The 56,718-nt window shown below is 70.2% G+C and carries 46 protein-coding genes (1 of these 46 running past the window's edge); 23 read left to right on the top strand and 23 right to left on the bottom strand.

Annotated elements, in window-relative coordinates; translation table 11 throughout:
- The 5 genes from dxs to dut form a co-directional block, all read left to right on the top strand.
- Positions 1–1,192, top strand: the 3' portion of a protein-coding gene (gene dxs / locus WDZ95_RS02875; protein ID WP_425776111.1) for a 1-deoxy-D-xylulose-5-phosphate synthase. 740 nt of this gene lie to the left of the window's left edge; 1,192 of the gene's 1,932 nt are visible here — the last part of the coding sequence; its start codon lies beyond the left edge, outside the window; it ends in the stop codon at positions 1,190–1,192.
- Positions 1,193–1,340: 148 nt separating this feature from the next.
- A complete protein-coding gene (locus WDZ95_RS02870; protein WP_287468901.1) occupies positions 1,341–2,420 on the top strand; it encodes a TRAP transporter substrate-binding protein in 1,080 nt (359 codons plus the stop codon).
- A gap of 157 nt (positions 2,421–2,577) precedes the next feature.
- Positions 2,578–3,174: a TRAP transporter small permease subunit gene (locus tag WDZ95_RS02865; protein ID WP_425776110.1), complete on the top strand. Its 597-nt coding sequence runs from the start codon at positions 2,578–2,580 to the stop codon at positions 3,172–3,174.
- An 11-nt stretch (positions 3,175–3,185) separates the two neighbouring features.
- A complete protein-coding gene (locus WDZ95_RS02860) occupies positions 3,186–4,964 on the top strand; it encodes a TRAP transporter large permease (RefSeq protein ID WP_425776109.1) in 1,779 nt (592 codons plus the stop codon).
- A 10-nt stretch (positions 4,965–4,974) separates the two neighbouring features.
- Complete coding sequence (gene dut / locus WDZ95_RS02855) at positions 4,975–5,424, top strand: dUTP diphosphatase (RefSeq protein ID WP_166227168.1); 450 nt, start codon at positions 4,975–4,977, stop codon at positions 5,422–5,424.
- Between the two features lie 29 nt (positions 5,425–5,453).
- Here dut and WDZ95_RS02850 read toward each other — a convergent pair whose 3' ends face one another.
- A complete protein-coding gene (locus WDZ95_RS02850) occupies positions 5,454–5,996 on the bottom strand; it encodes an FKBP-type peptidyl-prolyl cis-trans isomerase (RefSeq protein ID WP_166231183.1) in 543 nt (180 codons plus the stop codon).
- A 38-nt stretch (positions 5,997–6,034) separates the two neighbouring features.
- Between WDZ95_RS02850 and WDZ95_RS02845 the strand changes: the two genes are divergently transcribed.
- Together WDZ95_RS02845 and WDZ95_RS02840 are read left to right on the top strand one after the other, a co-directional pair.
- Positions 6,035–7,165, top strand: a complete 1,131-nt coding sequence (locus tag WDZ95_RS02845) for a JmjC domain-containing protein (RefSeq protein ID WP_425776108.1) — start codon at positions 6,035–6,037, stop codon at positions 7,163–7,165.
- A gap of 13 nt (positions 7,166–7,178) precedes the next feature.
- Positions 7,179–7,712, top strand: a complete 534-nt coding sequence (locus WDZ95_RS02840; protein ID WP_166227166.1) for a hypothetical protein — start codon at positions 7,179–7,181, stop codon at positions 7,710–7,712.
- A gap of 27 nt (positions 7,713–7,739) precedes the next feature.
- Here WDZ95_RS02840 and bamC read toward each other — a convergent pair whose 3' ends face one another.
- The 7 genes from bamC to WDZ95_RS02805 form a co-directional block, all read right to left on the bottom strand.
- On the bottom strand, positions 7,740–8,858 hold the full coding sequence (bamC, locus tag WDZ95_RS02835; RefSeq protein WP_425776107.1) for an outer membrane protein assembly factor BamC: 1,119 nt from the start codon (positions 8,856–8,858) through the stop codon (positions 7,740–7,742).
- Positions 8,859–8,874: 16 nt separating this feature from the next.
- On the bottom strand, positions 8,875–9,762 hold the full coding sequence (gene dapA / locus WDZ95_RS02830) for a 4-hydroxy-tetrahydrodipicolinate synthase (RefSeq protein ID WP_425776106.1): 888 nt from the start codon (positions 9,760–9,762) through the stop codon (positions 8,875–8,877).
- An 83-nt stretch (positions 9,763–9,845) separates the two neighbouring features.
- Positions 9,846–10,409 carry a class I SAM-dependent methyltransferase gene (locus WDZ95_RS02825; RefSeq protein ID WP_425776105.1) on the bottom strand — a complete coding sequence of 188 codons (564 nt, stop codon included), beginning with the start codon at positions 10,407–10,409 and terminating at the stop codon, positions 9,846–9,848.
- Positions 10,409–10,534, bottom strand: a complete 126-nt coding sequence (locus WDZ95_RS02820) for a hypothetical protein (RefSeq protein ID WP_425776104.1) — start codon at positions 10,532–10,534, stop codon at positions 10,409–10,411. Before WDZ95_RS02820 ends, WDZ95_RS02825 begins: the two co-directional genes overlap by 1 nt.
- Positions 10,531–11,754, bottom strand: a complete 1,224-nt coding sequence (locus tag WDZ95_RS02815) for an MFS transporter (RefSeq protein ID WP_425776103.1) — start codon at positions 11,752–11,754, stop codon at positions 10,531–10,533. The genes WDZ95_RS02820 and WDZ95_RS02815 overlap by 4 nt, the downstream gene beginning before the upstream one ends.
- A gap of 148 nt (positions 11,755–11,902) precedes the next feature.
- Positions 11,903–12,994: a hypothetical protein gene (locus tag WDZ95_RS02810; RefSeq protein WP_425776102.1), complete on the bottom strand. Its 1,092-nt coding sequence runs from the start codon at positions 12,992–12,994 to the stop codon at positions 11,903–11,905.
- A gap of 72 nt (positions 12,995–13,066) precedes the next feature.
- On the bottom strand, positions 13,067–14,161 hold the full coding sequence (locus WDZ95_RS02805; protein ID WP_425776101.1) for a hypothetical protein: 1,095 nt from the start codon (positions 14,159–14,161) through the stop codon (positions 13,067–13,069).
- Between the two features lie 146 nt (positions 14,162–14,307).
- Between WDZ95_RS02805 and WDZ95_RS02800 the strand changes: the two genes are divergently transcribed.
- The 3 genes from WDZ95_RS02800 to WDZ95_RS02790 all read left to right on the top strand — a co-directional run bounded on the left by WDZ95_RS02800 (position 14,308) and on the right by WDZ95_RS02790 (position 19,836).
- Positions 14,308–16,275, top strand: coding sequence for a DNA topoisomerase IV subunit B (locus WDZ95_RS02800; protein WP_166227160.1), 1,968 nt, complete (start codon positions 14,308–14,310; stop codon positions 16,273–16,275).
- Complete coding sequence (parC, locus tag WDZ95_RS02795) at positions 16,275–18,626, top strand: DNA topoisomerase IV subunit A (RefSeq protein WP_425776100.1); 2,352 nt, start codon at positions 16,275–16,277, stop codon at positions 18,624–18,626. The genes WDZ95_RS02800 and parC overlap by 1 nt, the downstream gene beginning before the upstream one ends.
- Before the next feature lie 76 nt (positions 18,627–18,702).
- Positions 18,703–19,836, top strand: coding sequence for an ATP-binding protein (locus WDZ95_RS02790; RefSeq protein ID WP_425776099.1), 1,134 nt, complete (start codon positions 18,703–18,705; stop codon positions 19,834–19,836).
- A 10-nt stretch (positions 19,837–19,846) separates the two neighbouring features.
- On the opposite strand, the gene WDZ95_RS02785 is transcribed toward WDZ95_RS02790, so the two are convergent.
- Genes WDZ95_RS02785 through WDZ95_RS02770 form a run of 4 tightly spaced genes read right to left on the bottom strand, consistent with a single transcriptional unit; the run spans position 19,847 to position 27,397 of the window.
- Complete coding sequence (locus WDZ95_RS02785; RefSeq protein ID WP_425776098.1) at positions 19,847–20,308, bottom strand: RidA family protein; 462 nt, start codon at positions 20,306–20,308, stop codon at positions 19,847–19,849.
- A gap of 54 nt (positions 20,309–20,362) precedes the next feature.
- The gene (locus WDZ95_RS02780) at positions 20,363–21,313 is read right to left on the bottom strand and encodes a transglutaminase family protein (protein ID WP_425776097.1); all 951 of its coding nucleotides are present in this window, start codon (positions 21,311–21,313) and stop codon (positions 20,363–20,365) included.
- Between the two features lie 11 nt (positions 21,314–21,324).
- Positions 21,325–23,913 (bottom strand): circularly permuted type 2 ATP-grasp protein, encoded by a 2,589-nt coding sequence (locus tag WDZ95_RS02775; protein WP_425776096.1) that lies wholly within the window; start codon positions 23,911–23,913, stop codon positions 21,325–21,327.
- A gap of 34 nt (positions 23,914–23,947) precedes the next feature.
- On the bottom strand, positions 23,948–27,397 hold the full coding sequence (locus WDZ95_RS02770) for a DUF2126 domain-containing protein (protein WP_425776095.1): 3,450 nt from the start codon (positions 27,395–27,397) through the stop codon (positions 23,948–23,950).
- 212 nt (positions 27,398–27,609) lie between these two features.
- Here WDZ95_RS02770 and WDZ95_RS02765 point away from each other — a divergent pair, with 212 nt between their 5' ends.
- Genes WDZ95_RS02765 through WDZ95_RS02755 form a run of 3 tightly spaced genes read left to right on the top strand, consistent with a single transcriptional unit; the run spans position 27,610 to position 32,455 of the window.
- Positions 27,610–30,039, top strand: coding sequence for a DNA internalization-related competence protein ComEC/Rec2 (locus tag WDZ95_RS02765; protein WP_425776094.1), 2,430 nt, complete (start codon positions 27,610–27,612; stop codon positions 30,037–30,039).
- Positions 30,036–31,478, top strand: a complete 1,443-nt coding sequence (locus WDZ95_RS02760) for a circularly permuted type 2 ATP-grasp protein (RefSeq protein ID WP_425776093.1) — start codon at positions 30,036–30,038, stop codon at positions 31,476–31,478. The genes WDZ95_RS02765 and WDZ95_RS02760 overlap by 4 nt, the downstream gene beginning before the upstream one ends.
- 17 nt (positions 31,479–31,495) lie before the next feature.
- On the top strand, positions 31,496–32,455 hold the full coding sequence (locus WDZ95_RS02755) for an alpha-E domain-containing protein (protein ID WP_166227150.1): 960 nt from the start codon (positions 31,496–31,498) through the stop codon (positions 32,453–32,455).
- 33 nt (positions 32,456–32,488) lie between these two features.
- Here WDZ95_RS02755 and WDZ95_RS02750 read toward each other — a convergent pair whose 3' ends face one another.
- The 6 genes from WDZ95_RS02750 to WDZ95_RS02725 form a co-directional block, all read right to left on the bottom strand.
- A complete protein-coding gene (locus WDZ95_RS02750; RefSeq protein ID WP_425776092.1) occupies positions 32,489–33,802 on the bottom strand; it encodes a hypothetical protein in 1,314 nt (437 codons plus the stop codon).
- Between the two features lie 99 nt (positions 33,803–33,901).
- On the bottom strand, positions 33,902–34,360 hold the full coding sequence (locus WDZ95_RS02745) for a type III secretion system chaperone (protein ID WP_425776091.1): 459 nt from the start codon (positions 34,358–34,360) through the stop codon (positions 33,902–33,904).
- A gap of 92 nt (positions 34,361–34,452) precedes the next feature.
- Positions 34,453–35,526, bottom strand: coding sequence for a lytic murein transglycosylase B (gene mltB / locus WDZ95_RS02740; RefSeq protein ID WP_425776090.1), 1,074 nt, complete (start codon positions 35,524–35,526; stop codon positions 34,453–34,455).
- 13 nt (positions 35,527–35,539) lie between these two features.
- Positions 35,540–37,561, bottom strand: coding sequence for a transglutaminaseTgpA domain-containing protein (locus WDZ95_RS02735; RefSeq protein ID WP_425776253.1), 2,022 nt, complete (start codon positions 37,559–37,561; stop codon positions 35,540–35,542).
- Between the two features lie 2 nt (positions 37,562–37,563).
- Complete coding sequence (locus tag WDZ95_RS02730) at positions 37,564–38,544, bottom strand: DUF58 domain-containing protein (protein WP_425776089.1); 981 nt, start codon at positions 38,542–38,544, stop codon at positions 37,564–37,566.
- Positions 38,544–39,488, bottom strand: a complete 945-nt coding sequence (locus WDZ95_RS02725; RefSeq protein WP_425776088.1) for an AAA family ATPase — start codon at positions 39,486–39,488, stop codon at positions 38,544–38,546. The genes WDZ95_RS02730 and WDZ95_RS02725 overlap by 1 nt, the downstream gene beginning before the upstream one ends.
- Positions 39,489–39,518: 30 nt before the next feature.
- Here WDZ95_RS02725 and WDZ95_RS02720 point away from each other — a divergent pair, with 30 nt between their 5' ends.
- Entirely contained in the window at positions 39,519–40,472 is a 954-nt protein-coding gene (locus WDZ95_RS02720) for a histone deacetylase family protein (protein ID WP_425776087.1), read from the top strand.
- 48 nt (positions 40,473–40,520) lie between these two features.
- A complete protein-coding gene (locus WDZ95_RS02715) occupies positions 40,521–41,840 on the top strand; it encodes a mechanosensitive ion channel family protein (RefSeq protein WP_425776086.1) in 1,320 nt (439 codons plus the stop codon).
- On the opposite strand, the gene WDZ95_RS02710 is transcribed toward WDZ95_RS02715, so the two are convergent.
- The 3 genes from WDZ95_RS02710 to WDZ95_RS02700 form a co-directional block, all read right to left on the bottom strand.
- Positions 41,827–43,122, bottom strand: a complete 1,296-nt coding sequence (locus WDZ95_RS02710) for a TRAP transporter large permease (protein ID WP_425776085.1) — start codon at positions 43,120–43,122, stop codon at positions 41,827–41,829. The genes WDZ95_RS02715 and WDZ95_RS02710 overlap by 14 nt on opposite strands.
- Positions 43,119–43,622: a TRAP transporter small permease gene (locus WDZ95_RS02705; protein WP_425776084.1), complete on the bottom strand. Its 504-nt coding sequence runs from the start codon at positions 43,620–43,622 to the stop codon at positions 43,119–43,121. The genes WDZ95_RS02710 and WDZ95_RS02705 overlap by 4 nt, the downstream gene beginning before the upstream one ends.
- 82 nt (positions 43,623–43,704) lie before the next feature.
- On the bottom strand, positions 43,705–44,709 hold the full coding sequence (locus tag WDZ95_RS02700; protein ID WP_425776083.1) for a TRAP transporter substrate-binding protein: 1,005 nt from the start codon (positions 44,707–44,709) through the stop codon (positions 43,705–43,707).
- A gap of 317 nt (positions 44,710–45,026) precedes the next feature.
- Between WDZ95_RS02700 and WDZ95_RS02695 the strand changes: the two genes are divergently transcribed.
- The 4 genes from WDZ95_RS02695 (at position 45,027) to WDZ95_RS02680 (ending at position 49,586) form a co-directional block, all read left to right on the top strand.
- Positions 45,027–45,776: an electron transfer flavoprotein subunit beta/FixA family protein gene (locus WDZ95_RS02695; RefSeq protein WP_425776082.1), complete on the top strand. Its 750-nt coding sequence runs from the start codon at positions 45,027–45,029 to the stop codon at positions 45,774–45,776.
- A gap of 13 nt (positions 45,777–45,789) precedes the next feature.
- Positions 45,790–46,722: an electron transfer flavoprotein subunit alpha/FixB family protein gene (locus WDZ95_RS02690; protein WP_425776081.1), complete on the top strand. Its 933-nt coding sequence runs from the start codon at positions 45,790–45,792 to the stop codon at positions 46,720–46,722.
- 73 nt (positions 46,723–46,795) lie between these two features.
- Positions 46,796–48,586, top strand: coding sequence for an acyl-CoA dehydrogenase (locus WDZ95_RS02685; protein ID WP_425776080.1), 1,791 nt, complete (start codon positions 46,796–46,798; stop codon positions 48,584–48,586).
- Between the two features lie 19 nt (positions 48,587–48,605).
- Positions 48,606–49,586 (top strand): NAD(P)H-dependent flavin oxidoreductase, encoded by a 981-nt coding sequence (locus tag WDZ95_RS02680; protein ID WP_166227137.1) that lies wholly within the window; start codon positions 48,606–48,608, stop codon positions 49,584–49,586.
- A 44-nt stretch (positions 49,587–49,630) separates the two neighbouring features.
- Here WDZ95_RS02680 and WDZ95_RS02675 read toward each other — a convergent pair whose 3' ends face one another.
- A complete protein-coding gene (locus tag WDZ95_RS02675; protein WP_425776079.1) occupies positions 49,631–51,973 on the bottom strand; it encodes a penicillin-binding protein 1A in 2,343 nt (780 codons plus the stop codon).
- A gap of 108 nt (positions 51,974–52,081) precedes the next feature.
- Complete coding sequence (locus WDZ95_RS02670; RefSeq protein WP_425776078.1) at positions 52,082–53,116, bottom strand: LacI family DNA-binding transcriptional regulator; 1,035 nt, start codon at positions 53,114–53,116, stop codon at positions 52,082–52,084.
- A gap of 181 nt (positions 53,117–53,297) precedes the next feature.
- Between WDZ95_RS02670 and WDZ95_RS02665 the strand changes: the two genes are divergently transcribed.
- The 4 genes from WDZ95_RS02665 to WDZ95_RS02650 are packed head-to-tail and all read left to right on the top strand — an operon-like array spanning position 53,298 to position 56,656.
- Entirely contained in the window at positions 53,298–53,834 is a 537-nt protein-coding gene (locus tag WDZ95_RS02665; RefSeq protein ID WP_166227134.1) for a gluconokinase, read from the top strand.
- A complete protein-coding gene (locus WDZ95_RS02660) occupies positions 53,831–54,310 on the top strand; it encodes a TRAP transporter small permease (RefSeq protein ID WP_166227133.1) in 480 nt (159 codons plus the stop codon). The genes WDZ95_RS02665 and WDZ95_RS02660 overlap by 4 nt, the downstream gene beginning before the upstream one ends.
- Positions 54,307–55,584 (top strand): TRAP transporter large permease, encoded by a 1,278-nt coding sequence (locus WDZ95_RS02655; RefSeq protein WP_425776077.1) that lies wholly within the window; start codon positions 54,307–54,309, stop codon positions 55,582–55,584. Before WDZ95_RS02660 ends, WDZ95_RS02655 begins: the two co-directional genes overlap by 4 nt.
- A 55-nt stretch (positions 55,585–55,639) precedes the next feature.
- A complete protein-coding gene (locus WDZ95_RS02650; protein WP_425776076.1) occupies positions 55,640–56,656 on the top strand; it encodes a TRAP transporter substrate-binding protein in 1,017 nt (338 codons plus the stop codon).
- The last annotated feature ends 62 nt before the right edge of the window (positions 56,657–56,718 follow it).

The raw sequence follows: 56,718 nt of genomic DNA, 5'->3' as shown, positions 1-56,718 counted from the left end.
GCTGTTCGAGAAGTTCGGCTTCAACTACATCGGCCCCATCGACGGCCACGACCTCGATTCGCTGGTGCCCACGCTGGAGAACATCCGCCAGCTGCTCGACAACGACGAAGGCCCCCAGTTCCTGCACGTGGTCACGAAGAAGGGCCAGGGCTACAAGCTCGCCGAGGCCGATCCCGTGGCCTACCACGGCCCGGGCAAGTTCGACCCCGCCGTGGGCCTGACCAAACCCGCCACGCCGCCCAAGCCCACCTTCACCCAGGTGTTCGGCCAATGGCTGTGCGACATGGCCGCGGCCGACCAGCGCCTGGTGGGCATCACGCCCGCGATGCGCGAGGGCTCGGGCATGGTGGAGTTCGAGCGCCGCTTCCCCGGCCGCTACTTCGACGTCGGCATCGCCGAGCAGCACGCCGTGACCTTCGCCGCGGGCCTGGCCTGCGAGGGCCTGAAGCCGGTGGTGGCGATCTACTCCACCTTCCTGCAACGCGCCTACGACCAACTGATCCACGACGTGGCGCTGCAGAACCTGCCGGTGGTGTTCGCGCTCGACCGCGCGGGCCTGGTGGGCGCCGACGGCGCGACCCACGCGGGCGCCTACGACATCGCCTACCTGCGCTGCATCCCCAACGTCTCGGTGGCCTGCCCGGCCGACGAGGCCGAGTGCCGCCAGCTCTTGTCCAGCGCGTTTGCGCAGGACCACCCGGTGGCCGTGCGCTACCCGCGCGGCGCCGGCGTGGGCGCGGCCCAGCCCGCGGGCCTGGAGCCGCTGCCCTTCGGCAAGGGCGAGCTGCGCCGCCAGGGCCGCGGCATCGCCATCCTGGCCTTCGGCACCTTGCTCTACCCCGCGCTCGCCGCGGGCGAGAAGCTGCATGCGAGCGTGGCCAACATGCGCTGGGCCAAGCCGCTCGACCTCGATCTGCTGCGCGATCTCGCGCGCACGCACGCCGCCATCGTCACGGTGGAAGAGGGCTGCGTCATGGGCGGCGCGGGCAGCGCCGTGATGGAGGCCCTGCAGGCCGAAGGCTTCACGCTGCCGGTGCTGACGCTGGGCCTGGCCGACGTGTTCACCGAACACGGCGACCCGGGCAAGCTGCTGGCGCAGCAGGGCCTGGACGCGGCCGGCATCGAGGCCTCGGTGCGCGCGCGCTTCGGTGCGCTCCTCGATGGTGCATCGGGCCTGAAGGTCGTGGCCTGAGGCCTGCCCCATTGGGGTAAGTCCTCGCTGCCCGGCGAGGGAAAACCCGTGCGGAACGCCTGCGGGCGCTTCCTAGAATGGCCCAGCCCACAGGGGGCACCCGCTGCACGACGGCGGGCCCAGCCATACAAACCACGGAGTTGAAACAATGGATCGTCGTTCTCTCATCCGGCATGCCGGAATCGCCGGCGTGCTCGCCGCCGGCGCGGCACCCGCCGTTCACGCCCAGGCCGCCATCCGCTGGCGCCTGACCTCCAGCTTCCCCAAGGCCCTGGACACCATCCACGGCGCGGCCGACGTGTTCGCGCAGTCGGTCAAGGCCATGTCGGGCGGCAAGTTCGAGGTCACGGTGCACGCGCCCGGCGAACTGGTGCCGGCCTTCGGCGTGGTGGACGCGGTGCAGGCCGGGACGGTGGAGGCGGGCCACACGGCGCCGTACTACTTCTTCGGCAAGGACGACACCTTCGCGCTCGCCACGGCGATCCCCTTCGGCCTCAACAGCCGCCAGCTCACGGCCTGGATGTACGACGGCAACGGCCTGAAGCTGTTCCGCGAGTTCTACGACCAGTACAACATCGTGAACTTTCCCGGCGGCAACACCGGCTCGCAGATGGGCGGCTGGTACCGCAAGGAAATCAAGACGGCGGCCGATCTCAAGGGCCTGAAGATGCGCATCGGCGGCTTCGCCGGCAAGGTGCTCACGCGCATGGGCGGCGTGCCGCAGAACATTCCCGGCGGCGAGATCTACCAGGCGCTCGAGAAGGGCACCATCGACGCCACCGAATGGATCGGCCCCTACGACGACGAGAAGCTGGGCTTCCAGAAGGTCGCCAAGAACTACTACTACCCCGGCTGGTGGGAAGGCGGCGCGCAGCTCGAGTTCTACATCAACAAGGCCGCCTACAACGCGCTGTCGCCCGAGAACAAGGCCATCGTCGAGAACGCCACGGCGCACGCCCACACGGTCATGCAGGCCCGCTACGACGCGCGCAACCCCGCGGCGCTCAAGCGGCTGGTGGCGGCCGGCGCCAAGGTGCTGGCCTTCCCCAAGCCGGTGATGGACCTGGCCTTCAAGGAATCGATGGCGCTGTACAGCGAGCTCAGCGCCTCGAACCCCAACTGGAAGAAGATCTACACCGACTACGCGAACTTCCGGCGCGACCAGAACCTCTGGTTCCGCTTCGCCGAGGCGCAGTTCGACCGCTACATGCAGTCGGCCAAGCTCTGAGCCCTGGCCGGTCGGTCGCGGGCCCCGCAGCAGCGGGGCCCTTTTTCGTTCGGTGGCGCCGCGCGGCGGCGGCCGGTCGGGCTTTGGCTGATGCTCAGGTTCGGCTTGCTAGACTGTCGGGTTTTCCCGTCGGCGCTCCCTTTCCCCCGGGTTTCCCATGCAAGCCTTGCTCAAGCTCTCCGCCCTCATCGACCGCATCAACGACCTGATCGGCCGCGCGATGATGTGGTTCGTCCTCGCCGCCACGCTCATCAGCGCCGGCAACGCCATCGTGCGCAAGGTGGCCGGCACCAGCTCCAACGCCTGGCTCGAGGTGCAGTGGTACCTCTTCGCGGCCGTGTTCATGCTCGGCGGCGGCTACGCCTTCCTGCGCAACGCCCACGTGCGCATCGACTTCCTGTCGTCCAAGTTCAGCGCGCGCACCCGCAACTGGGTCGACATCGTCGGCATCGTGGTGTGCCTGGTGCCGCTGTGCCTCATGCTCATCGTCGAAGGCTGGCCCGTGTTCGCGCGCGCCTGGGTGTCGGGCGAGATGTCGTCCAACGCGGGCGGCCTGATCCGCTGGCCGGTGTACCTGCTCATTCCCGTGGGCTTCGCGGTGCTGCTCGCGCAGGGCGTGTCCGAGATCATCAAGCGCGCGGCCTTCCTGAGCGGCGCCGGCCCTGACGTGCTGGCCCACAAGGAGCCCGACGAAACCGAGGTCCTGCTCAAGGAACTCTCCGCCGCCGACGGCGCGGCCCAGAACAAAGCCTGAGCGAGCCCACCATGACCGCCTTCATCACCGCCAACTTCGTGCCGCTGCTGTTCTGCGGCCTGCTGATCTTCCTGCTGTCGGGCTTTCCGGTGGCCTTCTCTCTGGCCGCCACCGGCCTGTTCTTCGGCTACATCGGCATGGAGGTCGGGCTGTTCCCGTCCAACCTGTTCCAGGCCCTGCCGCTGCGCGTGTTCGGCATCATGCAGAACGACACGCTGCTCGCCATTCCCTTCTTCACGCTGATGGGCATCATCCTCGAGCGCAGCCGCATGGCCGAGGACCTGCTCTCCACCATCGCGCAGGTGTTCGGTCCGGTGCGTGGCGGCCTGGCCGTGGCCGTGGTGCTGGTGGGCGCGCTGCTCGCGGCCACCACCGGCGTGGTCGCGGCCGCGGTGATCTCCATGGGCCTGATCTCGCTGCCCATCATGCTGCGCTACGGCTACAACCGCACCATCGCCATGGGCACCATCACCGCGTCGGGCACGCTGGCGCAGGCCATCCCGCCCTCGCTGGTGCTGATCGTGCTGGCCGACCAGCTCGGCCGCTCGGTGGGCGACATGTACGCGGGCGCGCTGGTCCCGGGCCTGATGCTCGTGGGCCTCTACCTGCTCTTCATCGCAGGCGTGGCCATCGTGCTGCCCAAGTGGGTGCCCGCCCTGCCGCCCGAGGCGCGCATCTACACCGAACCCAACGGCGCCTCGGGCCACCGCTCGCTGCTGGTGCTGCTGGCCGTGTGCGCGGCCGCGAGCTGGTACTGGTCCACGCAGCACGAGGCCATCATCAATCCCATGATCGGGCGCGAAATGGCGGCCGGCGGCGACGAGGTGGTGATCATGTCCATCACCGTGGGCTCGGTGCTCGCGCTGGCGATTGCGCTGCTCAACCGCCTGTTGCGCCTGGGCCTGCTCTCGCGCCTGGCCGAGCAGGTCACCTTCGTGCTCATCCCGCCGCTGGTGCTGATCTTCCTGGTGCTGGGCACCATCTTTCTGGGTGTGGCCACGCCCACCGAAGGCGGCGCCATGGGCGCGCTGGGCGCGCTCATCATGGCGGCCGGCCGCCGCACGCTCAGCATGAAGCTGCTGCGCGAAGCCATGGAGAACACCACCAAGCTGTCGATCTTCGTGCTGTTCATCCTGATCGGCTCCACCGTCTTCAGCTTCACCTTCAACGCCGCCGACGGCCACATCTGGGTCGAGCACCTGTTCGACAAACTGCCCGGCGGCCAGCTCGGCTTCCTGATCTTCGTGAACTTCCTGGTCTTCGTGCTGGGCATGTTCATCGACTTCTTCGAGATCGCCTTCATCGTGGTGCCGCTGCTGGCGCCGGTGGCGCAGAGCCTGGACATCGACCTGATCTGGTTCGGCGTGATCCTCGCGATGAACCTGCAGACCTCGTTCCTCACGCCGCCCTTCGGCTTCGCGCTGTTCTATCTGCGCAGCGTGGCCGCGCGGCAGGACTACACCGACAAGGTCACGGGCAAGCTGATCCCGGCGGTGACCACGGCGCAGATCTACAAGGGTTCGATCGCCTTCATCATCCTGCAGCTCATCATGGTGGTGGTGGTCATCGCCTACCCGAACCTCGTCACGGGCCACATCGGCCAGGCCGTGAAGGTCGACAACGAGACCGTGCAGGAGATGCTGCAGGACATGGCGCCGCCGGCGGAAGACGAAGAACCGGCCGCCGAGGGCGAGGCCGACCCGCTCAAGCCCGCAGAGGAGCCGGCGGCGTCGACCGAGGAAGACCCGATGAAGGCTTTGCAGGAAAGCCTCAAGAACGAGAAGAAGTGAGGGGCCGGCCGTGCTGATCGATGTGAAGGTGCTGGACCCGCGCATGGCGGACCAGCTTCCCGCCTACGCCACGCCCGGCAGCGCCGGCCTCGACCTGCGCGCCTGCCTGGACGCGCCGCTCACGCTCGAACCCAATGCCTGGCAGCTCGTGCCCACGGGGCTGGCGGTGCACCTGGCCGACCCGGGCTATGCGGCGCTGATCCTGCCGCGCTCGGGGCTGGGCCACAAGCACGGCATCGTGCTCGGCAACCTCGTGGGCCTGATCGACAGCGATTACCAGGGCCAGCTCATGGTGAGCGCCTGGAACCGCAGCGACGTGGCCTTCACGCTCCAGCCCATGGAGCGCCTGGCGCAGATGGTGATCGTGCCCGTGGTGCAGGCGCGCTTCAACGTGGTCAACGACTTCAGCGCCGAAAGCGCGCGCGGCGCGGGCGGCTACGGCTCGACCGGGCGCGGCTGAGCCGCGCCGGGGGCAGGGCCCCGCGGCCCTCAGTGCAGGGTGTGCGGCGCGCTGTCGTCGTCGCCGTCGCTGTCTGGCGCATCGATCTGCGTGCGGAAGAAGCCCGTGCCCAGCGTGCCCGCGCCGATCTCTTCCTCGGTGGCCTCGCGCACCGCGTGCAGCTTGAGGTGGATGCGCAGCGCGATGCCCGCGAGCGGGTGGTTGCCGTCGAGCACCACGTGGTCGGGGTAGATGTCGCTCACGAAGAACAGGCGGTCGCGCGGCGCGGTGGGGTTGCAGCCCGGGGGCAGGCCCTCGAAGCCCATGCCCACCTCGAGTTCGGCGGGAAAGCGCTCGCGCGGTTCGAGGAACAGCAGCCGGTCGTCGTAGTCGCCGAAGGCGTCCACGGGCTCCAGGTGCAGTTGCAGCGCATCGCCGGCCTGGTGGCCCTGCAGCGCTTCTTCGATCTTGCCCAGCAGGTCGTTGCCCCCCACCAGGAACTCCACCGGGTCGTCGAGCGTGTCGAGTTCTTCGCCCAGCGTGTCCTTGAGCGTCCAGGTGAGCGCCACCACGCACTGCGGCGTGACGGTCATCGGGTCTTGGTCCTTGGATTTCATCCGACAATTCTCCCATGAGCCTTTCCCCCGACACCGCCTTGCCGCTGCTGGGCGGCCTCACGCCCGCGCGCTTCATGCGCCGCCACTGGCAGAAAAAGCCCTTGTTGATCCGCCAGGCCGTGCCCGGCATGCGGCCGCCGATCGAGCGCAGCGCGCTGTTCGATCTCGCGGGCCGCGAGGGCGTGGAATCGCGCCTGATCGCGCGCCGCGACGACACCTGGACCCTGCGCCACGGCCCCTTCGCGCGCCGCGCGCTGCCGCCCGTGGGGCGCGCTGGCTGGACGCTGCTGGTGCAGGGCGTGGACCTGCACGTGCCGGCGGCGCATGAACTGCTGCAGCGCTTTCGCTTCGTGCCCGACGCGCGGCTCGACGACCTCATGATCTCCTGGGCCAGCGACGGCGGCGGCGTGGGCCCGCACTTCGACAGCTACGACGTGTTCCTGCTGCAGGCCTCGGGCCGGCGCCGCTGGCGCGTCGGCCGCCAGCGCGACCTGAGCCTGCGCGGCGACGTGCCGCTCAAGATCCTCGCGAATTTCGAGCCCGAGGAAGAGTTCGTGCTCGAGGCCGGCGACATGCTCTACCTGCCGCCGCGCTGGGCCCACGACGGCGATGCCGTGGGCGGTGACTGCATGACCTGCTCGATCGGCTTCCGCGCCCCGCAGCGCGGCGGCCTGGCCGAAGAACTGTTGCAGCGCCTGGCCGACGAGATCGAAGACCCGGTGCTCTACCGCGACCCGCAGCAGGCCGCCACCGACACGCCGGCCCGCCTGCCCGCCGACCTGCTGGCCTTCGCGCTCGACGCGGTGCAGCGCGCGCTCGCGCGGCCCGAGGCGCTCGCGCTCTCGCTGGGCGAAGTCATGACCGAGCCCAAGCCCCACACCTGGTTCGACGAGCCCGCCCAGCCCTGGACGCCCGGCGCCTTGTCGCTCGACCGGCGCACGCGCATGATGTACGACGACCGCTTCGTCTTCATCAACGGCGAAGGCCTGCGCGCCGCGGGCGCCGATGCGCGCCTGATGCGCCGCCTGGCCGACCGCCGCGCCCTGAGCGCGCGCGAGGTGCAGCGCGCGAGCCCCGAGGCGCAGGCGCTGCTGGGTGACTGGCACGACGCGGGCTGGCTGCACCGCGACACCGACACCCCCTGAGCCCGGAGACCCGATGAACCCCGACGCCCCCAGCCCCGCGAACCCGCCCGGTCCACACGTCCCGGCCGCGCTGCCCGAAGGCCGCCTCGTCGGCCGTGTGGCCTTCGGCGATGCGGTGCGCGCGGCCATGGCCGCGGCGGCGGCCGAAGGCTGGTCGGGCATCGTGCTGGCCGACGACAACTTCGACGGCTGGCCGCTCGGTGAGCGCGCGGTGGTGGAGGGCCTGAACGCCTGGGCCCGTCAGGGCCGCCGGCTGCGCCTGCTGGCGCGCGACTTCGCGCTGTTGCGCCAGCAGCACCCGCGCTTCGTGCAGTGGCGCACCACCTGGTCGCACCTGGTGGAGGCGCACGGCGTGCCGCAGGCCTCGCCGCACGAAATACCCGGGGTCATCTGGACCCCGACATGGACCCTGGAACGGCTCGACCCGGTGCGCTGCACGCTCGTGGCCGAGCGCAGCGCCGAACGCCGCGTGGCGCTCGCCGAGCGCCTGGACGACTGGTGGGCCAAAGGCCGTCCGGCCTTCGCGGCCACGACCCTGGGCCTGTGATACGCCGCGCGCAGCGCGGCGGGGGGGTTAGTTGAGGTCCCCGGCGAGCAGCTGCACGATGCGCTGCGCGTTCTGCGACGCGTCGGGCTTGCCCTGGGCGTCGAGCACCGACACGGTGGTGAGGTCGTCCGCGCTCTTGACGAGGATGCGGTAGCGTTGCGGCGTGGGCTGCTTGTCGTCCGACCCGAACAGGCGGCTGAAGAAGCCGGGCTTGCCCGTGGGCTGCACGGGTTCGACATAGCGCACGAAGTAGGTGCCTTCGCTGCGGTTGCGGTCTTCCACGGTGAAGCCGCTGCGGTCGAGCGACAGGCCCACACGGCGCCAGGCGCGGTCGAAGTTGTCGTTGAACTGCAGCACCGGCTGGTTGCCCACCGTGGTCACGCGCGCGGTCTGGCGCGCCGCGGGCGCGGTGGCCACCACCGATTGCGCCTGGGCTTCGGCCACGCCGAGCTTAACCATCAGGCGGCGCAGGAATTCGGCCTCGAGCTCGGGGTCGGCCGGGCGCGGCTGCCACACGGTCTGGTCTTTCTCGCGCGTGGAATACACCTCGGCCATGCCGCGGTGCGACACGTAGATTTCGGTGCCGCCGCTGGCGTTGCGTTCCAGGCGGGTGCGGAACTTGTCGCGCTCGCCGGTGGAGTAGAGGCTGTCGAACAGGCGGCCGATGGTGTTGCGGATGATGTCCTGCGGAATCTTCGCGCGGTTCTCGGCCCAGTCGGTTTCCATGATGCCCAGGGTTTCCTGGTCGACATCGAGCAGGAAGCCGTTTTCCTGCCAGAAGTCGCGGATGGGGCCCCAGAGCTGCGCGGGCGGGCGGTTGACCACGAGCCAGCGCTGGCTGCCCGAGCGCTCGATGCGCACGTCGCCCACCTGCAGCGGCGCGGTGCCGGCGCCCGGCGCGCTCGCGCCGCTGGTCTGGCTGGTCTGGTAGCCGCTGGCCGTGACGGCCGCGCCGGGCACCACGTAGCGCGTGTCGCGGCTGAGCTGGGTCAGGTCGGGCGGCACGTCGAGCGAGCTGCCGCGCTGCGCGCTCTTGTAGTCGATCTTGTCCTCTTTGAGGATCGAGCAACCCGACACCAGCAGGGCGGCGCAGGCAATGAGGCCCAGCCGGTGGAGCGGGCGGGTGGAGCGGGCAAGTTGGCGCATCGGCTAGACGGGTGGGTTATTTCAACAGGCCGGCATCGCGCAGCGCGGCTTCGACCTGCGGCACCAGGTGGCGCGACATGGGGGTGAGCGGCAGGCGCATGGTTTCGCCGCACAGGCCCATGCGCGACATGGCCCATTTGAGCGGGATGGGGTTGGCTTCGCAGAACAGCTGCTTGTGCACGGGCATGAGGCGCTTCTGGATCGCCATGGCCTTCTTCGAGTCGCCCGCGATGGCGGCCACGCAGAGCTCGTGCATGTCGCGCGGGGCCACGTTGGCGGTGACGCTCACGTTGCCGTGGCCGCCGCAGAGCATGAGCGCCACGGCGGTGGGGTCGTCGCCCGAGTACACGGCGAAGCCCGCGGGCACGTCGCGGATCAGCCATTGCGCGCGCTCGATGTTGCCGGTGGCTTCCTTGATGCCCACGATGCCCTGGACCTGGGTCAGGCGCAGCACGGTGTCGTGCTGCATGTCGGCCACGCTGCGGCCGGGCACGTTGTAGAGCACGATGGGCAGGTCGCCCGTGGCCTCGGCGATGGCCTTGAAGTGCTGGTACTGGCCCTCTTGCGTGGGCTTGTTGTAGTAAGGCACGACCTGCAGCTGGCAGTCGGCGCCGACGCCGCGCGCGAACTTGGCCAGGTTGATGGCCTCGGCGGTGGAGTTGGCGCCGCAGCCGGCCATGATGGGCACGCGCTTGTTGGCCTGTTCCACCGCGACGCGGATGATCTCGCAGTGTTCCTCGACCGTGACCGTGGGCGATTCGCCCGTGGTGCCGACGACGCCGATGCAGTCGGTACCTTCGGCGATGTGCCAGTCGACCAGCTTGCGAAGGCCGGCGTAATCGACGCTGCCGTCGGGGTTGAACGGGGTGGCCAGGGCCACGATGCTGCCGGTGATCATGTGCATGGCGGATCGTTGTGTCGGCGTGTTGCAAACGGGCACGCCGGGCGCCCTCGGGGGGCGGGTGAGCGGTGCATTCTACCCAGCGTCTACCCCGCGCTTTCGAGCCGGTAGCGGGGCGGTGGTGCACCGTCGGGGCGGCGCTCGCGCACCGCCACCAGGCGCTGCACGAAGCGGTCGGGGGATTCGCAGAAGCCGTCTTCGTACGCCACCGTGCGAAGACCGCCCGCGGCGGCCAGCAGTTCCCCGGGCCGCAGCAGGAAATCGGGCCGCGAGGGCTTGCCCACTGTGGCGTGGTCGCTGCCGAAGGTTTCGTAGATGAGCACACCGCCCTCGGCGACGCTGGCCACGATCTGCGGCAGCAGGGCGCGCCAGAGGTAGTTCGTGACGACCACGCCCGCGAAGGTCTGGCCCGGCAGCGGCCAGGGGCCGTTCTCGATGTCGGCCAGCAGCGCACGCCCGGGGCCCGTGACGGGGGCGATGGCCGCGATGGCTTCGGGATCGCGGTCCACGCCCGTGACCGGGTGGCCGCGCTCGGCGAACCAGCGCAGGTGGCGCCCGCGCCCGCAGGCCAGGTCGAGCACCTCACCGCCCGCGGGCACCAGGTGCGACCAGCGCCGCACCCAGGCCGAAGCGGCTTCCGTGCCGTGCATCAGAAGCAGCTCCAGAGGCGGTCGGCCATGTCGACCAGGAAGCCCGGGCGCTGGTAGAGCGTGAAGGTGGCCAGCAGCACGCCGACCGCCGCGGCCCAGGCCAGGGCGCGCTGGACCCTGGTCATGCCGCGGCCCCGGCGGTGCGCGGCGCACGCGCAATCGGCGCTTCTCGCACCGGCAGGTTCACGATCGCCGCGAACACGCCGAGCGCGATCGCGATGTACCAGACGATGTCGTAGCTGCCGGTGCGGTCGTAGAGGTAGCCGCCCAGCCACACGCCCAGGAAGCTGCCGATCTGGTGGCTGAAGAACACGAAGCCGCCGAGCATGGACAGGTGGGCCACGCCGAAGATCTGCGCCACCGTGGCGTTGGTGGGCGGGATGGTGGACAGCCAGAGCAGGCCCATGACCGCGGAGAACACGTAGACGCTCATGGGGGTGAGCGGCGCCCACAGGAACAGCGCGATGGCCACGGCGCGCGCGAGGTAGATGAAGGCCAGGATGTGGCGCTTGGCCATGCGCTGGCCGAGCGCGCCCGCGGCGTAGGTGCCGAACACGTTGAACAGGCCGATCAGCGCCAGCGCGTAGCTCGCCACCTGGGGCGACAGGCCGTTGTCCTTGAGGTAGCTGGGCATGTGCACGCCGATGAACACCACCTGGAAGCCGCACACGAAGTAGCCCGCCATGAGCAGCTGGAAGCTGCGGTACCGGAAGGCCTCGCGCAGCGCCTGGGCGATGGTCTGCTCGCGTTTGATGGCGGTGGCGCCGCCGAAGCCGGGCTCGCGCAGGCCCACGGCCAGCGGCACGATCAGCAGCACCGCCACCGCCAGGACCAGCAGCGCGTTCTGCCAGCCCAGGCTTTCGATCAGCTGGCCCTCGACGGGCACCATGAGGAACTGACCGAACGAGCCCGCGGCCGCGGCCACGCCCATGGCCCACGAGCGCTTCTCGGCCGGCAGCTGACGGCCGATGACGCCGTAGATGACGGCGTAGGTGGTGCCGGCCTGTGCGGCGCCGATCAGCACGCCGGTGGTGAGCGCAAAGCCGAGGGTGGAGGTGGACAGCGCCATGCCCGCCAGGCCCAGGCCGTAGAGCACCGCGCCCACGATGAGCACGCGGAAGGCGCCGAAACGGTCGGCCGCCATGCCCGCGAAGATGCCGAACAGGCCCCAGGCGATGTTCTGCACGGCCAGCGCGAACGCGAAGGTTTCGCGCGTCCAGCCCTGGGCCTGGGTGATGGGCTGCAGCCACAGGCCGAAGCCGTGGCGGATGCCCATGGAGAGGGTGACGATGAGGGCGCCGCAGGCGAGCACCTGGGCGGCGGACAGGGGGCGGTGCGTGGACATCCCGGCACTCTAGCCGGAATGACAGCCCCTGTCGGGCCCGGGGCTGCACCGCGGTCTTGAAAGTTCCGCACGGGATTGTGTCGCGGCGCGCATCGGTGACGCGTGGGCGACAGGCCGGTGCCGCGCGGCCGCGCTCAAGAGGGCCGGTTCACGAGGGCAGGTGCAATTGACGGATCGCGGTGCCGACGAGCCTGTGCTTGAGCTCGCGCGGAAGGCCAAGCCCTTGCGGGGCGGGGGCATCGCGCAGGCAGAGCGCGAACGTGCGCACGCGTTCCCAGTCTTGCTGCCATTGCGCCTGGTTGCGGTGCAGGGTCTGCCTCAGGCCGGCCAGCCGCTGGTCGTCCGAGTCCATCAGGGGCGAGACCTGCCGCAGCCGGCGGTTGCCGGGCAGCGCGAGCCTGGGCCACATCGGATGGTCCTTCATCAGCTTGCTGCAACCGGCCAGGGCCCACGACGTGGCCTGTGACGGCAGCCGCAGCGTCTCCAGGCTGGGGTGGCGGTCGAGCGAGCACAGGAAGACCAGGAAGGTGAGGCATGCATCGGCGCTCGATGCCGTGGCCATCTGGTCATTGCCTTCGAGGTCGAGGTGCTTGAGGGCAGCGCGCCTCAGGCCGTTGTCCAGGTTGCCCCAATCCTGGGGGCTCAGCTGACAGCCCCGCAAGGCCAGCGTTTCCACCGCCGAGCCTTGGAGCGCGGCCAGCAGGCGCAACAGCGGAGGCTGCAGGTCGTGGAACTGGTTCGCGGCCAGCCGACCCATGAAGGGCAGCAGGCCCAGCGCGGGTTGCCGGTCGAGCGTGAGGCTGCGCAGCGCGGTGCTGGTGCCGACGAAGCCGATGATGGCCTGCAGCGCCGGCTCGTCCAGGCCTTCGGCGGGGCTGGCCTGCGCCTGGCCGTCGGCCAGGCTTTGGGCACCCGAAAAATCGAGGCACGTGATGCCGGCGCCCGCGTGGGCGTCGAGCACGGTGAGCAGCGGGAGGGGGGAATGCAGCCGGGCGTCGGTGAAGTCGATGGTGTTGAAAGGCAGGCCGCCCGGCAGCCCGCACTGCTCGTCGAGCACCTCGGCCAGCAGGGCGATGTCTCGGGCCTCGAGGGTCTGGCCTCGAAGGCTCAGCGTGGTGTTGCCGGGGCGGCTTCGCAGCGCGGCCAGGTGCGCGCTGAAGGCCGCCTTCCTGTCGGCGATGGCGGGCGAAGGGCGGTGTGCGGAGGCGGTGCCCTGATGGGCGAGGGAGGTGGCGTTCATGGAGCGATCGGTGCGGGTGGTGGATGCGCCGTGGGGCGCGGAGGTGCCTGCTGCGTGGGCGCAGGGCTGGCGTCAGTGGGGGGATGGGTTGTCGGGCGGGGCATGCACGGCATGGTTCTGCACGTGGGACGCGAGTTGTCTGGCGATGTCTCGCGGCGCGCCGTGACAGGTTTCTGCGATCCACGCCACCGTGACGGCCCGCCACTGGACGGCCGCGTGCTGCTGATTGCGGTCCAGCACGTCGATCAAGTCCTTCAACCCGACCCTTTGGCGAAGCGCGTTGGAAAACGGCGTCAGCACGCACAGCGTGTGGTTGTCGGGCAGGCGCAGCTCTTGAGCGGAATCGATCAGCAGTTCGGTGGCGCTCCAGGGCAGGTGCAATTCCCTCAGCGAGGTGTTGTGGTTTAGGTTCTGGATGAAGCTCAGGCGCGCCATGTAGGCGGTGCGGTTGTTGTCCCGGCTCGGGTAGAGGTCTTCGTTGCCGCTCAGGTCCAGCATCTGCAACCCGCTGCTCGGGTCGCGATGCGGGGCGGCGAGGAAGCCCCTCGCCTCGGCCACCCGTTCGCTCCCGGGCGAATACCACTTCCCGCTGCACTCGATGGCCTTGTTCGCCGAGCGGATGCGGTGACCCGGATCTCGCTGGTCGAGTGCCGATTCGATGGCGGGCCAATCCCCCAGCCCCAGCCCGCAGTTCCTGAGCTCGAGCCAGACCACGTTGCTCTCGCCCACGGCCGCCATCAGCTTGTGCATGGGGGGAGCCCCGTCGTGATCGTCAGGCTGCGCCGAGAGGCCGATTTGGCCGTTGAGCCTGAGTTCGCGCAGCGTCGGGCAGGCGGCAACGATGTCGGCGATCGTGGCGAGGTGCGCCGGTGTCAGCGGCTGGGGGCTTTCGCCCGCGGCCGGGTCGCTGCCGACGAAGCGGGTGCCCGACAGGTCCAGGCTTTCGAGCGCGGCGCCCTTGAGCGTGCGCAGTTGTTCCAGGAACGCCTGGGGATCGGGCAGCACCTGGCCGCTCAGGTCCAGGGAGCGCACGCCCCGGTGTTCCAGCGCGTGCAGGTGGCTGTCGAGAGCGGTGGCCGGGTCATGCCCCTGAGGAGTCGTGGACGGGGTGCCGAGGGTGCCGGCCGAGCGGGGCCAGGTCGGGGAATGGGAGGTGGTCTTGTTCATGGGTCGAGGGGGTTGAAGGGCGTCGCGAGGCGGCGCCGGCCCGCACAGGGCCGGGCCTGCGTGCACCCCGGGGCTCAACAGGTTCCCGGCATGAGGCTGTGATTGCATCCAGTGTTTGACGCCATCCACCCCTACAATCCGCGCCCATGGCAAGCACCCCATCCACCTATTCCGAAGGCTCCATCCGCGTCCTCAAGGGGCTGGAGCCGGTCAAGCAGCGGCCGGGCATGTACACCCGCACCGACAACCCGCTGCACATCATCCAGGAGGTGCTGGACAACGCGGCCGACGAGGCCTTGGCGGGGTTCGGCAAGAAGATCAAGGTCACGCTGCACACCGACGGTTCGGTGAGCGTGGAAGACGAAGGCCGCGGCATTCCCTTCGGCCTGCACCCCGAAGAAAAGGCCCCCGTGGTCGAGCTGGTGTTCACCCGGCTGCACGCGGGCGGCAAGTTCGACAAGGGCAAGGGCGGCGCGTACAGCTTCTCGGGCGGCCTGCACGGCGTGGGCGTGAGCGTGACCAACGCGCTGTCGCAGCGCCTGGAGGTGATCAGCTTCCGCGACGGCCAGGTGGCGCGCCTGGCCTTCTCGGGCGGCGACGTGATCGAGCCGCTGGCCGTGGCCGCGCGCGGCGAGGGCGACCGCAAGCAGGGCACCACGGTGCGCGCCTGGCCCGACGCGAAGTACTTCGAGTCGGCCGCGCTGCCCATGAACGAGCTGGTGCACCTGCTGCGCAGCAAGGCCGTGCTCATGCCCGGCGTGACCATGCAGCTCGTGGTCGAGAAGACCCGCGACGTGCAGACCTGGCAGTACAAGGGCGGCCTGCGCGACTACCTGCAGCAGACGCTCACCGCCGACCCGGTGATCCCCATGTTCGAGGGCGAGGGCTATGCCGAGAGCGGGCACGACAGCTTCGCCGAGGGCGAGGGCGCGGCCTGGTGCGTGGCCTTCACCGAAGACGGCGCGCCGGTGCGCGAGAGCTACGTCAACCTGATCCCCACGAGCGCGGGCGGCACGCACGACAGCGGCCTGCGCGACGGCCTGTTCCAGGCCGTCAAGGGCTTCATCGAACTGCACGCGCTGCTGCCCAAGGGCGTGAAGCTGCTGCCCGAAGACGTGTTCGCGCGCGCCAGCTACGTGCTGAGCGCCAAGGTGCTCGACCCGCAGTTCCAGGGCCAGATCAAGGAGCGCCTGAACTCGCGCGACGCGGTGCGCCTGGTGTCGAGCTACGTGCGGCCCGCGCTCGAGCTCTGGCTCAACCAGCATGTGGAGCACGGCAAGAAGCTCGCCGAGCTCGCCATCAAGGCGGCGCAGACGCGCCAGCGCGCGGGCCAGAAGGTGGAGAAGCGCAAGGGCAGCGGCGTGGCCGTGCTGCCCGGCAAGCTCACCGATTGCGAGAGCCGCGACCTCGGCCACAACGAGATCTTCCTGGTCGAGGGCGATTCGGCCGGCGGCAGCGCCAAGATGGGCCGCGACAAGGAATGCCAGGCCATCCTGCCGCTGCGCGGCAAGGTGCTCAACACCTGGGAGGTCGAGCGCGACCGCCTGTTCGCCAACAACGAGATCCACGACATCGCGGTGGCCATCGGCGTCGACCCGCACGGCCCCAACGACACGCCCGACCTGAGCGGCCTGCGCTACGGCAAGGTCTGCATCCTGTCGGACGCCGACGTGGACGGCTCGCACATCCAGGTGCTGCTGCTCACGCTGTTCTTCCGCCACTTCCCCAAGCTGATCGAGGCCGGCCACGTGTACGTGGCGCGCCCGCCGCTGTTTCGCGTGGACATCCCCGCGCGCGGCAAGAAGCCCGCGGCCAAGGTGTACGCGCTCGACGACGGCGAGCTGCAGGCCATCCTGGACAAAGCCGCCAAGGAAGGCGTGCCCGCCGACAAATGCCAGGTGAGCCGCTTCAAGGGCCTGGGCGAGATGAGCGCCGAGCAGCTCTGGGACACCACGCTCAACCCCGACACGCGCCGCCTGCTGCCCGTCACCCTGGGCGCGCACGACTTCGCGACCACCGAAGCGCGCATCACCCAGCTCATGGGCAAAGGCGAAGCCGCTGCGCGGCGAGAACTCATGGAACTCCACGGTGACGCCGTGGAGGTGGACATCTGATGACCGACGAGACCACCCCCGAACTGCCCCTGGCGACGGCCGAGCCCGACGACAGCCTGGCCGCCTACGCGCAGCGCGCCTACCTCGAGTACGCGCTCTCCGTGGTGAAGGGCCGCGCCCTGCCCGACGTGTGCGACGGCCAGAAGCCGGTGCAGCGCCGCATCCTCTACAGCATGGACCGCATGGGCCTGAGCTACGGCGGGCCCAACAACAACACGCCCGCGCGCCCCGTGAAGAGCGCGCGCGTGGTGGGCGACGTGCTCGGCCGCTTCCACCCGCACGGCGACCAGGCCGCCTACGACGCGCTGGTGCGCATGGCGCAGGACTTTGCGCAGCGCTACCCGCTGATCGACGGCCAGGGCAACTTCGGCTCGCGCGACGGCGACGGCGCCGCGGCCATGCGCTACACCGAGGCTCGGCTGGCCAAGATCAGCACGCTGCTGCTCGACGAGATCGACATGGGCACGGTCGACTTCGTGTCCAACTACGACGGCTCCACCACCGAGCCCCGGCAGTTGCCCGCGCGCCTGCCCTTCAACCTGCTCAACGGCGCGAGCGGCATCGCCGTGGGCCTGGCCACCGAGGTGCCCAGCCACAACCTGCGCGAGGTGGCCGACGCCTGCGTGGCGCTGGTGAAGAACCCCAAGCTGGGCGACGACGAGCTGTTCGGCCTGATCCCCGGCCCCGACTACCCGGGCGGCGGCCAGATCATCAGCCCCGCGGGCGACATCGCCGACGCTTACCGCACGGGCCGCGGCAGCCTCAAGGTGCGCGCACGCTGGAAGATCGAAGACCTCGCGCGCGGCCAGTGGCAGCTCGTGGTCACCGAACTGCCGCCGGGCACGAGTTCGCAGAAGGTGCTCGAAGAGATCGAGGAGCTCACCAACCCCAAGGTCAAGGCCGGCAAGAAGGCGCTCACGCAGGAGCAGAACCAGCTCAAGGCCAGCGTGCTCGCGGTGCTCGACGGCGTGCGCGACGAGTCGAGCAAGGACGCGCCGGTGCGCCTGGTGTTCGAGCCCAAGAGCAGCCGCATCGAGCAGCAGGAGCTCATCACGCAGCTGCTCGCGCACACCAGCCTGGAAACCTCGGCACCGATCAACCTCACGGTGATCGGGCTCGACGGCCGGCCGGTGCAGAAGTCGCTGCGCCAGATGCTGGTGGAGTGGATCGAATTCCGCCAGACCACCATCACGCGGCGTTCGCAGCACCGGCTCGACAAGGTGCTCGACCGCATCCACATCCTCGAAGGCCGGCAGCTCGTGCTGCTCAACATCGACGAGGTGATCCGCATCATCCGCCACAGCGACGAGCCCAAGCCCGCGCTGATCGAGGCCTTCCGCCTGAGCGATCGCCAGGCCGAGGACATCCTCGAGATCCGGCTGCGCCAGCTCGCGCGGCTCGAAGCCATCAAGATCGAGCAGGAGCTCAAGGAGTTGCGCGAAGAGCAGGGCCGTCTCGAAGACATCCTGGCCAACCCGAGCAGCCTGCGCCGCCTGATGGTGAAAGAGATCGAGGCCGACGCCAAGGTCTTCGCCGACGAGCGCCGCACGCTGATCCAGGCCGAGAAGAAGGCCGTGGCCGAGATCAAGGTGGTCGACGAACCGGTGACGGTGGTGGTGTCGAGCAAGGGCTGGGTGCGTGCGCGCACCGGCCACGGCCACGACGCCGGCGCCTTCGCCTTCAAGGCCGGTGACGGCCTGTACGGCACCTTCGAGTGCCGCACGGTGGACACGCTGATCGTGATCGGCAGCAACGGCCGCGTGTACTCGGTGCCCGTGGCCAGCCTGCCCGGCGCGCGCGGCGACGGCCAGCCCGTGACCACGCTGATCGACCTGGAAAGCGGCACCCAGCCGCTGCACTACTTCGCCGGCCCGGCGAACGCGGCGCTGCTCCTGAGCAGCAGCGGCGGCTACGGCTTCATCGCCACGGTCGAGAGCATGGTGTCGCGCCAGAAGGGCGGCAAGACCTTCATCAACCTCGGCGAGGGCGAGGTGCCGTGCGCGCCCTCGCACGCGGCCTTCGGCAGCGGCAGCCAGCCGCTCGCGCCGGCCACGCACGTGTGCTGCGCGTCCACCGGCGGGCGCATCCTCACCTTCGAGATCGGCGAGCTCAAGCAGATGGACAAGGGCGGTCGCGGCCTGATGCTGATCGACCTGGAACCCAAGGACACGCTGGCGGGCGCCGCGGCCTACACGCGCAGCGTGAAGATCGAGGGCATCGGCCGCGGCGGCAAGGAGCGCGACGAAACGCTGGAGATCCGCAGCCTCAACAACGCCAAGGCCGGCCGCGGCCGCAAGGGCAAGGCGGCCGATCTGGGCTTCAAGCCCGCGCGCATCACGCGCGTGGAGTGACGGCGAAAACGCGACCAAACGGCAGTCAACTGGAAAAAAGTCGCGACTTTTTTCCAGTTGACCATAAAATGGTCGCATGAAGCGCTACCTCGACAACCACGTCATTGCGGACCTGAACCGCAAGATCGTGGTGCTCACCGGGCCGCGCCAAGTGGGCAAGACCACCCTCGCCCGACAGCTGATGGCGTCACAGCCCGGGGCTCAGTACCTCAACTGGGACGTTCCGGCCGACCGAGGGGTGCTTGAACGCCAGAGCTGGAATCCGAAGGCGCCGCTGCTCGTGCTCGACGAAATCCACAAGATGCCGGGCTGGAAACAGCGCCTCAAGGGCATCGCCGACGGCAGGGCCGCGGGCCAGCGCATCCTGGTCACGGGCAGCGCGCGCATGGACACGTTTCGCCAGAGCGGCGAATCGCTGGCGGGCCGTTACCTGGCTTGGCGCCTGCACCCGATCTCGGTGCGCGAATGGTGTGAGCAGCAGGGGGCCGAACCCGAGGCGGCGCTGAGCCACCTGCTGGAACGCGGTGGCTTTCCCGAACCTGCCCTGGCGCCCAACGCCACCGAAGCGGCCCGCTGGCGCCAGCAGTACTTCACCGACCTCATCCGCGAGGACATCGTCGATTTCTCGCGCGTGCAGGAGATCGGCACCATGAAGCTCTTCGTGGAACTGCTGCGCGAACGCGTGGGCTCGCCGCTGTCGCTGGCCTCGATCGCGCGCGACCTGGCGGTTTCACCCACCACGCTCAAACGCTACCTCGACATCCTGCAGGCACTGTTCGTGGTGTTCACGGTGACCCCCTGGCACCACAACATCGCACGTTCACTGCTGCAAAGTCCCAAGGTCTACTTTTTCGACACCGGCGTGGTGCGTGGAGACGACGGCGTGCGGTTCGAGAACGCGGTGGCGGGCATGCTGCTCAAGCACGCCCAGTACGAGCAGGACGCCCACGGCAAGCCCGTGCAGTTGCACTACCTGCGCACCAAGGACGGCACTGAGGTCGACTTTGCCCTGGCCGAGGAGCAGCGCCTGACCCACCTGATCGAATGCAAGTGGGCCGATGCCGCGCCGCACCGGGCGCTGCGTCGCTTCGCCGATCAGTTTCCGAATGCCGAGGCCGTGCAGATCGTGCGCCAGTTGCGCCAGCCCGAATGGCGCGATGGCCTGCACATCGCCGAGGCCGCGCCGTGGCTGGCGCAGCTGTCGGCCTGAGCCCCAGCCCTCAGCCCAGCTCGGCGATCAGCTCGATCTCCACGCAGGCGCCCATGGGCAACTGCGCCACGCCGAAGGCGCTGCGCGCGTGCGCCGAGCCGAAGACCTCGCCCAGCAGTTCGCTGCAGCCGTTGGTGACCAGGTGCTGCTCGGTGAAGGTGGGCGTGCTGTTGACCAGGCTCATGACCTTGACGATGCGCTTGACGTCGTCGAGCGTCTTGCCGGCCGCTTCGCAGGCGGCCTGCAGCGTGCCCATCAGGGCGATGGCCACCGAGCGCGCGGCTTCCTTGCCTTCGTCGGTGGTCATGGTCAGGCCGAGCTGGCCGACCCAGGCCTGGCCGTTCTTGCGCGCGATGTTGCCGCTGATGAACACGAGGTTGCCGGTCTGCACGAAGGGCACGTAGGCGGCGGCCGGGACGGCCACGGGGGGCAGGGTGATGCCCAGTTGCTTGAGCTTGGCGAGTGCGCTCATCGGTCGCTCCAGGAAGGCGGTTGAAAGGAGCGATCGATTCTATCGACCGGGGCGTCAGCGCCCTTCGCGCGGATCGAGCTCGCGCCCTTCCAGTTCCGCCGGCGGCGCCACCGTCACCGCCACCTCCAGCGTGTGCTGCGCGCCGCCCTGGATCACGCCGCGCATGGGCGAGACGTCGCTGAAGTCGCGGCCGATCGCGAGGATCACGTAGTCCTCGCCCGGGCTGCCCGCGCCGCAGCGGTTGTTGGTGGGGTCGAAGTCGAACCACTGGCCCGGCGTGTCGCCGCTGGCGGGGGCGTAGACCGACACCCACGCATGCGAGGCGTCGGCGCCGATCAGGCGCGGCTTGCCCGGGGGCGGCTGCGTGAGCAGGTAGCCGCTCACGTAGCGCGCGGGCAGGCCCAGGCTGCGCAGGCAGCCGATCATGATGTGGGCAAAGTCCTGGCACACGCCCTTGCCCTGGGCCAGCGCTTCGAGCGCGGGCGTGTTGACCTCGGTGCTCGCGGTTTCGTAGCGCAGCTCGGTGTGGATTCGCTCCATGAGCGCGCGCGCGGCCTGCAGCAGCGGCAGGCCGGGTTCGAAGGCCGGGCGCGCCCATTCGCTGAAGGCCTCGTCGCGCGGCACCATGGGCGAGGCGAAGACGAACTCGGCCGCGGCCTCGTAGGGCGCGTTCACCCGGTAGCGGAAGTGCTCGCGCACGCGCTCCCAGGCCATGCCCCGCCATGGTGCGCCTTCGGGCAAGGGCTGGGGCGCGCGGGTGTGTACCGTGCTGTCGGCCAGCACGCTCAGCGCCTCGTGTGGTGCTTCCTGCGCAAAAAAGGTGCGCAGGTTGCCGTGCGCGTCCAGGGTCTGGTGCACGGTGGCGGGCTCGGGCGCGATCGCCAGCCGGTGCGCGAGCACGCGCTGCGTGGGGGTTTCGCGCGGCGTGAGGTGCAGCATGTGCTGCGCCATGTCCACCGGGCTCTGGTAGCGGTAGGTGGTGCAATGGCGGATGCGCAATTCCATCGCGGGCTCCCTCAGGCGCTCAGGCTCTGGCTGCGGCGGTCGGCGTGGCTGAAGTGCAGCCGCGCGATGGCCTCCGACAGGTCCATGGCCGCGATCTCGCAATCGGCCAGCACGCTGGCGAGCGCGCTCCAGCGGCGCTGGCCGTCGCCGTCGCGCTGCCAGTGGCTGAGTTCGGTGAGCGACCAGTGCGCGGGGTCGGGCAGTTCGCGCGCGAACTCGGCGTCTTGCGGCGCCACGTTCTGCCCCAGGCGCGCGAGGCGCGCGCGCAGGGTCTTGACCACCCAGGCCAGCGAGCGCGGGTTGTCGGGGTCGAGCACCAGCAGGTCGATCAGCGCGACCATGTCGCGGCGCTGCTGGTACTGCGCGTGGAAGGTGATGGTGGAGTCGAACAGCGCCACCATGGCCTCGAAGCCCGCAGGCTCGTGCAGGCTGCCGGTTTCCAGGCCCAGCGCGAGCGCGCGCGACAGCGTGATCAGTCGCTCGATGTGGCGGCCCACGGACAAGAGCCGCCAGCCGTCGTCGCGCACCATGCGGTCGGTCTGCGAGCCGGTGATGGCGGCGAGCATCTCGCTGGCCTCCTGCAGCATGGACTGCGCGTCGCCCGTGGCGTACTCGGCTTCTTCGGCGAGCTGCGCGGCCGAGCCCATGAAGCCCGCGTGCGTGAGCTCGATGAGCTTCCAGTGCTCGCGCGAGAGCCGCTCGCGCACCTGTGAGGCCGCGGCCTTGAGCGCGCCCAGGTTGAAGCCCACGCTGAACGAGCTGCCGGCCTGCGGGTCGTGCGGCGGCGGCGCGAGGTTGGCCATGAGGCAGCGCGCGAACACGCGCGACGACTGCGTGGCATCGGGCGCGTCGGGCAACACCAGCGCGTTCTCGCGCGCCACGGCCGACAGCCAGGCCAGCAGCGCGGGCGTGCCGGGCTCTTCGCCGTCGAGCTGGTCGAGCACGATCTCGGCCAGGCGCACGGTGTTTTCGGCGCGCTCGGTGTAGCGGCCGAGCCAGAACAGGTTCTCGGCGGCGCGGCTGGTCACGGGGCGCTTCTGCTGCGCGATGGCGAAGGTGCTGGGCTGGCTTTGCGTGAGCGTGGCGTGGTCGACCGGGCCGTCGGTGAGCACCCAGCAATCGGCGCTGCTGCCGCCGCGCTGCATGGCGGCCACGAGCTGCCCGCGCGGGGCCAGCCGCACCAGGCCGCCCGGCAGCACGTGCCACGAACCCGTGCCGTCGGCGAGCGCGAACACGCGCAGCAGCGTGGAGCGCGGCAGGATGCGTTCGCCGTCCCAGGTGGGCGTTTGCGACAGCGGCAGCCAGGACTGCACGGTGTAGTCCTCGGGCCGGCGCGCCATGCGGCCCGACCACTCGTCGAGCTCGCGCGCGCCCAGGGCCTGGCCGATCGCGGTGTCCAGGCCCGAGCGCGGGTAGGTGGGCTTGATCACGCCGCCCTTGAGCAGCGGCAACACGCTGCGCAGGGCCGCGTCTTCGCCGCACCACCAGGTGGCCAGCGAGGGCATGGCCAGCGGCTCACCGAGCAGGTGCTCGCTGATGGCGGGCAAAAAGCCGAGCAGGGCGCTCGATTCGAGCGGCGCGGAGCCGGGCGCGTTGGCCAGCACGAGGTTGCCCGCCCGCAGCGCCTGCAGCAGGCCGGGCACGCCCAGGGTGGAGTCGGCGCGCAGCTCGAGCGGGTCGAGCCATTCGTCGTCGAGGCGCTTGATCAGCGCGTGCACCGGTTCGAGCCCGCCCAGCGTCTTGAGGAACACGCGCTGGTCGCGCACCGTGAGGTCGTTGCCCTCGACCAGCATGAGACCGAGGTAGCGCGCGAGGTAGGCGTGCTCGAAGTAGGTTTCGTTGTAGGGGCCGGGCGTGAGCAGCGCGATGCGCGCGTTCTCGCCTTCGGGCGCGATGGCCTTGATGCCGTCCATGAGCGCGCGGTAGCTCGCGGCCAGGCGCTGCACGCGCAGCCCCGTGAAGGCCTTGGGAAACTGGCGCGCGATGGCGATGCGGTTCTCGAGCAGGTAGCCCAGGCCCGAGGGTGCCTGGGTGCGCTGGCCCACCACCCACCAGCGGCCGTCGGGACCGTGTGCGAGGTCGAAGCCCACGATGTGCAGCCAGGTGCCACCGGCCGGGCGCACGCCCTGCATGGCGCGCAGGTAGCCCGGGTGGCCCTGCACCAGCGCCGCGGGCAGCAGCGCGCGCTTGAGCAGTTCGCGCGGGCCGTAGAGGTCGGCCATCATGGCGTTGAGCAGGCGCGCGCGCTGGCGCACGCCGGCCTCGATCTGCGCCCAGTCGGCCGGGCCCACGAGCATGGGGAAGAGGTCGAGCGACCAGGGGCGTTGCAGCCCGCCTTCGTCGGCGTAGACGTTGTAGGTGACGCCGTTGTCGCGGATCTGGCGCTGCAGGTTCTCGGCGCGGCGGTTCAGGTCGGCCAGGCCTTCCTGGCCGATGTGCTCGAAGAAGTCGGCCCAGGGGGGGGCCAGGCCGTGCGGGCCGTCGCCGCGCAGTTCGTCGAGGTGGCCTGCGTCGGCGCGCATGGCCAGGGACTGCGCCCACTCGCCCGGTTGTTCGGGCAGCAGGGCGTCAAAGAGCGAATCGCCGGGATCTTGGTTCACGGCGCGCAGTATGCCCGGGCGCCCACGAACGCGATCAGCGTCTCATGTCCAGCGTGCACGGGAATTCACGGTTGACGGCCTCGGCCTGCACCTGCATCCGGCCGGGGGTGTGGTTCATCTGGAAGAAGCGCGCAAGGCGGCGGCTTTCGGCCTCGAAGGCGTTGATGGGGAAGGTGTCGTAGTTGCGTCCGCCCGGGTGCGCCACGTGGTAGCGGCAGCCGCCCAATGAGCGCTGCATCCAGGTGTCCACGATGTCGAAGGTGAGCGGCGCGTGCACGCCGATCGAGGGGTGCAGCGCCGAGGGCGGCGCCCAGGCCTTGTAGCGCACGCCGGCCACGTACTCGCCGGCCACGCCGGTGCTGTGCAGCGGCAGCACTCGGCCGTTGCAGGTGATGGCGTGGCGGCGGTCGGTCCAGCCGCGCACGTGCACCTCGAGCCGTTCGAGCGAGGAGTCGACGTAGCGCACGGTGCCGCCGATGGCGCCTTCTTCGCCCATCACGTGCCAGGGCTCGAGCGCGCTGCGCAGCGTGAGCTCGATGCCGCGCGCCGCGACCTCGCCGATCAGCGGGAAGCGGAACTCGAAATGCGGCGCGAACCAGGCCATGTCGAAGGCGTAGCCGAAGTCGCGCAGCTCGGCGATCACGTCTTCGAAGTCCAGGCGCAAATAGGTGGGCAGCAGCCAGCGGTCGTGCAGCTCGGTGCCCCAGCGCGCCAGCGGCGCCTTGTAGGGCTGCTGCCAGAAGCGCGCCACCAGCGCGCGCAGCAGCAACTGCTGGGCCACGCTCATGCGCGCGTGCGGCGGCATTTCGAAGGCGCGCAACTCGAGCAGGCCGAGGCGGCCCGTGGGGCCATCGGGCGAGTAGAGCTTGTCGATGCAGAACTCGCTGCGGTGGGTGTTGCCGGTGACGTCGACGAGGATGTTGCGCAGCGTGCGGTCGACGAACCAGGGCGGCACGTGGTCGCCGTAGATGCCTTTGGCGCGATCGAGTTGTTCGAGCGCAATCTCCAGCTCGTGCAGCTGGTCATTGCGCGCTTCGTCCACGCGTGGGGCCTGGCTGGTGGGGCCGATGAACAGGCCGCTGAACAGGTAGCTCAGCGAGGGGTGGTTGTGCCAGAAGCCGAGCAGGCTGCCGAGCAGGTCGGGACGGCGCAGGAAGGGCGAATCGGCCGGCGTGGCGCCGCCCAGCACGAAGTGGTTGCCGCCCCCGGTGCCGGTGTGGCGGCCGTCGGTCATGAACTTCTCGGCGCACAGGCGCGTCTGGTGCGCGGCCTCGTACAGGAATTCGGTGTGCTCCACCAGCTCGCCCCAGCTGTGCGCGGGGTGGATGTTGACTTCGATCACGCCCGGATCGGGCGTGACCTGTAGCACCTTCAGGCGCGGGTCGCGCGGCGGCGGATAGCCCTCGAGCACGATGGGCAGGTTCAGGCGTTCGGCCGTGTCTTCGACCGCGGCCAGCAGGTTCAGGTAGTCCTCGAGCCGCGCGAGCGGCGGCATGAACACGTAGAGGTGCTGGCGCTTGCCGCCCTCGGCCTTTTCGGCCTTGGGGCCGTTGGCGCGCTGCGGGTCGCGCGCCTCGACGCACAGGGCGGTGCGCGTGAGCCAGCCGGCGGATTCGCCGCGCTGCGGCGCGCGTGCCGTGCCGGCGCTGGCGGGGCCGGTGCCGGCCTCCGTGTTCGGGCCGGTGCCGGCACCCGTGGCCGCGCCGGCCGTGCGCGGGTCCGAAGCCTCGAACCACGCGGCATCGGCCGAATCGCGCGACTGCTGGCGCCAGGGCGTGGCCGCCGGCAGCGGCGCGCGCGGCGTGAACGGGTCCTGTTCGATGTGGTAGGGGTAATCGCCCGCGCTCACCCAGGGCAGCGAGTCCAGCGGCAGGCGGTAGCCCATGGGCGAGTCGCCGGGCACCAGGTACATGCGCTCGTCGCGGAAGAACCAGGGGCCGGTGGACCACACCGTGCCGCCGAGCGCGGGGTTGCCCGCGTTGGCCTGCAGCGGCAGCACGTAACCCACCACGGCGTCCAGCCCCTGGTCGAACACGCGTCGCAGGCGCACGCGTTCGAGCTCGTCGGACAGCTTGCTGTCGAACGGGTCCACGTTGACCGGCAGGCGGCGCTCGCGCCACAGGTAGTACCAGGTGTCCTCGTGGCCGGCCGTGATGTAGCGCGAGGCGATGCCCAGGCGGCGCGCCAGCGCCTGCGTGAAGCGGCGCGCGTCGTCGCTGTTGTGGTGGGCCTCGTCGCGCTCGTCGGCCAGCAGCGCGGGGTTGTTCCAGCAGGGCTGGCCGTCGGCGCGCCAGAACACCGAGAGCGCCCAGCGCGGCAATTGCTCGCCCGGGTACCACTTGCCCTGGCCCATGTGCACGAAGCCGCCGTGGCCGTACTGCGCGCGCAGCCGGTCGAGCAGTTCGGTGGCGTAGCCGCGCTTGGTCGGGCCGAGCGCGTCGGTGTTCCATTCGGCGGCGTCGCGGTCGCCGGTGGCCACGTAGGTGGGCTCGCCGCCCTGCGTGAGGCGCACGTCGTGTTTGACCAGGTCGGCGTCCACCTGCTCGCCGAGCGCGAGCACCGCGGCCCACTGGTCGTCGGTGTAGGGCTTGGTCACGCGCGGCGACTCGTGGATGCGCGTGACCTGCATGTGGTGCTCGAACTGCACCTCGGCCTCGTCCATCAGGCCCTCGACGGGCGCGGCGCTGCCCGGCTGCGGCGTGCAGGCCAGCGGAATGTGGCCTTCGCCCGCGAGCAGGCCCGAGGTCGGGTCCAGGCCGATCCAGCCCGCGCCGGGCAGGAACACCTCGCACCAGGCGTGCAGGTCGGTGAAGTCCTGGCTCGGGCCGCTGGGGCCGTCGATGGCCTTCACGTCGGGCGTGAGCTGGATCAGGTAGCCCGAGACGAAGCGCGCCGCCAGGCCCAGGTGGCGCAGCAGCTGCACCAGCAGCCAGCCGCTGTCGCGGCACGAGCCGCGCTTGAGCTGCAGGGTCTGCTCGGGCGTCTGCACGCCGGGCTCCATGCGGATGGTGTAGGCGATGTCCTGCTGCAGCCGCTGGTTCAGGTGCACCAGGAAATCGACCGTGCGCTGCGGCGCGCGGTCGATGCCGTCGAGGTAGGCCTGCAGCAGCGGCGTGAGCGGCTCGGTGGCGAGGTAGGGCGCGAGCTCGGCGCGCTGGGCCTCGGCGTAGGCGAAGGGCACCTGTTCGGCGTGCGGCTCGAGGAAGAAGTCGAACGGGTTGTGCACCGCCATCTCGACCACCAAGTCCACCGTGATATTGAACTCGGTGGTGGGCTCGGGAAACACCAGCCGTGCCTGGTAGTTGGCGAATGGGTCCTGCTGCCAGTTGATGAAGTGGTTGGCCGGCTCGATGCGCTGCGAATACGAGAGCACCTTGGCCCGTGCGTGCGGCGCGGGGCGCAGGCGGATCACCTGCGGGCCCAGTCGCACCAGGCGGTCGTAGCGGTAGTGCGTGATGTGGCTCAGGGCGACGTGGATGGCCATGCAACGGGGCTTTCTGCGAGGGATCGGGGGCGCCGCGCGCCAGGGTGCGCGGCTGCGGGCCATGCTAGCAAGAGCTGCGCCACAACACCATGACGCTGGCGCGCCGGCGCAGGGCGGCCGCCGGAGCAATCGGCCTTGTGGCCGATGGCCCGGCCCACGTCCCTGCCCAAGCATGCGGGCCCCATGCCCTCAGACACCGCCGCCCCTTCCCCTTGCAAACCCTGACCCCCATCCCCTGGCGGGCGGGCTGGTGCCTGGCCGCCGGCGTGGCCGGCACCGCCCTGCAACTGCAGCAAGCGGCGCTGTGGCCGCTGCCCGTGTACCAGAGCCTGGTGCTCTGCGGGCTGCTGGCTTTGTGGCTGCGCTCCCGCGCGGCCTGGGCCTTCGCCGGCCTGGCGCTGGCCGTGGGCTGCACCGGCTGGCGCGCGCATGCGTTTCAGGCCGACGGGCTCGATGTGGCGCTCGAAGGCCGCGACATCGCGGTGGTGGGCCGCGTGGCCTCGCTGCCGCAGGCCGGGGCCACGGGCCTGCGCTTCGTGTTCGTGGTGGAGCGGGCGGCGCTCGCCGGCGTCGAGGTGCGGTTGCCGCCGCGCCTGCTGCTCGGCTGGTACCGTGCGGCCAGCGACGAGACCGAGCCGCCCGACCTGCGCGCAGGCGACCGCTGGGCCCTCGAGCTGCGCCTGAAGCGCCCGCACGGCGATGCCAACCCGAGCGGCTTCGACCGCGAGCGCTGGCTCTGGGAGCAGGGCATCGGCGCCACCGGCTCGGTGCGCCTGGGCCCGCGGGCGGCGCCGCCCCGGCGCCTGGGCACCACGCCCTGGCACCCGGTGGACCGCGCGCGGCAGGCCATTGCACAGGCCATCGCGCAGCGGGTGGGCGATCCGCGAAGCGCCGGGGTGATCGCGGCGCTCGCGGTGGGCGACCAGGCCGCAATCGACCGCGCCGACTGGGCACTGTACCGCGACACCGCCACCGCCCATGCGATGGCGATCTCGGGCGCGCACGTGACACTGTTCGCCTGGCTGGCGACCGTGCTCATCGCGGCGCTGTGGCGCGGCATCGGCCGCTGGTGGCCCGCACTGCCCATGCGCTGGCCCGCGAGCCACGCCGCGGCGGTGGGCGGCGTGCTGGCCGCCACGGCCTATGCGTTGCTCGCCGGCGGCGATGTGCCCGCGCAGCGCACCGTGCTCATGCTGGCGCTGGTCGTGGGGCTGCGCGTGACCGTGCGCCAATGGCCCTGGCCCGCCGTGTGGCTGCTCGCGATGGCGGCCGTGCTGGTGCTCGACCCCTGGGCGCTGCTGGACGCGGGGTTCTGGTTGAGCTTTCTGGCCGTGGCGCTGCTGTTCGCGGCCGACCCGGGCCGCCCTTCGCCGGCCGGCGCCCGCAGCCTGCCGCTGTGGCGCCGCGGCGGGCGTGCCGCCGCGCGCCTGTGGCGCGAGCAATGGCTGATGACGCTGGGCCTCGCGCCGCTGGGCCTGCTGCTGTTTGGCCAGTTCTCGCTGGTGGGCCTGCTCGCCAACCTGGTGGCCGTGCCCTGGGTGGGTTTCGTGGTCACGCCGCTGGCCTTGCTGGGCGTGTTGCTGCACCCGCTGTGGTCGCTGGCCGCGTGGGCGGTGGAGCTGCTCAATGCGCTGCTGCAGCCCATGGCCGCGTGGCCCTGGGCCGTGGTGCACCGCCCCGCCGTGCCCTTCTCGGCCGCGCTGGCCGCGGTGGCCGGCGGCGCCTTGCTGGTGATGCGGCTGCCCGGCGTGATGCGCCTTGCCGGCCTGCTGCTCATGGCCCCGGCCGGCCTGTACCAGCCGCCGCGCCCGCCGCCGGGCGCGTTCGAGGTGCTGGCCATCGACGTCGGGCAGGGCAGCGCGGTGCTGGTGCGAACGGCGCGGCACGCCCTGGTCTACGACAGCGGCCCGCGCTGGAGCCCGGAGGCCGACGCCGGCGAACGCACCGTGCTGCCGCTGCTGCGCGCCCTGGGCGTGCAGCCCGATCGGGTGGTGATCAGCCACCGCGACAGCGACCACGCCGGTGGCGCCGACGCCTTACGGCGCGCGTTCCCTGGGGCGGTGTGGCGTTCGTCGTTCGACGACGACCCGGCCTTGCGCTGCCGCGCGGGCGAGCGCTGGCATTGGGACGGCGTGGACTTCGAGCTGCTGCACCCCGACGACGCCACCTACGCCCGAGCGGGCGTGCCGACCAACGCGCTGTCGTGTGTGCTGCGCATCGCGGCCGGGGCCCAGGTGGCCTGGCTCACGGGCGACGTGCCCGCGGCGCAGGAAACGCGGCTGGCGCTGGCCCGCCCGCAGGAACGCGTGGCGCTGCTGCTCGCGCCCCACCACGGCAGCGCCAGCTCGTCGAGCCCGGTGCTGCTCAACACCCTGCGGCCGCGCTGGGTGGTGGTGCAGGCGGGCTACCGCAACCGCTACGGCCATCCGGCGCCGGCCGTGCTGGCGCGCTACGACGCGCGCGGCCTGGCCTGGGTGGACACGCCGCGCTGCGGCGCGGCCACCTGGCGCAGCGATGAACCCGAGGCCATGCGTTGCGAGCGCGAGCAGGCCGGGCGCTACTGGCAGCACCGCGAACCCCGCCCGCCCGTGGCGGCTGGCCCGGAGCTTGCTATCCTGCTGCCAGGAGCACAACAACCATGAGCCAACGACCGATGTTCGACGAGATGCACGCCTCGCCATCCGAAGTGCGTGAGCACTATCGGCAGTACGCACGCTGGCTGTCCGAGCAACCCGACGAGGTCATGGCCGCCCGCCGCGAAGAGGCCGAGATGATCTTCCGCCGCGTGGGCATCACCTTCGCGGTGTACGGCGCCAAGGACGAAGACGGCGCCGGCACCGAGCGTCTCATTCCCTTCGACCTGATCCCGCGCATCATCCCGGCCCACGAATGGCGCAGCATGGAAGAGGGCCTGGTGCAGCGCGTGGCCGCGCTCAACCGCTTCATCCACGACGTCTACCACGAGCAGGAGATCATCAAGGCCGGCGTGATCCCGGCCGACCAGATCCTGCAGAACGCGCAGTTCCGCCCCGAGATGATGGGCGTGGACGTGCCGCACCAGATCTACTCGCACATTGCGGGCATCGACATCGTGCGTGCGCCCAACGCCCAGGGCGAGGGCGAGTACTACGTGCTCGAAGACAACCTGCGCGTGCCCAGCGGCGTGAGCTACATGCTCGAAGACCGCAAGATGATGATGCGGCTGTTCCCCGAGCTGTTCGGCGAGAACCGCGTGGCGCCCGTGGCGCACTACCCCGACCTGCTGCTCGAGACACTGCGCTCGGTGAGCCCGGCCACCACGGCCGAGCCCACGGTGGTGGTGCTCACGCCCGGCATGTACAACAGCGCCTACTTCGAACACGCCTTTCTCGCACAGCAGATGGGCGTGGAACTGGTCGAGGGCCAGGACCTGTTCGTGAAGGACAACTTCGTCTACATGCGCACCACGCGTGGCCCGCGCCGGGTCGACGTGATCTACCGCCGCGTCGACGACGACTTTCTCGATCCGCTGGTGTTCCGGCCCACGTCCACGCTGGGCTGCGCGGGCCTGCTCGACGTGTACCGCAGCGGCAACGTGAGCATCTGCAACGGGGTGGGCACCGGCGTGGCCGACGACAAGTCGATCTATCCCTACGTGCCCAAGATGATCGAGTTCTACCTCGGTCAGAAACCCATCCTGGCCAATGTGCCCACCTTCATGGGCCGCAACCCCGAAGACCTCAAGTACATCCTGGCCCACCTGCCCGAGCTCGTGGTGAAGGAGGTGCACGGCGCGGGCGGCTACGGCATGCTGGTGGGGCCGGCCTCCACCAAGGCCGAGATCGAGGAGTTCCGCCAGGCCGTGATCGCCAAGCCCGAGGGCTACATCGCCCAGCCCACGCTGTCGCTGTCGACCTGCCCCACCTACGTGAAAAGCGGCGTGGCGCCCCGCCACATCGATCTGCGGCCCTTCGTGCTCTCGGGCAAGGAGGTGCAGCTGGTGCCCGGCGGCCTCACGCGCGTGGCGCTCAAGGAAGGTTCTCTGGTGGTCAACTCGTCGCAAGGCGGTGGCACGAAAGACACCTGGATCCTCGAAGACTGAACCCAAGGGAGACCCACATGCTGTCGCGCACCGCCGACCACCTCTTCTGGATGTCGCGCTACACCGAGCGCGCGGAGAACACCGCGCGCATGCTCGATGTCAACTACCAGACCTCGCTGCTGCCGCAATCGGCCGCGGTGGCGCAGGTGGGCTGGGAAGGCCTGCTGACCATCAGCGAGCTCATGCCTTCGTACCGCACCAAGTACGGCGAGGCCATCACGCCGCGCAACGTGCTCGACTTCATGGTGCGCGACGAGAACAACCCGTCGAGCATCGTGTCGTGCCTGCGCGCGGCACGCGAGAATGCGCGCGCGGTGCGCGGCGCGCTCACCACCGAGTTCTGGGAAACGCAGAACCAGACCTGGCTCGAGCTCACGCGCATGCTCAAGGGCAAGAACTTCGAGCGCGACCCGGGCGAGTTCTTCGAGTGGGTCAAGTTCCGCTCGCACCTCTCGCGCGGTGTGGCCATCGGCACCATGCTGCAGGACGAAGCGTTCCACTTTTACCGCATGGGCACTTTCCTCGAGCGCGCCGACAACACCGCGCGCCTGCTCGACGTGAAGTTCCACGCGGTGCACAGCGACTTCTACGGCGCGGCCAGCGAGCTCGACCAGGAGTACGACTTCTACCACTGGAGCGCGATCCTGCGCAGCGTGAGCGGCTTCGAGGTCTACCGCAAGGTGTACCGCGACGTGATCACGCCCGAGCGGGTGGCCGAGCTGCTGATCCTGCGCGCCGACATGCCGCGCAGCCTGGCCGCGAGCGTGAACGAGGTGGTGAACAACCTGGGCGTGGTGGCGCACGACAACAGCGCCGAAACACTGCGCCGTGCGGGCAAGCTCAAGGCCGAACTGCAGTACGGCCGCATCGACGAGATCCTGGCCACGGGCCTGCACGCCTACCTCACGCAGTTCCTCGACCGCGTGAACGAACTCGGCTGGCGCATCAGCCAGGACTTTCTGGTGCCAGCGGGGTGAGGCGCGGGGCCCGCCCAGGCCGGCGGAGTTCCCTCAGCGGCGCAGCGTCATGCCCAGCACCGTGAACGCGTTCCGGAGCGCGCTGCGTGCGGCGGGGCGGCTTTCCGCGGGCAAGGCCCTCACGAGTTCGTTCTCGGTCGGCAGGTACTGGGCTTCGGCCTGCAGAAGCGCCAGCTGCTTTTCCATGGTGTCGTTCCTGGGCAGGCCGTCGGTCGTGCGCCGGGTCTCCAGTTCGTTCCAGTGCCGGGCCGCCTCAACGAGCTGGCTGGCGATCTCCGCGATGCAGGCGTCCTCGCCCTGAGGCATCTGGTCGGGCTGCCGATGCTGTTGGTGGAACCATTCGAGCGAACGCGTGAAGACCACCTCGGTGCTGTCCATGAACGCCCGCATCGTCGGGTGCAGGGCGTAGGTCGCGCTGGCGTCAGCCGCCGCATTCGCATGCGCGGCCGATGGGGCTTGCGCATTCAACGCCGGGGCATCGTGCGGCGCGCTGCCGACAGGGGTTCGGTTCTTCAGCGCCGTGCCGAGAAAGCCCAACACAGGATGCCTGGCCAGTTCGCCATCGACAGAAAAGATCAGGCCCAGGTTGGCGTGCATGGCGGCTGCCATCGCCGGCTCCCCGACGTTCACGACCTCGTTCACCGAGGAGGCCCAGTCCAGTTCAATGGTCTGGTGTGTGTCCTGCAAAGGGGCGCCTGCTGCCCACGCGTGGTCCAGCTCAGCCAGGGTGCTGCGGCAGGCGGTGGCCGACGCGCTGACCAGAACGCCTTTGAGCACATTCGCCAAGGCGTGGCGCTGATGCTGGCCTATCTGGTGGTCCACGGCCCTGGCGAAACCCTTGAGCAGGATGACCACATCCTTGCTCGCCACATCCGAGGTGCTCAGCGAGGCCAGTTGGCGCCTGAGCGCGCCGAGTTGTTCCGAGCGCATGGCTTCCAAGTGCGTGTAGAGCCGCGCGCTCACCAGGGCATCGGCATCGGTCCAACGCCCGTCTGACCGTGCGAGCAGCTTCTTCGCCGCGGCATCGCAGCGCTGGGCCTCGGCGACGATACGGCTCAGGTCCGCATCGTTGGCTTTGGCCGTCAGCATGGCGCCCAGAAGATCACCCATGCGATGGCTGCATTCGCGCAGCGACTCGCGCAGCTTGGCTTGCGTGCGAATGCCCTTGGGCGCCACGGCGTTGTACGCGCGCTGAGCCCCGTGCTTCGCGGACTTGACGGCACGTGCGAGCAGCGAACGGGGCTTGCCGCTCGATGTCACGCGGTAGCGTTGTGCGCCGCCCGTGGGCGCGTCATGGAAGGGCGTGCGGAGAAGCGCGTCGAACTGGGCTTTTGAGGCAGGGTGCATGAAGGCTCCGTCGTGCAGGGTTGCGGTGTCTGTCAGTGAAACGATCGAGGGGATCGTTCCCAACCGCGGATCAGACGGCGGCCCGTCATCGGCCCTGGCTCAGGCGCGCTCGATGAATTCGACCGGGCGCTGAAAGCTCGCCTGCGCCGCGGCATCGCCCGGCGTGGCCGCGAGGTCGGTGAAGCGCTCTTGCCAGGCCAGCGCGGCGTCCACGAAGCGGTCGATGCGCGAGGCGATGAGTTCGGCCGTCCAGCCGTGGTTGCCCACGTCGGTGCACAGCACGATCTCGCCGAATTCCGGGTCGATGGCGAGCGAGGCGCCGCCCGTTTCGGCGCCGAACAGGTTGGCCGTGAGCAGGCGCTCATAGACCGTCTCGCGGTGATCGGCGGGCAGCGCGCCCAAGGTGCAGTACACGTGCAGCAGGTGCCCGCTGCTGCGCTCGAAGTTCACGTCGATGCGGTCGTCCACGCGCAGGCGTGCGCAGCCGTTGGCATCGAACTGCAGGTCGGGGGCGTTGAAGGCGTTGGCGAGCGCCTGCAGGACTTGGTCGGGGTTCATGGGCCCTGCATTCGTAAGGCACCGCACCGCGGCGGTTCCTCATGCAAATGGCCGGATCGGCTTGAAGGAACAGCCTAAGCCCCGGGCCGCGCTCAGCGCGGCAGCGCCGCCTTCACCGCCTCGCCGAGCTCGATCACGGCCATGGCGTAGTAGCTGCTCCAGTTGTAGCGCGTGACCACGTAGAAGTTGTCGGTGCCGGCCACGTAGCTGGATGGCGCGCCCGCGTTCTGCAGCTCGATCAGCGCGAGCTTGCCCGGGTGCTGCAGCGCCTCGCCGTCCACGACCGCGCCTTTGGCGAGGAAGTTCTCGACACTGAAGCTGGGCAGGATGTCGGGCGCGAGCAGGGTCTCGAGGTCGAGCCGGGCCGGGTCGAAGCGCACCGGGTAGTGCGTGGGCATGCCGCTTTGCCAGCCGAAGGTCTTGAAGTAGTTCGCGACCGAGCCGATCACGTCGGCCGGGCTGTCGAAGAGGTCGATCCGGCCGTCGCCGTCGAAGTCGATCGCGTATTTCACCCAGCTGCTGGGCATGAACTGCGGCCAACCCATGGCGCCCGCGAAGCTGCCCAGCAGGCTGTGCGGGTCGATGCCGCCGCGCTGGCACAGGCTCAGCAGCTGTTCGAGCTCGTCGCGGAAGAAGGCGGTGCGCGCGGCCGCGCGCGGGTGCACGGCGGGGAAGTCGAAGGCCAGCGTGGTGATGGCGTCCATCACCTTGTGGGTGCCGGTGTGGCGGCCATACAGCGTTTCCACGCCGATCACGCCCACGATGAGGCTGGCGGGCACGCCGAACTCGGCCTCGGCGCGCGCCAGCGTGGCGCGGTTGTCCAGCCAGAAGCGCTGGCCCGCGGCGAGGCGGACGGGTTCGATGAAGCGCGCGCGGTAGGCGGCCCAGTTCTTGGGCACGCCCGCGGGCGGCGGCGTGACGCCGCGGATGGCGGCCTCGAGCCGACGCGCGCGGCCGATCTGCTCGCGCACCCACCCGGTGTCGAGGCCGCGGCGCTGGGCGAGATCGTCGGCGAAGGCCATGGCGGCCGGGTGGTCGCGGTAGAAGCGCTCGGGCGCGGCCTTGCGCGTGGCAGGGCGGGTTTTGGGTGGGCCCGAGGGGGCGGTGGACCAGGCGGGCGGCAGGCTCGCGGCGAACAGGGCGAGCGGGATCGATCGGCGTTTCATTGCCCCGATTTCATCACGCGCCGCGCGCCGGGGGCCAACGCAGCCGACGGTACTCGCGCCGCAGTTCGGCCAGCGTGGTGGTGCTGCGGGGCGCGTAGCGCTGCGCTTCCAGGCGCAGCAGCCAGTCGGCCAGCGCCGCTGCGGCGGGGTCGTGCGCAAAACGCTCGCGCAGCTGGCGGGCGAGTTCGCGCGGCGGGGTCCGGTCGCTGGCCTGCAGGCCCAGGGTTGTCAGGCGCCTGCCCGCGTGGTGCAGCAAGCGCAGCCAGGGGTCGTGGCGCCGGCGTTCCCAGACGGCCCAGGCCGCGCCCACCAGGCTCACCACGACCACCACCGCGAGCAGCACCAGGGCCAGGTCCTGCCAGCTCGGTGACGCCACGCCCAGCGAGCGCAGCAGCTCGAACTGGCGGTCTTGCGTGTAGTTGAGCACCCACTGGTTCCAGGTGTTGTTGAGCGCCTCCCAGTTGGCGCGCAGCAGGCCGATCAGGTCGGCCCCCACGGCGGCGCGCAGTGCGCCCGCCACGGCGCCCACGGGGGCCTGCAGCCGTTGCAGCGAGCCGATGCGCGAGGGCACCGCCGCGCCCGTGGGGTCCACGCGCACCCAGCCGCGCCCCTGCAGCCACACCTCGGTCCAGGCGTGGGCGTCGCGCTGGCGCACGGTCCAGTAGCCGTCGACGCTGTTGAGCTCGCCGCCCTGGTAGCCCGTGACCACGCGGGCCGGGATGTCCATGGCGCGCATGAGCACCGCGAAGGCGCTCGCGAAGTGCTCGCAGAAGCCGGCCTTGCGGTCAAACCAGAACTCGTCGGCGGTGTGCTGGCCGTACACGCCGGGCTCCAGGGTGTAGACGAAGCCGCCGGTGCGCAGGCGCTCGAGCACGGCGTCGACCAGCGCGGGCGCGTTCTGCGGCCCCGGGCCATGGACGCGGCGCAGGTCCTGCGCGAGTTGCAGGGTGCGGGGGTTGAAGCCCGGGGGCAGGTCGACGAACTCGCGCAGGGCGGCGCTGTCCTGCAGCGGACCGTGGCCGAAATCGACGTGGCTTTGCGCGCGGTAGCGCACCAGCGACACGATGGGGCGCTGCGTGACCCACTGCAGGTCGGTGGTCATGCGCACGCGGTTGCCGGGCAGCTCGGGCGCTTCGGTGGCGGCCTCGAGCACGAACAGCCAGCGCCGCTGGTGCGGCTCCAGCGTGACCTCGTAGCGCAGCGGCTCGCCGCGCGGGCGCAGCTCGGCGCGCAGGCCGGCCGACAGCGCTGTGGGTTCGAGCTGCTGCGTCCAGCGGCGGCCGTCGAAGCGGCTCAGCACCGGGCCGCGGAAGTAGGTCAGGGCCGCGGGCGGTGGCGGGCCGTCGAAGCGCACGCGCAGGGCAATGCTGTCGTCGAGCGCGAGCTGCGCCACATCGCCCACGCGCATGTCTTCGGACAGGCCGCTGGTGCCCGTGGGGTTGTTGTTGGGCACGCCCCACAGCGGCGCGATGCGCGGGAACAGCAGGAACAGCACCAGCATGATGGGCGCGCCCATCAGCGCCATGCCGGCGGCGATGCGCGCGGCCTGTGCGAGCGGCGGCCGGCCCACCGGCATGTGGGCGTTGACCACCGCGGTGAGCAGGCCCAGCAGCGCCACCAGGATGCCCGCGGCCGTGACCAGCGATTGCGAATAGAAGAAGTGCGTGAGCAGCGCGAAGAAGCCGAGGAAGAACACCACGAAGGCGTCGCGGCGCGCGCGCAGCTCCAGCGTCTTGAGCGCCAGCAGCACCACCACCAGGGTCACGCCCGCGTTCTGCCCGAGCAGCGTGCCGTGGCTGGCCCAGGTACCGGCCAGGGCCACGGCCAGCAGGCCCGCGCGCCACGGCCAGCCCGGCAGCGGCCGTGCCTGGAGCGCGAGCCAGCCGCGCCACGCCAGCAGCACGCCCGTGAGCGCGGTGGTCCAGGCGGGGATGTGGGCCGCCTGCAGCGCGACGACCCAGGCGATGACCGCGAGCAGGAACAGCGTGTCGCGCGTGTCGCGGGGCAGGCTGGCGCCGCGGCCGGGAGCGTGCAGGGTCAGCACAGCGCCAGCGCCTCCAGGCAGCGGGCGCGGTGGGCCGCGCCCTGGTCGGGGGCGATCTCGCGCCCGGGCACGCGCAGGCCGTAATCGAGGCCGAGCCGGTCGGCCATGAGCACCCAGGCCGTCAGGCGCGACAGACGCGCTTCCATGCCCGCGCCGCCGCACTGGTTGATGTCCAGCCACAGCGCCTGGCGCTGGCTGGACAGCGCGTCGCGGCTCACGAGCTCGTCGCGGCCGCTGGCGAAGGCCTGCGCGGCCTTCTTCCACACCACCGATTTCAGCGGGTCGCCGCGGCGGTAGGGGCGCACGCCGTCGTACTCGCCCGTGGCCTGCACGCGCGCGCTGCCGGCGCCGCCGCCCTGCGGCTCGCCCGGGGGCAGCGGCGGCGGGTGGGCTTCGGGTTCGGGGTACACCAGCGCGGTGGCCGCGGGGCGCCAGAAGGCCCAGACGCGGAAGGTGCCGAGCGGGAACCCGGTTTGCGCCATCAGCGTGGGCAGCGCATGCAGGCCCCGGCCGGGCGCGCGCCAGGCCAGCTGCACCGGGGTGCGGCCCTGGGCGGGCACGTCGGTCCAGGCCAGTGTCGGGGCCTGGCCGTCGGCGTCGACCACGCCCAGGCCGATGCCATGCCGCACGCGGCGGCGCTCGCTGGCGAGCTGCAGCTCCAGCACCACGGCCTCGTGCGCGTGCACGGGCTCGGGCGGGTGCAGGTGCAGCGTGAGGCCGCGCAGGTTGCCGTGGCACACGTGCATCCCCACGAGCGCGCTGCCCGCGAGCAGGAAGGTGAGCAGGTAGCCGAGGTTGAGCTGGTAGTTGATGCTGGCCAGCAGCAGCACGGCCAGGGTCAGCGCCAGCATCCAGCCCGGGCGCGAGGGCAGGATGTAGACGTTGCGCTGGGTCAGCGTGAGCGTGTCGCTGCGCCGGATCCGGTTGTGGAACCAGGCCTGCAGGCGGCGGCGCAGCGGACGCAGCGGGTTCATCAGGGCAGGGGAACGGCGTCGAGCATGGCGCGCACTTGCTCGAGCGGGCCGCGGCCGGCGTCGCGCACGGGGATCAGGCGGTGTGCCGTGGTCTGGGGCAGGATGGCGGCAAGGTCGTCGGGCGCCACGTAATCGCGCCCCTGCAGGAAGGCCTGCGCCTTGGCGGCGCGCACCACGGCCAGCGCGGCGCGCGGTGACAGGCCTTGCAGGAACCAGCGCCCGTTGCGCGTGGCGGCCACCAGGTCCTGCAGGTACTCGAGCACCGGCTCGGCGGTGTGCACCGCGGCCACCGCGCGCTGCAGGCGGGCCAGGTCGTCGGGCGTGAGCGCAGGCGGCAGCGCTTCGATCAGCGAGCGCCGGTCTTCGCCGCGCAGCAGCTCGCGCTCGGCGGCGCGGTCGGGGTAGCCCAGCGACAGCCGCATGTGGAAGCGGTCGAGCTGCGATTCGGGCAACGCGTAGGTGCCGAGCTGGTCGTGCGGGTTCTGCGTGGCGATCACGAAGAAGGGCTCGGGCAGGCGCCGGGTCTCGCCCTCCACCGTGACCTGCTTTTCCTCCATCGCTTCGAGCAGCGCGCTCTGCGTCTTGGGGCTGGCGCGGTTGATCTCGTCGGCCAGCAGCACCTGGGCGAACACCGGGCCCGGGTGGAACACGAAGGCCTCGCGGCCGCGCTCGTAGATGGACACGCCGATCAGGTCGGTGGGCATCAGGTCGGCGGTGAATTGCACGCGAGCGAATTGCAGGCCAAAGGATCGCGCGAGCGCGTGTGCCAGCGTGGTCTTGCCCACGCCGGGCACGTCCTCGATCAGCAGGTGCCCGCCCGCCAGCAGGCAGGCCACGCTGTCGTTGACCTGCTGGGTCTTGCCCACGATCACCGTGTTAAGCTGGCTCAGCAGTTGCTGGATCTTGCCGTCGATCTGTCGTTGGCTTTGTCGTTGGTCTTGCATAGCGGCCGCGATTCTCACAGCAGTTCAGAGATGTCCCACGCCACAGGTTATTTCACCCACCGGGCATGCTGGCAGCACGAGATGGGCGCCGGCCACCCCGAATGCCCCGAACGGCTCGATGCGATCGAAGACCGGTTGCTCATGACCGGGCTCGACGCCGCGCTGGAGCGGCGCGAGGCCACCGCGGCTGCGCTGGCCGACCTCGAACTCGCGCACGACCGCATGCACCTCGCGTCGCTGCGCGGCCTGGCCGAGCAACTGCGCGACGACATGCAGGCCGGCGGCCCTTCGCGCGCGCAGGTCGACCCCGACACCTCCATGAACCCGCACAGCTGGGACGCCATCCTGATGGCCGCGGGCGCCGCCATCGACGCGGTGGACGCGGTGATGGCGGGCGAACTCGCCAACGCCTTCTGCGCCGTGCGCCCGCCCGGGCACCACGCCACGCGCCGCCAGGCCATGGGCTTTTGCTTCGTCAACAACGTGGCGGTGGCGGCCAAGTACGCGCTCGAGCGCCACGGCCTGCAGCGCGTGGCCGTGATCGATTTCGACGTGCACCACGGCAACGGCACCGAGGACATCGTGGCCGGCGACGAGCGCATCCTCATGTGCAGCTTCTACCAGCACCCGTTCTACCCGCCGGGTGAGCACGCGGTGGCGCCCAACCTCGTGAACCTGCCGGTGCCCGCGTACACGCGCGGCATGGCCATCCGCGAGCTCGTGGACATCCACTGGATCCCTCGGCTCGACGAGCACCGCCCGCAGATGGTTTTCGTGAGCGCGGGCTTCGACGCCCACCGCGAGGACGACATGGCCCAGCTCGGGCTGGTCGAGTCCGACTACGCCTGGCTGACCGAACGCATCAAGGCCGTGGCCGACCGCCACGCCCAGGGCCGCCTCGTGAGCTGCCTCGAAGGCGGCTACGCGCTCGATGCGCTGGCGCGCAGCGTCGAGGCGCATCTGCGCGTGCTCGCGGGTGTGTGAGCGGCCCGCCGGGCCGCGCCTTTCTTTTCATTCTTTTGTCGGCTCCCGATGAACGATCTCATTCCCCCGGCCCCCCGCCCGGTTGACGATTTCGGCGCCTGGCTGCGTGGCCTGCTGCAACCCGCGTCGCTGGCCGAATTGGCCGCGCTCGCCGCGGCCGTGCTGGTGGCCTGGCTGTTCACGCGCGCGCTGCGCCGCGCGCTCTCGATGCAGCACGCGCCGAACTCGGTGCTGTTCGGCGAACGCCTCATCGACGGCGCCCTGTTCCCCATGGTGCTGCTGCTGCTCGGCTACGTGGCGCGCGGCGTGATGGTCAAGTTCGTGCCGCTCGCGGTGTTCCACGTCGCCATTCCGGTGCTGGTGTCGCTGGTGGTCATCCGGCTCGGCGTGAAGGTGCTGCAGGTGGCCTTCGACGGCCAGCCCTGGGTGCGTCTGCTCGAGCGCACCATTTCGTGGGTGGCCTGGGCCGCCATGGTGCTGTGGGTGAGCGGCCTGCTGCCCGTGGTGCTGGCCGAGATGGACCAGGTGAAGTGGAAAACCGGCAGCAGCACGCTGAGCCTGCGCACCCTGGTCGAGGGCCTGGTCACGGCCTCGCTGGTGCTGCTCGTGGCGCTGTGGATCTCGGCCGCGATCGAGGCGCGGCTGCTGCGCAACGCGGTGGGCAGCGATCTCTCGCTGCGCAAGGCGGTGAGCAACTTCACGCGCGCGCTGCTCATGTTCGTGGGCCTGATCGTGGCGCTGTCGGCCGTGGGCATCGACCTCACCGCGCTGTCGGTGCTGGGCGGCGCGGTGGGCGTGGGCATCGGCTTCGGTCTGCAGAAGCTCGCGTCCAACTACGTGAGCGGCTTCGTGATCCTGGCCGAGCGCAGCGTGCGCATCGGCGACAACGTTCGCGTGGACAACTTCGAGGGCCGCATCACCGACATCAACGCGCGCTACACCCTGGTGCGCGCGCTCAACGGGCGCGAATCCATCGTGCCCAACGAGACGCTGATCACCAGCCGCGTCGAAAACCTCTCGCCGGTGCGCGGGCGCGTGGGCCAGACGGTGGTGCTCACCGTCAACTACGACAGCGACATCGAACTCGTGGAGCGCCTGCTGCTCGACGCGGTGCGCGACCGCCCCCGCGTGCTCGCAGACCCGGCGCCCTCGGTGGCCCTGTCCAACTTCGGCGCCGACGGCCTCGAGTTCACCCTGAGCTACACCATCGACGATCCCGAGAACGGCCAGCTCAACCTGCGCTCGGACATCAACCACGCCATCCTGCGGGCGCTGCGCGCGCACCACATCGACATCCCCTTCCCGCAGCGCGTGGTGCGCGTGGTGGGGCAGGGCGGCGGCGAAGGCGCGGCGTTCAGCGGTTCATGAACCCCGGCAACCAGAGCGAGATCACCGGGAAGGCCACCAGGATGCCCAGGCGCACGATGTCGGCGAACACGAAGGGCCAGACGCCGCGAAAGATCTGATTGAGCGGCACCTTGGGCAGCAGCGCGTTGATCACGAACAGGTTCATGCCCACGGGCGGCGAGATCATGCCGATCTCGATCACGGTGACGATGAGGATGCCGAACCACACCGGGTCGTAGCCCAGGCCGGTGATGACGGGGAAGAACACGGGGATGGTCAGCAGCACCATCGAGAGCTCCTCCATCACCAGGCCGAGCAGGATGTAGATCACCATCATCATCACCACGACCATGATGGGCTCGGGGCTGAACTGCACGATGAAGTCGCGCAGGTCGTTGGGCATGCTGGTGAAGTTCACGAAGCTGGTGAACACCATGGCCGCGATCAGGATGGTGAACAGCATGGCCGTGGTGCGCGCGCTCTCCTGCAGGATCTCCAGCAGCGCGCGCGGCGTGAGCGAGCCGCGCAGCAGCGCGAACACGAAGGCGCCGCCCGCGCCCACGCCTGCGCCCTCGGTGGCGGTGAACACGCCGCCGTAGATGCCGCCGATGACGAGCGCGAACAGCAGCGCCACGCCCCAGACGTTGCGCAGCGCGCGCAGCCGCTCGGGCCAGCTGTGGCGCTTGGCGGCGGGGCCGGCCGCGGGGTCGCGCCAGGTCACCACCACCACGGCCAGGCACAGGCAGACGATGGCCACGATGCCCGGCAGGATGCCGGCCACGAAGAGCTTGCCGATGTCGGTCTCGGTGATGATCCCGTAGATCACCATGATGGTCGAGGGCGGGATGAGGATGCCCAGCGTGCCGCCGGCGCCGATGGAGCCGGCCGCGAGCGCGTCGCGGTAGCCGTGGCGCTTCATCTCGGGGTAGGCCACGCGCGTCATGGTGGCGGCGGTGGCGATGGAGGAGCCGCAGATGGCGCCGAAGCCGCCCGAGGCGATGATGCTGGCCATGGCCAGGCCGCCGCGGCGGTGGCCGACGAAGGCGTTGGCGGCCTGGAACAGCTCGCGCGCCATGCCCGCGCGCGCGACGAAGTTGCCCATGAGCACAAACAGCGGGATCACCGAGAGCACATAGGCGAAGCCGGTCTCGAAGATCACCTGGCTGGTGCTGGCCAGCGCGGGCTGCCAGCCGCGCAGCAGGGCCAGGCCGCCCATGCCCACGGTGACCATGCACACCGCCAGCGGGATGCGCAGCGCGGCCATGAGGAAGACGGCGGCGAAGCCGATGGATGCTTCGATCATGAGGCGCTCCCTTCGCCCATGCCCGCCTCGCGCTGCGGCGCGCGCACCACCACGAACACCGCGTGCACCAGCGCCGTCACGGCCAGGAAGACGGCCATCATCCAGGCCACGGGCGACAGCGGCAGCTGCAGGTATACGGTGATGTCGCCGTACTCGGCGAAGCGGTCGGCGCGCAGCACCATCAGGTAGGCCATGAAGCCGAATGCGAGGGCGCACACCAGGTGCACCAGGCGCTGCTGGATGCCCTGGATCCAGTCGGGGATGAAGGGGTCGAGCGAGTCGAACACCACGTGCTCGCTGCGCCACGAGACCAGCGGCAGCGCGCCGAAGATCACCACGACCATCAGCACTTCGGTGAGCTCCAGCCCGCCGGGCACGGAGTGGTTGAGGAACTTGCGGCCCGTCACGTCGAAGACGGTGAGCCACATGATGGTGAACAAGGCCATCGCGGCCATGAAGCCGGTCGACCAGCGCAGTGCGCGATCCAGGAAGGTGAGCATGGGGGAAACCGTGATGCGACAACGGCGGGCAGCCGGATGACTGCCCGCCGTGCGGGAGGGCCTGGGGTTCAGGACCCGGGGGTCACTTGACCTTCTTGATCTCCGCGCGGAACTCGGCCAGCACGGCCTTGGGGTCCTTCAGGCCTTTGGCGGCCGCGGCCGCGGCCCATTTGTCTTCAAGCTCGGACTGCTTGGCGGTGACGGCCTTGATGAAGGAGTCGTCGGCCTGGATGCGGGCCACGCCCTGGGTCTTCTGCAGCTCGCGGCTGGAGGCGTCGACTTTGTCCCAGCCCTCGCCGAAGATGCGCGCGGCGGTCTCGCCCGAGATCTTGTCGACCACCGCCTTGTCCTGCGCCGACAGCGCGTTGTACTTGGCCGGGTTCATCATGAACACGAAGCTGGTGTTGTAGAGCCCGCCCGGGAAGGTGGTGGCGTGCTTGATCATGCTCAGCTTGAACGAGGCCACCGATTCATCGGGGAAGAAAGTGCCGTCCATGACGCCGGTGGACAGCAGCTCGAACGAATCGGGCGCAGGCTTGAGCGTGGTGTTGAAGCCCATGAGTTTGGAGAGCTCGTTGATGTTGCCGCCGCCGATGCGGAACTTGAGCTTGGTGGCGTCTTCGGCGGTCTTCACCGGCTGCTTGCTGTTGAAGATGATGCCGGGGCCGTGCGTGAACACGCCCAGCACTTTCACGCCCCGGTGCTCGCCCAGCGGCGCGAAGTACTTGGTGTACAGGTGCTGGTAGGCCACCGAGGTGGCGAGCGCGCTGTCGCCCAGGAAGGGGAACTCGGCCAGTTGCGTGAAGACGAAACGGCCCGGCGTGTAGCCGTCCACGGTGAAGGAGATGTCGGCCAGGCCGTCGCGCACCGCGTCGAAGGTGCCCGGCGCGGCGGCCACGCCCTTGGGCAGGATGTTGCACTTCATGCGCCCGCTGCTTTCCTTCTCGAGCAGGTCGCACCACGACTTCTGCGCCACGCTCAGCGTGTGCGTGGGGCCGACCCACGATGAGGCGGTGAACACGGTCTGCGCCGAGGCCACGCCGGCGCCCAGCAGGGCGGCGGTGGCCAGAAGGGGAATCAGCTTCATGCGGTTTGCTCCAGCGACGGGGGATGGCCCTTGGTGATCCAACATAACCAATGGGTGGTGACCCAATATAGGGCTTGGGTTCGTGCCTGAGGCTCCAGACTTACCCGGGCTCGCCGACCCAACGGTCGGCGAATGTCGGCGCAACGACAAGCGTGCGCAGGGGTATTCGAAGATGCCCGTGCCGGTATCTCTATAATCAAAAAAGCACGATCGTTCGCTTTTGGGCGGACGGTCCGCACCAGACCCGCGCCTACAATGCCGAGTTGACGTGCACGTCAATTGCGCGACCGCATCAACCACCATAGGAGCAAGCCAGCATGAAGGTCCTCGTCCCCGTCAAGCGCGTGGTCGACTACAACGTGAAAGTCCGCGTGAAGAGCGACGGCAGCGGAGTGGACATCGCCAACGTGAAGATGTCCATGAACCCCTTCGACGAGATCGCCGTGGAAGAGGCGGTGCGCCTGAAAGAAAAGGGTGCGGCCACCGAGGTGATCGCCGTCTCCTGCGGCGTGGCGCAGTGCCAGGAAACGCTGCGCACGGCCATGGCCATCGGCGCCGACCGCGCCATCCTGGTCGAGACCAGCGAAGAACTGCAGCCGCTGGCCGTGGCCAAGCTGCTCAAGGCCCTGGTGGATAAGGAGCAGCCCGGCCTGGTGATCCTGGGCAAGCAGGCGATCGACGACGACTGCAACCAGACCGGCCAGATGCTGGCCGCGCTCGCGGGCCTGCCGCAGGCGACCTTCGCGAGCAAGGTCGAGATCGACGGCCAGAACGCCAAGGTGACCCGCGAGGTCGACGGCGGTCTGGAGACCCTGTCCATCGCCATGCCTGCCGTGATCACCACCGACCTGCGCCTGAACGAGCCGCGCTACGTGACGCTGCCCAACATCATGAAGGCCAAGAAAAAGCCGCTGGAGACCATCAAGCCCGAGGACCTCGGCGTGGACGTGGCCCCGCGCATCAAGACCCTCAAGGTGAGCGAGCCGCCCAAGCGCGGCGCCGGCGTGAAGGTGCCCGATGTGGCCACCCTCGTGAGCAAGCTCAAGAACGAAGCCAAGGTGATCTGAGGAGCGCACTGAAATGACTGCACTGGTTATTGCCGAACACGACAACGCCGCCATCAAGGGCGCCACCCTCAACACCGTGACCGCGGCCGCGCAATGCGGCGGCGAGGTGCACGTGCTGGTCGCGGGCCACAACGCCGCGGCGGCCGCCCAGGCGGCCAGCCAGATCGCCGGCGTGAGCAAGGTGATCCACGCCGACGCCGAGGGCTTCGCCCACGGCCTGGCCGAGAACGTGGCCGCGCAGGTCATCGCACTGGCCGCCAACTACAGCCACATCCTGTTCCCCGCCACCGCCTCGGGCAAGAACGTGGCCCCGCGCGTGGCCGCGCTGCTCGATGTGGCGCAGCTCAGCGACGTCACCAAGGTCGTGAGCGCCGACACCTTCGAGCGCCCGATCTACGCGGGCAACGCCATCGCCACCGTGCAGAGCGGCGACAAGGTCAAGGTCATCACCGTGCGCACCACCGGCTTCGACCCGGCCGCTGCCAGCGGGGGCAGCGCCGCCGTGGAGAGCGCCAGCGCCGTGGCCGATTCGGGCAAGAGCCGCTTCGTGGGCAGCGAGATCGCCAAGAGCGACCGCCCCGAGCTCACCGCCGCCAAGATCATCGTCTCGGGCGGCCGCGCCCTGGGCAGCGCCGAGAAGTTCACCGAGGTCATCACGCCGCTGGCCGACAAGCTCGGCGCCGCCATCGGCGCCAGCCGCGCCGCGGTGGACGCGGGCTACGCGCCCAACGACCTGCAGGTCGGCCAGACCGGCAAGATCGTGGCGCCGCAGCTCTACATCGCCGCGGGCATCTCGGGCGCCATCCAGCACCTGGCCGGCATGAAGGACTCCAAGGTGATCGTCGCGATCAACAAGGACCCCGAAGCCCCGATCTTCAGCGTGGCCGACTACGGCCTGGAGGCCGACCTCTTCGAGGCCGTGCCCGAGATCGTCAAGGCGCTCTGATCGGCAGCGCATCCCCAAGGGCATCGCTTGCGATGCCCTTTTTTCTGCATCTTTGCATTCCCGGAGTCACCCCATGAGCTACACCGCCCCCGTCAAGGACATGCTGTTCAACATCGAGCACCTGGCGCGCATCGACCAGGTTGCCCAACTGCCCGGCTTCGAAGACGCGGGCCTGGAAACCGCGCAGGCGGTGCTCGAGGAATGCGCCAAGCTCAACGAGGGCGTGGTGGCCCCGCTCAACCGCGAGGGCGACCTCAAGCCCTCGTTCGTGAAAGACGGCGTGGTCACCACCACGCCCGGCTTCAAGGACGCCTACCGCCAGTACGCCGAAGGCGGCTGGCAGGGCCTGCAGCACCCCACCGATTTCGGTGGCCAGGGCCTGCCCAAGACCATCGGTTCGGCCTGCGGCGAAATGCTCAACAGCGCCAACCTGAGCTTCGCGCTGTGCCCGCTGCTCACCGACGGCGCCATCGAAGCCCTGCTGACCGCGGGCAGCGACGCGCAGAAGGACACCTACCTGCCCAAGCTCATCAGCGGCGAATGGACCGGCACCATGAACCTCACCGAGCCGCAGGCCGGCTCGGACCTGGCCGCGGTGCGCACCCGCGCCGAGCCGCAGCCCGACGGCACCTACAAGATCTTCGGCACCAAGATCTACATCACCTACGGCGAGCACGACATGGCCGACAACATCGTGCACCTGGTGCTGGCGCGCGTGGTCGGCGCGCCCGAGGGCGTCAAGGGCATCAGCCTGTTCGTGGTGCCCAAGTTCCTGGTCAATGCCGACGGCTCGCTGGGCGCGCGCAATGACGTGCACTGCGTGAGCATCGAGCACAAGCTCGGCATCAAGGCCAGCCCCACGGCCGTGCTGCAGTACGGCGACCACGGCGGCGCCATCGGTACCCTGGTGGGCCAGGAGAACCGCGGCCTCGAGTACATGTTCATCATGATGAACGCCGCGCGCTACGCCGTGGGCGTGCAGGGCATCGCGATCAGCGAGCGCGCCTACCAGCAGGCCGTGCAGTACGCGCGCGACCGCGTGCAGAGCCGCCCGGTGGACGGCAGCCTGAACACCGCCGCGCCCATCATCCACCACCCCGACGTCAAGCGCATGCTCATGACCATGCGCGCCGCCACCGAGGGCTGCCGCGCCATGGCCAGCGTGGCCGCGGCCGCCTACGACGCGGCCCACCACCACCCGGATGCCGAGGTGCGCAAGCAGAACCAGGCCTTCTACGAATTCCTGGTGCCGCTGGTCAAGGGCTACAGCACCGAGATGAGCCTGGAGGTCACCAGCCTGGGCGTGCAGGTGCACGGCGGCATGGGCTTCATCGAAGAGACCGGCGCGGCCCAGCACTACCGCGACGCCAAGATCCTCACCATCTACGAAGGCACCACCGCGATCCAGGCCAACGACCTCGTGGGCCGCAAGACCGCGCGCGACGGCGGCACCGTGGCCAAGGCCATCGCCGGCCAGGTGCGCGCCACCGAAGCCGAGCTCGCCCGCTCGGGCAGCGACAACGCCCGGGCCGTGGCCAAGCGCCTGACGGCCGCGCGCGAGGCCTTCGAGCAGGCGGTGGACTTCATCGCCGCGAACACCAAGGCCAACCCCAACGCCGCCTTCGCGGGCAGCGTGCCCTACCTGATGCTCGCGGGCAACCTCATGGCGGGCTGGCAACTGGCGCGTGCGCTGCTCGTGGCCGAAGACCTGTCGGCCAAGGGACAGGACAAAGCCTTCATGCAGGCCAAGATCACCACTGCGCGCTTCTATGCCGACCACATCCTCAGCCGCGCCCCGGGCGTGGCGGCGTCCATCGTCGAGGGCGCCGAGGGCGTGACGGCCATGGCCCTCGAAGCGTTCTGATCCTTCCAACGGAGACACCATGCCCGCACCCGAGCGTTACCTGCCCCCGGTCCTCAAGAACCTCAAGTTCCCGGTGATCGGCTCGCCGCTGTTCATCATCAGCAACCCCAAGCTCGTGCTCGCGCAATGCAAGGCGGGCGTGGTGGGCTCGATGCCGGCGCTCAACGCGCGCCCGGCCTCGCAGCTCGACGAGTGGCTGGCCGAGATCACCGAAGGCATCGCCGCGCACAACAAGGCCAACCCCGACAAGCCGGCCGCGCCCTTCGCGATCAACCAGATCGTGCACAAGAGCAACGACCGGCTCGAGCAGGACATGGCCCTGTGCGCGAAGTACCAGGTGCCCATCATCATCACCAGCCTGGGCGCGCGCGAAGACGTGAACCAGGCGGTGCACGCCTGGGGCGGCATCGTCATGCACGACGTGATCAACAACGTGTTCGCGCACAAGGCGATCGAGAAGGGCGCCGACGGCCTGATTCCGGTGGCCGCGGGCGCCGGCGGCCACGCGAGCGTGAAGAGCCCGTTCGCCATGGTGCAGGAGATCCGCGAGTGGTTCGGCGGCCCGGTGGCGCTGTCGGGCTCGATCGCCTCGGGCGGCGCGATCCTGGCCGCGCAGGCCATGGGCGCCGACCTGGCCTACATCGGCTCGGCCTTCATCGCCACGCACGAAGCGCGCGCCGTCGAGGGCTACAAGCAGATGATCGTGGAGAGCAACTCCGACGACATCGTCTACAGCAACTTCTACACCGGCGTGCACGGCAACTACCTCAAGGGTTCGATCCGCAACGCCGGCATGGACCCCGACAACCTGCCCGAGAGCGACCCGAGCAAGATGAACTTCTCGACCGGCGAGGGCGCCAACGCGGCCAAGGCCTGGCGCGACATCTGGGGCTGCGGCCAGGGCATCGGCGCGATCCGCGAGATCACCGGCGCGGGCGAGCTGGTGGCGCGCTTCCAGCGCGAATACGCCGAGGCCAAGGCCCGCATCTGCGCGGGCTGATGCCCGCGCCGTGAAGGCTGTTCAGTGAGGCCCGCGCCCGGGCCTCACTGCCCCGGCGGCTGCGGCGTGGCGGGCCGGCCGCTGCGCAGCCAGTCACCGATGGCGTCGAACACGCGGCCCACGCCGGCGCCGAAGCTGGTCTGGTACTGCACGCCCGCAGTGTCCGAGATCGCCGACACCCAGCCGCCGTCGCGCCATTCGCTGTAGACCAGATCGCCGCCGCTGGCCACCACGCCCTCGGGCGGCTCGGGCAGGGGCTGCACCGGTTTGCCCTTGAGCGCCACGCCCATGTAGTCGGTCCAGATCGGCAGCGCGATGCGCCCGCCCGATTCGGCGCCGCCTAGGCTGCGCGGCTTGTCGTAGCCCACCCAGACGGCCGTGGCCAGCGAAGGCTGGAAGCCCACGAACCAGGCGTCGACCGCCTCGTTGGTGGTGCCGGTCTTGCCGTAGATGTCGGGCCGCTTGAGCAGCGCCTGCGCGCGCGCCGCGGTGCCGCTGCGCGTCACCTCGTTGAGCAGGCTGGACATCACGTAGGCATTGCGCGCGGGAATGGCGCGGGTGTCTTCGGTGAGCGGGGCGGCCGGCGGCGCTTCGAACAGCACCTTGCCCTGCGCGTCGGTGATCTTCTCGATCACCACGGGCGGCACGCGCCAGCCGCCGTTGGCCAGCGTGGCGTAGGCCTGCACCATCTGGATCGGCGTGGCGCTGCCGGTGCCGAGCGCGAGCGTGAGGTCGTCGGGCTGGCGCGCCGGGTCGAGACCGAAGCGGCCCAGCCAGTCGCGCGCCGTGGGCGTGCCCACGTGCTGCAGCACGCGGATGCTCGCGAGGTTGCTCGACACCGCGAGCGCGTGGCGCACCGTGATCGGGCCCAGCGTCTGGTGGTTGCTGTTGGTGGGACTCCAGCCGTTGGCCGCGGTGAAGGGCAGGTCGTCCACCAGCGTGCCCGGCATCACGCGCGATTCGAGCGCGGCCGAGTACAGCAGCGGCTTGATCGCCGAGCCCGGCTGGCGCCAGCCCTGGGTGACGTGGTTGAAGGGCTGGTTGGTGAAGTCGAAGCCGCCCACCAGGGCGCGGATGCGGCCGCTCTGCGGGTCCATGGCGACCAGCGCGGCCTCCACCTCGGGCCACTGCGAAATGGCCCACACATCGGTCTTCCTGTCCTTGGCCTTGCCCGTGCTCACCACGCGCACGATCGCGCCGCGCGCGAGCTTGAGCGGCGCCTTGGCCTTGGGATCGAGCCCGCGCTGCGCCCAGCGCAGGCCCTCGCCCTGCAGCGTCACGCGCTCGCCGGTGGCGAGCTGCACCTGCACGGCCTTGGGGTTGGCGTCGAGCACGATGCCCACGCGCAGGGTCTCGTCGTCGCGGTGGTCCTTGAGCGCCTCGGCCGCGGCGCGTTCGAGCTCGGCGCCCGTGCCCGCGGGCAGCGATTCGGTGTCTTCGGGCCCGCGCCAGGCGCCGCGCCGCTCGAAGGCCAGCACGCCGCGCTGCACCGCGGCGTGGGCCGCGCGCTGGTCGGCCGCCACGAGCGAAGTGGTCACGCGCAGGCCGCTGGAATAGGCCTCGGTGCCGAAGCGCTCCACCACCGCGCGGCGCGCCATCTCGGCCACGTGAGCGGCGTGCACGCTGCGCAGGCCGGGCGTGCGGATCACGAGCTTCTCGGCGCGCGCGGCCGCGAGCTGCTGTTCGGTGATCACGCCGGTCTCGCGCATGCGCTCGAGCACCACGCGCTGGCGCTGCGTGGCGCGCTGGAAGTTCGCCACCGGGTTGGCGTAATAGGGGTTCTGCGGCAGGCCCGCGAGCATGGCGTTCTCGGCCAGCGTGAGCTGGTCGAGCGGCTTGCCGAAGTAGGTCTTGGCCGCGGCCGCGAAGCCATAGGCACGCTGGCCCAGAAAGATCTCGTTGAGGTAGATCTCGAGGATGCGGTCCTTGGAGAGCTCGTTCTCGAGCTTGAGCGCGAGCCAGATCTCCTTGGCCTTGCGCTCGGCCGAGAACTCGCGCGTGAGCAGCATGGTGCGCACGAGCTGCTGCGTGATGGTGGACGCGCCCTGCTTGCGCCCGCCCGTGATCACCGCCACCAGCGCGCGCGCCATGCCCTTGGGGTCCACGCCCGAGTGCTCGCGAAAGCGCGCGTCTTCCACCGCCAGCAGCGCCTGCTGCAGCTGCAGCGGGATGCGCGCGAGCGGCACGTACTCGCGCCGCTCGGCGCCGAACTGCGCGATCTCTTCGCCGTCGGCGGTGAACACCTGCAGCGGCAGCTTGGGCTGGTAGTGGACGATGCGGTCGAGCGACGGCATGTCGAAAGCCGATACGGTGGCCGGCAGCGCTGCCGCGAGCGCGGCGGACAGGGCCAGGGCCAGGGCGGCCCGGCGGGAGCGGTTCTGCAACATGGGGCGCGATTGTCCGCTGCCCGCCTGAAGCCCGGTGAACGCGGGGTGGGGCGGTGGTTGCCAGCTGTAACAAGCGGGCGGCGGGCTGACGGGCGGCGCTCGCACGCCTCAGCTGCTGCCGCGCACCACCAGCTCGAAGCCCAGGTCGGCGCTGCTGCGCGCCAGCGGCTCATCGCGCAGCAGCGACAGCAGCATGCCCGCGCCCACCTCGCCGATGGCGCGGCGCGGCGTGCGCACGGTGGTCAGCGGCGGCAGCATCTGGTCGCTGCCCGAGAGGTCGTTGAAGCCGGCCACCGCGATGCGCTGCGGCACGGCCACGCGCAGGCGCAGCGCGGCGAGCAGGCCACCCTGGGCCAGGTCGTCGTTGCAGAAGAACACCGCGTCCACCTCGGGCCGTGTGCGCAGCAGGTCTTCGAACAGCTCGCCGCCCAGGCGCATGGACGAGGGCTGCGGGCTCAGCAGCTCCAGCCGCGCGTCGTACAGGCCGGCGGCGCGCAGGCAGCGGCGGTAGCCCTCGGCACGCTGCAGCACGCGCGGGTCGAGCTGCGCCGCGATGAAGGCGATGCGGCGGCGGCCGCGCTCGATCAGGTGCTGCGTGATCGCGTGGCCCGCGTCCTGCTGCGAGAAGCCCACGCAGTGCACGCCGGGCGCGTCGGTGAGCTCCATCAGGTACACGCAGGGAATGCCGCTGGCGGCCACCAGCTGGCGCGCGGCCTCGGTGCGGTCGAAGCCGGTGAGCAGCACGCCCGCGGGCCGCTGCGCGAGGTAGCTGCGCAGCAGCTGCTCTTCCTCCATCGGGTCGTAGTGCGTCACGCCGATCAGCGGCTGCAGGCCGTGCGGCAGCAGCACCCGGTGCACCGCCTCGATCACGTCCACGAACAGCGCGTTCGACAGCAGCGGCACCAGCACCGGCACCTGCGTGCCGCGCGCCGAGGCCAGCGCGCGCGCGGCCGGGTCGGGCACGTAGCCGAGCCGGGCCGCGGCCGCTTTCACGCGCGCCACCAGCTCGGCGGCCACGCCCCGCTCGCCGCGCAGCGCGCGCGACGCGGTGATGGGGCTCACCTCGGCCTCGCGGGCCACGTCCTGCAGGGTGATGCGGCCGCTGGGCCGGCGGCGGCGTTCGGTGGGTGGGGTGGGGGGCAAGGGTTTTCCCTGTCAAAGCGGTGACGGAACGGGGAATAGGATAGCGCTACCATAGCGGGCTTCGCATCCGGATTGGCCCTGATGTTCCCACACTCGGGCAGCCATTCCGAAGCAAAGCGATCGCCATGAACGGTCCTGACCCCAGGACCGTTTCTTTCGGATTCTTTGGACAGCGCTACCAATGACCCTCAACCCCGTTCCCACCCGCCTCGTCGTCATGGGCGTGGCCGGTTGCGGCAAGTCCAGCCTGGGCCAGCACGGCGCCCGGGCCCTGGGCCTGCCGCTGCTGGAGGGTGACGACTTCCACCCCGCGGCCAACGTCGCCAAGATGCGCTCGGGCATCGCGCTCAGCGACGACGACCGCGCCGCCTGGCTCGACACCCTGGCCGAGCAGCTCGCGCTGCGCCCCGAGGGCGTGGTGCTCACCTGCTCCTCGCTCAAGCGCCGCTACCGCGACCGCCTGCGCGCGGCCGCGCCGGGCCTGCGCTTCGTGTTCCTGCAGCTCACGCGCGAACAGGCGCGCGAGCGCGTGGCCACGCGGCCCGGCCACCTGTTTCCGGTGAGCCTGGTCGACAGCCAGTTCGAAGCGCTCGAAGACCCGAGCGCGGAGCCCGGCGTGCTCGCGCTCGACGCGATGCGCCCGATCCCCGAACTCGTGAGCGCGGTGGCGCAGTGGGTGCGCAGCGCGCCCGCGCCGCGGCAGGAGGTGAAGGCATGAAAGCGATCCGCTTCCTCAAGCACCTGGCCGAAGGCTTCCTGGCCCTGTGCCTGGCGGGCATGGTGGTGGCCGTGTTCGGCAACGTGGTGCTGCGCTACGTGTGGGGCACGGGCTGGGTGGTGTCCGAAGAACTCTCACGCCTGCTGTTCGTGTGGCTGGTGGCCATCGCGGCCACGCTCACCTTCGCCGAAGGCAAGCACCTGGGCTTCGACCTCGTCACCGCGCGCCTGAGCGGCGTGCCCGCCGCGGTGCTGCGCTGGCTCACGCGCGGGCTTATCGGCCTGTCGCTGTATTACCTCATCACCGGCGCCTGGGCGCAGGTGGTGGTGGGCATGGGCAGCCACAGCCCGGTCATGGGCTACCCGCTGGCGCTGGCCGCGGGCGCCATCTTCGTGATGGGCGTGTGCATGGCCGCGCTGCTGGTGCTGCAGGCGCTGGCCGAGCTGTTCGGCCGCCAGGAAGGCGGTGCCGCATGACCATCGTGCTGTTCCTGCTGGTGCTGTTCGCCACCATGACGGTGGGCGTGCCCATCGCGTTCGCGCTCATGCTCACCGCGCTCGCGCTCATGGTGCAGCTCGACTTCTTCGACGCCCAGCTGCTCGCGCAGAACGTGCAGGCGGGCTTCGACAGCTTCCCGCTGCTGGCCGTGCCCTTCTTCATCCTCGCGGGCGAGCTGATGAACGCGGGCGGCCTGAGCCGACGCATCATCGACCTGGCGCGCGCCTTTGTGGGCCACATTCCCGGTGGCCTGGGCTACGTGGCCATCGCGGCCTCGGTGATGCTGGCCTCGATGAGCGGCTCGGCCATCGCCGACACCGCGGCCCTGGCCACGCTGCTGTTGCCCATGATGCGGCAGCAGCGCTACCCCGAAGGCCCGAGCGCGGGCCTGATCGCCTCGGGCGGCATCATCGCGCCCATCATCCCGCCGTCCATGCCCATGGTGATCTACGGCGTCACCACCAACACCTCGATCAGCAAGCTGTTCCTCGCGGGCATCGTGCCCGGCCTGCTGATGGCGGTGAGCCTGGTGCTGGTGTGGCGCCGCATCGCGGGCCGCGAAGCGCTGCCGGTGGCCGAGAAAACCAGCTGGGCGTTCCGCCGCTCGGTGCTGGCGTCGAGCATCTGGGCGCTGTTCATGCCGGTGATCATCATCGGCGGCCTGCGCCTGGGCATCTTCACGCCCACCGAAGCCGCCGTGGTGGCCGCGGCCTACGCGCTGGTGGTGGCCATGTTCGTGTACCGCGAACTCAGCGTGGCCGGCCTGTACCGCGTGTTCGTGGACGCCGCGCGCACCACCGGCGTGGTGATGTTCCTGTGCGGCGCCGCCACCGCGGCCAGCTACATGATCACCCTGGCCGACCTGCCCAACCAGCTCGCCGACATCATGGGCCCGCTGCTGCAGAACCCGCTGCTGTTCATGGCGGTGGTGGCGGTGTTCCTGCTGGCCGTGGGCATGGTGATGGACCTCACGCCCACCATCCTCATCCTTGCGCCGGTGCTCGCGCCGCTGGCCGCCAAGGCCGGCATCGACCCGGTGTACTTCGGCTTCGTGTTCATCTTCATCGGCTGCCTGGGCCTGCTCACGCCGCCCGTGGGCACGGTGCTCAACGTGGTGGCCGGCGTGGGCGGGCTGCGCATGGAATCGGTGATCCGCGGCGTCATGCCCTTCCTGCTGGTCTACATCGCCATGCTGGCGCTGCTCATCGTGTTCCCGGCCATCGTCACCCAGCCGCTCAAGTGGATGTTCTGAACCCCTTTCCGTTTTCACCCGGCGGCGCGGCCGCCAACAACCCCAGGAGATGACCATGAAACTCAAGCAACTCGCGCTCACGCTCACCGTGGCCCTGGCCACCGTGGCCGGCGGCCTGGCCCACGCGCAGGACATCAAGCCGCGCATGATCCGCTTCGGCTACGGCCTCAACGAAGACTCCAACCAGGGCCGCGCCGTCAAGCTGTTCGCGCAGGAGGTCGAGAAGGCCTCGGGCGGCAAGATGAAGGTGCGCGCCATCGGCGCGGCCGCGCTGGGCTCCGACATCCAGATGCAGCAGGCCCTGATCGGCGGCGCGCAGGAAATGATGGTGGGCTCGACCGCCACGCTGGTGGGCATCACCAAAGAGATGGCCATCTGGGACACCCCCTTCCTGTTCAACAACGCGCAGGAAGCCGACGTGGTGCTCGACGGCCCGGTCGGCCAGAAGGTGATGGACAAGCTGCAGGACAAGGGCCTGGTCGGCCTGGTCTACTGGGAAAACGGCTTTCGCAACCTCACCAACAACAAGCGTGCCGTCACCAAGCTCGAAGACCTCGACGGCATCAAGCTGCGCGTGATGCAGAACAACGTCTTCATCGACAGCTTCAAGACCCTGGGCGCCAACGCCGTGCCGCTGCCGTTCTCCGAGCTGTTCACCGCGCTCGAGACCAAGACCGTCGATGGCCAGGAGAACCCGTACAACACCATCGTCTCGAGCAAGTTCTACGAGGTGCAGAAGTTCCTCACCGTCACCAACCACGTCTACAGCCCGTGGATCGTGACCGTGAGCAAGAAGTGGTGGGACCAGCTCAGCAAGGACGAGCAGAAGGTGCTGCTGGACGCCGCGAAGAAGAGCCGCGACTTCGAGCGCAAGGACACGCGCGCCGAGGCCGACAAGGCGCTGGCCGACCTCAAGGCCAAGGGCATGCAGATCAACCAGCTCAGCCCGGCCGAAGCCAACCGCATGCGCGAGAAGCTCGGCGCGGTGAACGCCACCATCGCCACCAACGTGGGCGAAGACCTCTGGAAAGAGACCCAGGCCGCCGTGGCCAAGGCCCGCGCCGCCAAGTAAGCGCGCCGCCGTCGCCCGCCGACCCCCGCGGCTCGCGCCCCGGGGGTTTTTTCATGGCGGGC

The sequence above is a fragment of the Hydrogenophaga sp. T2 genome, from assembly GCF_049843535.1.
Taxonomy (GTDB): domain Bacteria; phylum Pseudomonadota; class Gammaproteobacteria; order Burkholderiales; family Burkholderiaceae_C; genus Hydrogenophaga; species Hydrogenophaga crocea.
The sequence above is the reverse complement of the archived record's forward strand: the minus strand, read 5'-3'. Positions and strand labels throughout refer to the sequence as shown.

Excerpts from the sequence above, each read along its gene's own strand:
- WDZ95_RS02665 (WP_166227134.1), top strand. The coding sequence starts at position 53,298 with ATGACCCTCAACCCCGTTCCCACCCGCCTCGTCGTCATGGGCGTGGCC.
- WDZ95_RS02730 (WP_425776089.1), bottom strand. The coding sequence starts at position 38,544 with ATGAACCCGCTGCGTCCGCTGCGCCGCCGCCTGCAGGCCTGGTTCCAC.
- WDZ95_RS02755 (WP_166227150.1), top strand. The coding sequence starts at position 31,496 with ATGCTGTCGCGCACCGCCGACCACCTCTTCTGGATGTCGCGCTACACC.
- WDZ95_RS02650 (WP_425776076.1), top strand. The coding sequence starts at position 55,640 with ATGAAACTCAAGCAACTCGCGCTCACGCTCACCGTGGCCCTGGCCACC.
- WDZ95_RS02840 (WP_166227166.1), top strand. The coding sequence starts at position 7,179 with ATGAACCCCGACGCCCCCAGCCCCGCGAACCCGCCCGGTCCACACGTC.
- WDZ95_RS02725 (WP_425776088.1), bottom strand. The coding sequence starts at position 39,488 with ATGCAAGACCAACGACAAAGCCAACGACAGATCGACGGCAAGATCCAG.
- WDZ95_RS02845 (WP_425776108.1), top strand. The coding sequence starts at position 6,035 with ATGAGCCTTTCCCCCGACACCGCCTTGCCGCTGCTGGGCGGCCTCACG.
- WDZ95_RS02705 (WP_425776084.1), bottom strand. The coding sequence starts at position 43,622 with ATGCTCACCTTCCTGGATCGCGCACTGCGCTGGTCGACCGGCTTCATG.
- WDZ95_RS02800 (WP_166227160.1), top strand. The coding sequence starts at position 14,308 with ATGGCAAGCACCCCATCCACCTATTCCGAAGGCTCCATCCGCGTCCTC.
- WDZ95_RS02770 (WP_425776095.1), bottom strand. The coding sequence starts at position 27,397 with ATGGCCATCCACGTCGCCCTGAGCCACATCACGCACTACCGCTACGAC.
- WDZ95_RS02695 (WP_425776082.1), top strand. The coding sequence starts at position 45,027 with ATGAAGGTCCTCGTCCCCGTCAAGCGCGTGGTCGACTACAACGTGAAA.
- WDZ95_RS02825 (WP_425776105.1), bottom strand. The coding sequence starts at position 10,409 with ATGCACGGCACGGAAGCCGCTTCGGCCTGGGTGCGGCGCTGGTCGCAC.
- WDZ95_RS02810 (WP_425776102.1), bottom strand. The coding sequence starts at position 12,994 with ATGAACGCCACCTCCCTCGCCCATCAGGGCACCGCCTCCGCACACCGC.
- WDZ95_RS02790 (WP_425776099.1), top strand. The coding sequence starts at position 18,703 with ATGAAGCGCTACCTCGACAACCACGTCATTGCGGACCTGAACCGCAAG.
- WDZ95_RS02860 (WP_425776109.1), top strand. The coding sequence starts at position 3,186 with ATGACCGCCTTCATCACCGCCAACTTCGTGCCGCTGCTGTTCTGCGGC.
- WDZ95_RS02870 (WP_287468901.1), top strand. The coding sequence starts at position 1,341 with ATGGATCGTCGTTCTCTCATCCGGCATGCCGGAATCGCCGGCGTGCTC.
- bamC (WP_425776107.1), bottom strand. The coding sequence starts at position 8,858 with ATGCGCCAACTTGCCCGCTCCACCCGCCCGCTCCACCGGCTGGGCCTC.
- WDZ95_RS02690 (WP_425776081.1), top strand. The coding sequence starts at position 45,790 with ATGACTGCACTGGTTATTGCCGAACACGACAACGCCGCCATCAAGGGC.
- WDZ95_RS02700 (WP_425776083.1), bottom strand. The coding sequence starts at position 44,709 with ATGAAGCTGATTCCCCTTCTGGCCACCGCCGCCCTGCTGGGCGCCGGC.
- WDZ95_RS02715 (WP_425776086.1), top strand. The coding sequence starts at position 40,521 with ATGAACGATCTCATTCCCCCGGCCCCCCGCCCGGTTGACGATTTCGGC.
- WDZ95_RS02685 (WP_425776080.1), top strand. The coding sequence starts at position 46,796 with ATGAGCTACACCGCCCCCGTCAAGGACATGCTGTTCAACATCGAGCAC.
- WDZ95_RS02865 (WP_425776110.1), top strand. The coding sequence starts at position 2,578 with ATGCAAGCCTTGCTCAAGCTCTCCGCCCTCATCGACCGCATCAACGAC.
- WDZ95_RS02805 (WP_425776101.1), bottom strand. The coding sequence starts at position 14,161 with ATGAACAAGACCACCTCCCATTCCCCGACCTGGCCCCGCTCGGCCGGC.
- mltB (WP_425776090.1), bottom strand. The coding sequence starts at position 35,526 with ATGAAACGCCGATCGATCCCGCTCGCCCTGTTCGCCGCGAGCCTGCCG.
- WDZ95_RS02675 (WP_425776079.1), bottom strand. The coding sequence starts at position 51,973 with ATGTTGCAGAACCGCTCCCGCCGGGCCGCCCTGGCCCTGGCCCTGTCC.
- WDZ95_RS02720 (WP_425776087.1), top strand. The coding sequence starts at position 39,519 with ATGTCCCACGCCACAGGTTATTTCACCCACCGGGCATGCTGGCAGCAC.
- WDZ95_RS02660 (WP_166227133.1), top strand. The coding sequence starts at position 53,831 with ATGAAAGCGATCCGCTTCCTCAAGCACCTGGCCGAAGGCTTCCTGGCC.
- WDZ95_RS02680 (WP_166227137.1), top strand. The coding sequence starts at position 48,606 with ATGCCCGCACCCGAGCGTTACCTGCCCCCGGTCCTCAAGAACCTCAAG.
- dapA (WP_425776106.1), bottom strand. The coding sequence starts at position 9,762 with ATGCACATGATCACCGGCAGCATCGTGGCCCTGGCCACCCCGTTCAAC.
- parC (WP_425776100.1), top strand. The coding sequence starts at position 16,275 with ATGACCGACGAGACCACCCCCGAACTGCCCCTGGCGACGGCCGAGCCC.
- WDZ95_RS02785 (WP_425776098.1), bottom strand. The coding sequence starts at position 20,308 with ATGAGCGCACTCGCCAAGCTCAAGCAACTGGGCATCACCCTGCCCCCC.
- WDZ95_RS02750 (WP_425776092.1), bottom strand. The coding sequence starts at position 33,802 with ATGCACCCTGCCTCAAAAGCCCAGTTCGACGCGCTTCTCCGCACGCCC.
- WDZ95_RS02760 (WP_425776093.1), top strand. The coding sequence starts at position 30,036 with ATGAGCCAACGACCGATGTTCGACGAGATGCACGCCTCGCCATCCGAA.
- WDZ95_RS02850 (WP_166231183.1), bottom strand. The coding sequence starts at position 5,996 with ATGACCGTCACGCCGCAGTGCGTGGTGGCGCTCACCTGGACGCTCAAG.
- WDZ95_RS02820 (WP_425776104.1), bottom strand. The coding sequence starts at position 10,534 with ATGACCAGGGTCCAGCGCGCCCTGGCCTGGGCCGCGGCGGTCGGCGTG.
- WDZ95_RS02745 (WP_425776091.1), bottom strand. The coding sequence starts at position 34,360 with ATGAACCCCGACCAAGTCCTGCAGGCGCTCGCCAACGCCTTCAACGCC.
- WDZ95_RS02655 (WP_425776077.1), top strand. The coding sequence starts at position 54,307 with ATGACCATCGTGCTGTTCCTGCTGGTGCTGTTCGCCACCATGACGGTG.
- WDZ95_RS02815 (WP_425776103.1), bottom strand. The coding sequence starts at position 11,754 with ATGTCCACGCACCGCCCCCTGTCCGCCGCCCAGGTGCTCGCCTGCGGC.
- WDZ95_RS02710 (WP_425776085.1), bottom strand. The coding sequence starts at position 43,122 with ATGATCGAAGCATCCATCGGCTTCGCCGCCGTCTTCCTCATGGCCGCG.
- WDZ95_RS02780 (WP_425776097.1), bottom strand. The coding sequence starts at position 21,313 with ATGGAATTGCGCATCCGCCATTGCACCACCTACCGCTACCAGAGCCCG.